This is a genomic window from Streptococcus sp. oral taxon 431, assembly GCF_023115445.1.
Classification (GTDB): Bacteria; Bacillota; Bacilli; order Lactobacillales; family Streptococcaceae; genus Streptococcus.
Genome location: NZ_JALDUI010000002.1, coordinates 115,344 through 173,014 on the forward strand (window position 1 = coordinate 115,344; position 57,671 = coordinate 173,014).

Below are 57,671 nucleotides of genomic sequence, written 5' to 3' on the forward strand. Positions count from 1 at the left end.
TCGTGTCTCCTTTGAAACTATTCTCCAGATCATCAATGATGCTAAAAACAACAAACAAATTTGTTACCGCCAGTTGATTGCCCACAAAATCGTTGAAAAATAAAAAAGCCCAACTCTGACAATGTGTTCAAGAGTTGGGTTTTTCGTTCTATTCATTGTTATAAATAACTATTAGTAAACTAGAGCAAGGTATCACTAATGGAATTTGAAGATGTCCTGAAATCTTTAGTTTTCGACCTCGACAAATCGGCCTAGGATATGAACATTTTCTGAAACAGAAACAAAGGCTGTTGGATCAACTTGCTTCATGATTAATTTAAAATCATTGAACTCTGCACGAGTGATAACCGTAATCAAAACAGCCTTACGCTGGTGATTATAAGTTCCTTCAGCATCATGTATCATGGTTGCTCCACGGTGCAATTTATTATGGATCTTCTCAATGACGGCATCTGGATTGCTAGTAACAATCATGGCCTGCATGCGTTTTTGCTTGGTGAAAACTGCATCTGTCACACGACTTGAGACAAAGATGGTAATCATAGAATAAAGGGCATATTTCCAACCAAAGGTCACTCCTGCAATCAACATGATTGTACCATTGACCAAGAAAGAGATACTTCCGACGTTACGACCAGTCTTCTTACGAATGGTTAAGCTGACAATGTCTGTTCCACCACTGGAGATGTTATGACGTAAAGCAAAGCCGATCCCCAGTCCCATGACAACACCCCCAAAAAGGGCATTGATGATGGGATCCTCTGTTAAGACCACCACAGGCACAAACTGGATAAAGAGCGAGCTCATGGATACCGTGATAAAGGTAAAAATCGTGAACTTATGCCCAATTTGATACCAAGCCAAAATCATGAGAGGAATATTGATGGCATAAAATGCTACTGAAATCGGGAAATGAAAACCAAACCAGTGGTTACTAAGGGCAGAAATAATCTGGGCCAAACCTGTCGCACCACTTGAATAAACGTGCCCTGGTTGGAAAAAGAAATTTACGGCTACTGCTGATAGAAAACCATATACCAGAGAAGCTGAGATTTTTTCATCGTATTTTTCTCGAGAAATACTTTGTAAAACACGCAAAATCTTTACTCGATAAGCAAAGCGGCGAAGATAATGGTACCACTTTTTAGTTAGTTTCGTTTGTTTCATCTTGTTCTACTTGTAGATTAAGTTCCTCTAGTTGTTTAAGAGCTACTATTGATGGTGCTTGCGTCATTGGGTCGCTAGCCTTGTTATTCTTAGGAAAGGCAATGACTTCACGGATATTATCTTCGCCTGCTAAGAGCATTACAAAGCGGTCAAGTCCAATAGCCAAGCCACCGTGTGGTGGGAATCCATAATCCATGGCTTCCAAAAGGAATCCAAACTGGTCATTTGCTTCTTCTGCTGAGAATCCAAGGGCCTTGAACATACGTTCTTGGAGTTCTTTTTGGTTGATACGAAGGCTACCACCACCAAGTTCATAACCGTTCAAGACGATGTCGTAGGCAATGGCACGAACCTTAGCCAAATCACCTTCAAGCTCATGAGCAGTTTCTGCTTGAGGAAGGGTAAATGGATGGTGGGCACTCATATAACGGCCTTCTTCTTCTGACCATTCAAACATTGGCCAGTCAACAACCCAAAGGAAGTTGAACTTGTCAGTATCAATCAAGCTAAGTTCTTTAGCAATACGTCCACGAAGGGCACCAAGTGTTGCATTGGCTACTTCAAGCGTATCTGCTACAAAGAGAACCAAGTCCTTATCTTCAAGACCAAGTGCTGTTGTCAAATCTGCCTGAACGCCAGTCAAGAATTTCGCAACTGGTCCATTTAATTCTCCATCAACTACCTTGACCCAAGCAAGACCTTTAGCACCATACTGTTTAGCTACTTCAGTCATCTTGTCAATATCTTTACGTGAATAGTTGTCCGCAGCTCCTTTGACCACAATGGCTTTTACAGCAGGTGCTTCTGAAAAGACTTTAAAGTCCACACCTTTGACCACTTCTGTCAAGTCCTGAAGCAACATGTCAAAACGCGTATCAGGTTTGTCAGAACCATAAAGAGCCATAGCGTCATCGTATTTCATACGAGGGAATGGCAGCGTTACTTCAATCCCTTTTGTTTCCTTCATCACGCGCGCAATCAAGCCTTCTGTGATATCTTGGATTTCTTGCTCAGTAAGGAATGAAGTTTCCAAGTCGACCTGTGTAAACTCAGGTTGACGGTCTCCACGTAAATCTTCATCGCGGAAACATTTGACGATTTGGTAGTAACGGTCAAATCCCGCATTCATTAACAACTGTTTGGTAATCTGCGGACTTTGAGGAAGGGCATAAAAATGCCCTTTATTGACACGAGAAGGCACCAAATAGTCACGCGCCCCTTCTGGTGTTGACTTAGAAAGGAATGGCGTTTCCACATCGATAAATTCCAACTCATCCAAGTAGTTACGGATAGAATGTGTCACCTTAGCACGCAGTTTAAGATTTTCCAACATTTCTGGACGACGAAGGTCAAGGTAGCGGTAACGTAGACGCGTATCGTCGTTTGCCTCAATGCCATCCTTAATCTCAAATGGTGTTGTTTTGGCTGTGTTAAGCACTGTAAGAGCTGTTACATTCAGCTCAACCGTTCCAGTCGCCAACTTGTCATTGGCCTGCTCACGTGCAGCAACCTGACCAGTCACCTCGATGACAAATTCACTACGAAGGCTTTCAGCTGTTGCCATCACCTCTGCAGATACTTTTTCTGGGTTGATAACCAACTGCATGATTCCTTCACGGTCACGAAGATCGATAAAAATCAAACCACCAAGGTCACGACGACGGCCAACCCAGCCTTTCAAGGTAATTTCTTGTCCGATGTGCTCCTCACGAACACGACCAGCATACATACTACGTTTCATTGTTTCTCTCCTCTTTTATTCTGTTACTATTTTACCATAAAAGCGCAGGCTCTTCATGAAAATCATCAGAAAAGTTGAGAAGAATCCTGCTATAAATGAAAAAATCCAGCAAAGTCATTCGCTGGATCTTATTTTACTTGGTATTTCTTTATTTTTTTCGCTTTGCAGCAATCTCTGCAGCCTTTTTAGGGAGAACAATCTCCGTTGCATAGGCTGTTGCAAATCTCATAATACCTGCAATTGGTGCAAAGATAACTGCTAGATAGTTATAAAAGAAATCCCCTTTAAAAGCATAGGCAAGCGCTCCAATAATGAAGAAGAGAACAACTGCCTGAATCACTGCTAATAATATCACTCGTTTCATGACTTCCTCCTGAGTCTATTATAGCATCATTATCATGACAAATGAAATTAAATTGTTCAAGGCATGCAATCCCATACTATAAGCCAGACCACCTTTGCTGATATAAGCCAATCCCAAACTAAAACCAAGTGAAGCATAAACTAGAAATTGTTGAGGAGTGCCAGGGAAATGAACAAGAGCAAAAATGATACTACTTACAAGTAGGAAGAGAGCTGTCTGCTTGACATTATCCTGTTGAGGGAAGACATAACGAGCTAGCATACCTCTAAAGGTTAACTCTTCTGTCAGGGGCGCAAAGACAACTATCATGAAGAAAGCGAAGAGAGGTTGATTATGAGTCAATTGTTCTGCCGTCTGTTGATTGACTGATGGATCATTTGGCAAAAAGAATTGGGCAACAATGACAAGGGCCCATACCAAGGCAGGCAACCAGATGTATTTGTTGAGGGCTGTTTTTTCAATCGTAACGGTTCCTGTCTTATACCACTTGTATGTTAAGAATGTAAATGCTCCTGCCAAGAGAATATAAAGCGGAAGAACACCGATTATAGGTGCACCTAAGCTAAGAGTAATCAGAGGTAATGCCTGAATAAAACCGTAGATAAACAAAAATGATAAGAAAGCAAGAACAAACCAGCCAATGTTTTTAAGTAATTTCATAAAAGACTCCTATTTAAAATAACGTTTTGTTTTTCTTAATTGTGCGATAGTTATATAAAAATGAATGACGACTAAAAGAACTAAGGCAACCACTTGTATTTCTCGTAAAACAACTGATAATACTATCAATAAAAAATAGAGTGATGGCAGTAAAATCTGATTCAACCTAAACAGAGTTAAATAGGCACTCTCCATCTCTGCCTGCTTTTCTCCCTCATCATAACTGTTAAGATAGGTTAAAATATCTTTTGGAGTGTAATAAGCAGACAGTTTATAGTGTCGAACGATAAAAATAGTTCGCAACAAGTAATTGGCAACAATAATGTATAAGCATAATAGAATAAGAGTAGGAAGAATTAGCAAGGTATTTTTAAATATCGGAGAAATTAGTATGATCCCACTGGTCATCATTGCTATCATCAAAACATTTGAAGAAACTGAACCATAATCTAAGTAACGATAAGCTCTTACATAGGTTTGGTTACTATCTTCTTCCTCTGTCGCCCTTTGATAAAGAGTATAAACTTCGCGACTTTTACCAAGATAATACATGGCTAAAACGAAGGAAAGTCCTCCAATAACAAGAGCGATTCCATAAATAGTAGGTAAGACTTGTTCCATTTGAATCTGTTCAACTATCCCTCTAAGAGTGTAGGCAAAGGCTACTACAAAAGCACTTAACATACACATTACTACTCTCAACCATCTACGATTATTATTCATTTTCTGACCTCTATCTAAACTAGCCAATAACCTTAAGTAGTTTCAGTGATCTTTCCTATTTGAAATAGCGTTTTACCATAGGTAACTGCATCACATTGATATAAATATGGATTGTTCCTACGAGCAAGAAGGCTAGTAACTGAATCTCTCCTGTCAGTAAAGAAAAGAGAGCAATCAGAAAGTACAAAGCTGGCAAGACATACTGATGTAATTGGAATAAAATCCGAAAACTCTGTTCCAAATTAGCCTGGCGCTCCCCTTCATCGTAAGAATTGACATAATCTAAGATATCCTTTGGCATAGAGAAAAATACCATATCAAACTGGCGAACAATCGCAATGGTTTTATAAAAATATTTTTGAGCATTAAAAATCAACACTAATCCCAAAAAAGAAAGAGATAAGGTTATATTGCTTCTATTTAGTATAACCACTTCACTTGCTGAAATGAAGAGAGCCAATAAAATCGCTACGTTTGTAATATTAAAAGCAATGTTACCAAACTCAAGATTCCGGTACATTTGCACATAATAGGTTTCATTCAGGTCATCATCCATCTCCTCTTGATACAAGGAATGAAATTTTCTGCTTTTCTTTAAGAAATTGAACGTCAAAAGAATGCTAATGAAACCTAACAGTAAACAAATAGTTGATATCCAGGGTATCAAGACTTTTACATCTAAAATAACTTCGTAGGATTCGGCACCGGCCTTATACATCCCTACAAAACCGCCCAAGAAACCTCCAAAGACAACAGACATTAAAAATAACAAGCCACCTTTCTTATTCTTTTTCATATTCATTCTCCTTTTTCACTTGCTAAATTGTTTACTTTCTTTTCAATCCAGTCAACGACTGGGATAAGAGCAAAGTAGGTCCAAATAAATTGGTTGCTTTGATATGGATTAAACCAGCCTAGGTCCATCCCAATCAGTAGAAATACGCTGACTAATAAAGCTAGGGCAACTACATAATAAATCACTTTATACTTGTTCATCATTTTTCTCCTTTTTCTTCAACCGATTGAAAATGGACAAGAGGGCTAAATTAAGCCAAAACAAATACTTACTTTCATCAAAATAAAACCACCCCAGTAATGTTCCAATCATAGCGAAAGCACTCACAATGAGGGCAAGAACACTCATGTAATAAATCACTTTAAACTTATTCATCACTCATCCTCCTCTAAGCGAAATACCGATTCGACTGTTTCGTTGAAAATTTGAGATATTTTCAGGGCAATGATAATGGACGGGGTGTATTCGTCCCGTTCTAATAGGCTAATGGTCTGCCTGGACACGCCTGCTAGCTTGGCCAGTTCAGTTTGATTAAGGCCATCGCGAGCCCGAAGCTCTTTTAGACGATTTTTTAGTTGCATGTTACACACCTACTCTCCGTCAAATTGAATCGTTTGGATATCCTCAATGCGTTGTAGTTTGAATTTTTCTTTTCCCTTTTTATCTACACGTCGTAGCTTGACCCATTCCTCATCAACATCCACAACTTCCCAGTTATCTGTTCCAAATAATTGTCCAACGATGACCGGCGTTCTCCCAATCAATTCTTTTAATAATTTTGACATATCTATATTTCCTTTCTGTTTTTGCTCAATTTTTTTAATTTGATTTTCTAGTTTCTTGACCTTTTGGGAATGGTAGATATAATACATAATCACAAGAGGTACAAATCCTAATGCCCACATAATCGTTCCTTGCTCCTTTTCTCTTAACTTGCTTACATTGTAACACATCTTTTTCTTTTTGACAATCATATTTGTCAAAAAGTTTATGATTTTTGTCATTTTGCAAAAGAAAACGGTCAGGAGTAAAATCCTGACCAGTTTATCTGCTATTAAAATCCTAGTTTTTCAAAGGTTTCTGAGAAGTTTTGACTGATAGCATCAAGTGACACTTGAACTTCTTCTCGAGTTTGGTTATTCTTAACTGTCACTTGTCCGCTTTCGACTTCACTCTCTCCTAGAGTGATGATAGTCTTAGCCGCAAAGACATCGGCTGACTTAAACTGAGCTTTAAGCTTGCGGTTAAGGTAATCACGCTCTGCTTTGAAACCTTGTTGGCGAAGAGCCTGTACTAATTCCAAGGCCTTAACATTTGCTCCTTCTCCCAAGACTGCGATATAGACATCTAGGGCGTTTTCGATAGGAAGTGCTACACCTTGTTTTTCAAGGACCAAAAGCAGGCGCTCTACACCAAGTCCAAAACCAAATCCAGCAGTCTCAGGGCCACCAAAATAGGCAACTAAGCCATCATAGCGACCACCCGCACAGACGGTCAAGTCATTGCCCTCGATTTCTGTGATGAACTCGAAAATCGTGTGGTTGTAGTAGTCCAGACCACGCACCATATTGGTATCAATGATGTAGTCTACACCCAGATTTTCCAACATCTGACGAACAGCATCAAAGTGAGCTTGGCTTTCTGCATCCAGGTAATCCAAGATAGATGGTGCATTCTCCACTGACACCTTGTCTTCTTTTTCCTTAGAGTCCAAGACACGGAGAGGATTTTCCTCCAAGCGACGTTGGCTATCCTTAGACAAGGTCTCCTTTAGTGGTGTCAAATAGTCAATCAAGGCCTGACGGTAGGCTGCACGGCTCTCAGGATTTCCAAGGGTGTTGAGGTGCAATTTAACACCTTGTATGCCAATTTCTTTCAAGAAGTGGGCTGCCATAGCGATCGTTTCTACATCAGTAGCTGGATTGCTAGAGCCAAAACACTCCACACCTATCTGGTGGAATTGGCGTAAACGACCTGCTTGTGGGCGCTCATAGCGGAACATTGGCCCCATGTAGTAGAACTTACTTGGTTTTTGAACCTCTGGTGCAAAGAGTTTGTTTTCCACATAAGAACGAACGACTGGAGCAGTTCCTTCTGGACGGAGGGTAATATGACGGTCTCCCTTGTCATAGAAATCATACATTTCCTTGGTTACGATATCCGTTGTGTCTCCAACAGAACGACTGATGACTTCGTAGTGCTCAAAAATTGGGGTACGTACTTCTGCGTAGTTGTAGCGTTTGAAGATTTCACGCGCAAAGCCTTCAACGTACTGCCATTTGACAGACTCAGCAGGTAAAATATCCTGCGTTCCTTTTGGTTTTTGTAATTTCATAGAGAATCCTCTTTATAACTTAATAGTCCTATTTTACCATAAATGAAGGGATTGGGACAGTCTGAAAAGAAGACGAACACCTAAATTTCATTTTTGAGATTGAGACTTGTCAGAAGAATAGCTATCAGAGAAAGACCTACGAAAAGTATCCAAGTCAACTGTATATCCCATACCGCCACCAGTGAAAAACAGGCCGTCCCCACTGGTATAGATAGAGTAAACAACAAACCTAAAAAATTACTGGTACGAGAGAGAACCTCTGGAGCAAGATTTTTCATGAGCAGAGCACTAATTTTAGGGGAAATTTTACCAGAGATATACATGGTAAAAAAGACGAAAAGCATCCCGAGCAAGACTTGGTTTAACAAATTAGATAGCCCAACTAGACTGGCTCCTAATGTAACCCACATCATCAATCTAGGCAGAGATTGCTTCCCAAAATAGTCATTTCCCGTAAGACTACTGATGATAACTGCTAATAAGGTAATCAATTGTAAGATAAACAAGGCATCCTTGTAGGAAAAATTCAGTAAGGAATGATTTAAAAGGAAGATGTTATAGATACCACCTAAGGCACCACCCAAAGCATTGATAAGCAAGATAGCAAAGAGCATAAAACCAAAGTTTTTCTGTCCACTTTTAAGAAAAACGAGACGTAAGTTTCGATAAATCGTTAAAAATTGATCTTTGATAGAAAGTTTCTCATTTTTCAGTGATTTACTATCAACAAGTGGAGTTGATAAGCTTAATTCAGCCCTTCCTAAAAAGAGAATGAGAGCTGACACTAGGAAAAATATGGCATTGATTCCCGCTACGAGCGAAAAGTTCTGTGTTGACACCCCTAATAGCCAAACTCCAAAAGCTTGGCCGCCAATAGCAGAAATATAGGTAATAAACTGGGAAAAGGAATAGGCCTCCATCAAATCTGGCTCTGCTACTTTTTCTTTAACGAGAGGCATTCGCAAGCCACCAGCAAAATCACTAGCTACATCACTAATGACATTGATGAGACAAAGGGTCGAAAAGGCAAAGAAACTAGCTTGCTGAACAACTAGGGCTGCTAGAAAAAATAAAACCGCCTGAAATAAACCGACATAGGTCATCCATTTGACCTTGTCCTTGGTATAATCTGCCCGAATGCCCACAAAAACTGTAAAAAGAGTTGGAAGCATCATCACAACATTCGCCATAGCAACGGCAACAGAAGCCTCTGGCAAAGTTGAGGCATAGACCACAAACACTAAATTAAAAATGGAAGCTCCAAAAGCATTGAAAAATCGTGATAAACTCAAAACTCTGTAAGCTTGATTTCTTAGTAATAGTTTCATATAGATTCCTCTCTTTCTCACATACTACTTTTATGGTAGCTCTAGTATAGCATCAAGAATCTTACGAGAAGACATTTTTGAATATATGCAACAGACTAAACGAACAACGAAAATGATAGAATTTGTCTAATGTTAATAAGTATCTTCATAGCCCTATCGTTTCAACTTAATTTATCTAGTTGCAGATACTCAACACTTTATAGCGCTTCTATAATAATCTGCAGATTTGCTACAACCAATCATCTCGAAAATACGGACAGCGTCCTCCATTTTTCTCTGCCCTTCCTCCGCTCTTCCTTGCCTACTATCAAGCAAACCTTCTGCCCATAGGTAGACTATTCGAAAATAGGTTTCATTTTCTTCAAAGAAGTTCTTTTCAATTTGTTTTTTGAAATAGAGGGCATTGGTAAAATCATCAACTTCAATACAGGCCATAAAAGCATTGAGGATCAGGGTGTGCATCATATTTCGATTTTTTCCAACTCCTTGCAAGAAATCTGACTTCCGCAACATTTCCCGAGTATACTTTGTCAAAAGCTGGACTGATAAAAGAGGAGAGCAGGAAGAAAAGAACGAAAGTTCATAGAGCCCCCAAATTTCAACAGAAAATAGATGATCATGTAGGACTCTTTCTTCCTCAGAGGTCAATGTAACCGTCTCATCAATGGCTTTCATATAGGATTTTATCAAAATAGCTTTGAGAATGTGTTCTTGTTTATCCTTTGAAAAAGGAAGTTGTTGATACTCTCTCTGGTATAGAGTCCGCAAAGATGTTAAATCTTGTGGGTCTATAGCCTCAAAGATTCTGTTTCTAAATTCAGAATAGGCATCCTGATGAAAACCTCTCGCCAAAAATAATAATTCTTCCATACTCGTATGAATATTCTCCAAAGCTGTGATTAACTTTGGAGCAGATATTTCACTCTGACCATTTTCAAAACGTGATAATAAGGATGCTGAAAAGCGTCCACCTGTTGCTTTTCTCAAGGAGATTTTTCTAGATTCTCGTAACTCTTTAAAAACTTTTCCTAAATTCTTCATCCTCTTACCACTCGTCTTTTATTTTTTCCTATTTTACCACATTTCCTAATAAATACTAGTTCCAAACCAGCATTTACAATCTGAGCCAGGCATGATACAATGAATAACATCAGATATACGAAGGAGAACTTATGAAAAAGAATATCTTAACAACCCTTGTAGCTGCTCTTGTTTACTTTCTCTGTATCGGAGTGGGGGTTCTACTAGGGAACCTTGTCGACCACACTGGAAATATGTTTTACGCCCCTGCCTTTTCTGCTCTTGTGGGTGGTAGCGTCTATATGATCCTTTTAGAAAAAGTGCCTCGTTTTGGAGCGATTACTACGACTGGACTTGTAATTTCTCTATTTTTCCTCGGGAGCAAGCATGGTGCTGGAGCCTTTCTGCCAGGAATTATCTGCGGACTTGTGGCAGATGGCATCGCTCACCTAGGACATTACAAGGATAAGTTCAAGAACCTTCTTTCCTTCCTAGTTTTTGCTTTTGGTACTACTGGTCCCATCCTACTCATGTGGGTGACCCCTCAAGCCTATATCGCAACTCTAGTAGCTCGTGGAAAATCTCAGGACTATATTGATCGCATCATGGTTGCTCCTAACCCTGGTACTATCCTTCTCTTTGTAGCAAGCGTCCTTATCGGTGCTCTACTCGGTGCCTTGATCGGACAAGCCCTTAGTAAGAAATTAACACATAAACAGTAACAAAAAAGCTCCTTGTCTCTAATATTTATTTGAGACAAGGGGCTTTTTTAATGAAATATTTAAAATTCACTGTAAATAAATTCTTGGATGTTTGAAAAATCTGTGACAAGAGAATAAATCACGATGCTTAAAATAACCGTGTAGAAAAACAAGGTCCACAATAGTAAACGTTGTGTGTCAGTTAGTTTCATTTGCAAATTTGTAAAGTTCTTTTTCAACTTCCATCCATCCTTTCACCCCAACGTGCATCACGTCAAATAAAAAGTAATCTTCATACTCTTTATTTCCATAGTTTAACACAGTAGCACCATGGCTTTGGGCAACATTTTCTATTTTTTTGTAAGTTTCTTCACGCATTTCTCGTGAAACACCTGTGTAATCATTCCACTTACCATTTACTGGGAGTATAATAACTTCAACTTCAATTCCCAATTCCTTAGCAACTGTCAAGAAGAGTTCCATATCTGAATACTCTGGTGACTCCAGGTAGCTCAAATCTTTATTAGAATCTTTTAATGAAGCATAGCGATCTTTCAAATAAGTATTGTAGTAGTTGTTATCCACAGCATAATCATTATTGTCTGTTTTCTTTTTAACTTCTGCTACAAACTGATCTGTCAGCTGCTCCCAATTATAGTCAGGTGTTTTATCCCCTAATGAAGGATAATCTGATTTGGCATGATTTTCATAGAATTTTCGTTTAAGCTTAAAGGAATAAACCGCATTGTCAAGTTCCAATAATTTTTTATCAATGATTGTCCCTTTTCCATCTATGAAATAACTTTTATACTTTTTATAGACATCGTTCTGTTGTTTATTCCCTTTGGTAATCTCAATAATGCGATTGATTAGTTTTTCTTTGGTTTCCTTACTGATTTTCTCATTATCTAGCATGTGGAAAATATGTTCCTGAGAAGCCTTATTTAAAAAAGCATCTTGATGAGTCCCATCCTTTTCGAACCATTGAACAGACTCTACAATGGCTACTTTTCGCTTACTCATAGCCCCCTCAATCGAGCTCAAGGTTGTAGCTTGAATGATATTTTGAGAATAACTAGTTCCTATCTGCATGATATTAAAATCATTGTAGTTAAAAATTTTATTGGGATGGTAATCCTCATTTATCGTCGCAACTAACTCTGAGGAACCCAGTAGAACTAGTGTGTTGGGAGTGATATTATTTGTTAGAATATCTCTACTTTTATACTTTTCATAAGAAGTGCTGTAGCGAATACTATTGTCCTTGACTTTATAATAATCATCAACCTTCTTAACATATGTCACATTTAAAAGGGCAAGTGTCGCAATTACGAGCACAAGCGATAGTAAAAATGCTTTTAACTTAATCATCTCGTTTTGTCCAATCTCCTTGATTTAGCAGATTTCTTTAAATTTCTTTATCTACTTAAAATTGTCCTGATTATCTTATAAGGTTCACCTGAAAAGATAAAGAAACCAACCATAACTAAATTCATGGTCACAAACCAACTTATTAGCTTGTACCAAGTTTTATTTTTATGTTTCTTATAAAAAGTGCTTTTCTTTTGATAAATTTCAAATCCAGACATCAAGATTCCATGGTAAAAACCATAAGCGATGTAGCTGATACTAATTCCATGCCAAAATCCCATGACCAGCATATTGACCATATAGGCATAGGCTGCATTGTGCAATCTATTCTTAAACCATTTTTTTCTGATAACCTGCATCAAAACTCTTGAAAATACAAAATCTCTCAACCAAGTTGACAAGGTAATGTGCCATCTAGTCCAGAAATCCTTGATATCAACACTCAAGAAAGGTTTATTGAAATTCATCGGTGTCTGAATGCCCAAAATATTACTGCTCCCAACAGCCATCAAACTATAACCCGCAAAGTCAAAGAACAGATAGAATGTATACAAGTACATATATTTGAGTGAGTAGACAACTGTACCAGTATTGCTTAGAGCAAGTAGCATCTGGTAAACATAGGTTGATAGAACCACCTTGTAGAGAAGGCCTAGAACAATGCGATAAATACCATCACCTGCTAACTCTAGGTAGTCTTTTCTAGGCATGACTTCATTGATCTCTTTTAGAAATCTTCTGCTACGATCGATTGGTCCCGAACTAACTGTAGGGAAAAAGAGTAGAAACTGAAGATAATCTTTTACACTGATTTTTTCTTTGATTAAACCATCCGATATTTCCAGCATGATTTGGATAGTTTTAAAGGACATATAAGAAATCCCAATAAAAGCCAACAAATGTAGCTGGGTTATGGCAAAGACTTTATTGACTACTAAAGGTAAAATGGATAACATAACCAGTGGTTTCAACCGTTTTGAATCCATTTTTTGTGCTATGAAAACTAGGACATATTGGTAGATGATGAAAGCCAATAGATAAACAACCATGACTTTACTCTTACCATAGATGGCTCCTGCAAATAAAATTGACAGACTTAAAATATAATAATCCTTACGCTTGCCAAAATAGTTTAAAATAAAACCAATCAATAAGACTACAAACAATAGAAGGAAAAACTCATTCCCCTCAAAATAATTCATACTAGCCAAACTCCTTTATCATTTCATAATTCTCTACAGATAGATTACTACCTTAGTCATATCGAAATATGCTTTCTCATTATACCATACTTCCAAAGGTTTATTCCACTTGAATAACAAATATAGTTTATAAAAAGAGCCACACGGCTCTCAGTAGGTAGACAAGCCCTTTCGGTAATTAAAGGAGCTTAGTTACTACATCTTGAAAACTCTTAGAAATGCTGAAACATGCTATTTTTAAGAGTTTTTTTATTTTCTCTAATAAAAGAAAAAGATTGAAGAAAATTGTCCACAACGGACTTTTTCTTCAATCTGAGAGCCACTTAGCTCTTTTTTTATTTATGACTTAATTTCTTGGTCAAGAAGTCTCCCAAGAACTGAATTGTAAAGATAATCAGGATAATGATGAGAGTCGCAAGGACTGTCACATCATGATTGAAACGGTTAAATCCATAGGCGATAGCTACGTTACCGATACCACCTGCTCCGACCGCTCCCGCCATAGCTGTTTCACCAACTAGTGAGATCAAGGTCACAGTTGTCACACGGATCAAGTCTGGTAGACCTTCTGATAGGTAAACACCTACGATGTCCCAGAAAGTAGCTCCGCTAGCTTGAGCTGCCTCGATGACACCACCATCTAGCTCTGCCAATACCACCTGTACCTGACGAGCAAAGAAGGCAAAGACTGCAAAAGATAGGGGTACAATAGCCGCATTTGGTCCGATACTTGTCCCTACGATTAGATGAGAGAAGGGTGACAAGACAGCCAAGAGAATGATAAATGGCACCGCACGGAAGATAGAGGTAATCTTGTCTAAAATCCAGAAAACAACTTTATTTTCCAAGACACCACCTGGAGCTGTCAAGACAAGGAAAAGCCCTGCAACCAGCCCTAGGAAACCTCCGATGAGGAAGGAAAGAACCGTCATATAAAGAGTCAAGTAGATTGCCGTTCCCCAGCCAGCCTGACCAGACCAACCCATCTTGTAGACGTTTGGTAAGTATGCTTTAATCAATTCTGCCATCTTACTGTCCTCCCTTCAATACTTTTAGTTGCACACCTGCCTGACGGATGGCATCTTGAGCGCTTGTCAAGGCTTCTTTTTCCCCTGACAGAACAACCACAAGTTCACCGACAGGAGTGCCGTCCAAAATTTCAATATTTCCATAAAGAATATTGGCTGTTACTTGGTAATGTTTGTACAATTCATTCAAAAGCGGCTCATCTGTAGAAGCGCCTGCATACTTGAGTTGTACCAAAATGCTGTTTTCAGATAAGTGCTCTACAATTTCTTGTTTCTCAATCTTGACCATAGCTTCATCGATACCTGTCGCAGTCGAGATAAAGTCCTGAGTCAATGGCTGCTTAGGATCTGAGAAGATTTCAAGAACGCTACCTTCTTCAATCAAGCGGCCATCCTGCATCACTGCCACACGGTTAGCAATATCTTTGACAATCTGCATCTCGTGTGTAATCAAGACAATGGTCAAACCTAGTTTACGGTTCAATTCTTGCAAGAGTGACAAGATTTGTTTCGTTGTCTTTGGATCAAGAGCTGAAGTTGACTCGTCTGAAATCAAGATTTTTGGATCATTGGCCAAGGCACGCGCAATAGCCACACGTTGTTTTTGACCTCCAGATAGTTGTGAAGGATAGTTTTCGGCACGGTCAGCCAAGCCCACCAAGTCGAGCAATTTAGCTACTTTAGCCTTCTTTTCTTCCTTGCTGAGCCCAGAGTGTTTGAGGGCAAAGGCTACGTTTTCCTCTGCTGTCTTTTGGCTCATGAGGTTGAAATGCTGGAAAATCATTCCAATATCTTGACGTTTACGACGCAACTGCTCTGCCGTCAAGGTCACCTTGCCATCAAAAATCACATCGTCATCAATAGTAATTTTGCCTGCAGATGGTTTTTGCAAGAGGTTAATCACCCGCACAAGGGTTGATTTCCCTGCTCCAGAATATCCAACGATTCCATAGATATCCCCTTCTTGGATGTGAATGGTCACATCCTTGACCGCTGTGATAGTTCTCTTCTTTTGGTGAAAAGTCACATCGATCTGATCTAACTTGATAATATCTCTACTCATAGCTTCTAATCAGCTCCTCTACTAATTCAATATGGGTGTAATAATCGGCGATTCGCACGTTTTCATCTCCACCGTGATCTCGGCTATTGGCATTTCCTAGACCAAAGGCAACCATAGGTACTTCTAAAGCATCAAAGACCGTATGCATAGGTCCTGTCCCAGCTGTAGTCGGCAAGACTGATACGCCCTGTGGATAGAATTTCTTGGCTAACTCAATAACATTGAGAATAGATGGTGCACTCATATCGCTTCGATAACTCATCTCACCCAAGGTATAGTATAATTCTACCTTATCAAAGCCGTTTTTGTCTAGTTGTTTCCGGATTTTATCCAAAACATCATGCGGGTCCAATCCAGGAACCAAACGAACTTCTAGCTTGGCACTAGCCTCTGCTGGTAGAATCGTTTTAACTCCTTGCCCCTGATAACCAGACTGAATTCCTTCGATATTGAGTGCTGGTTCAAAGAAGAAACGCTTTAGAAAGGCTGTACGTTCCTCTTGTAAAAGTGGCAATTCCAAGCCATAAATCTGGCTGATTTCTTCTGGATTGCGTTGAGCATAGGTTTCAACCAAGGCTAACTCACGTTCGTTAGGCTCTTGGACCTCATCGTACAAGCCCTCAACTAAAATACGTCCATCTGCAGCTCGCAAACTGGTCAAGGCTTGAATCAGATACCATGGAGCTGACTCTACAATGCCGCCATAGCTAGAGTGGATATCCACATCGGCACTCTTGACCTTAGCATCAAAGGTTACAATTCCTTTGTTCCCACCAGAGATTTCTAGCTGTTCCAAGGCATTTTTGGTCCCTTGTTCCCAGACCAATAAATCTGCACCACGAAGCTTGTCCGCATGTTTTTCTAAATATTTGTCCAAGTCCATAGAGGCAGACTCTTCAGCTCCTTCCATGATGAAACTGATATTGACTGGTAGATCATCATGATGCTGCATGTATTTTCTAAGAGCACTCAAGCGGGCAGTGATATGTCCCTTGTCATCATCAACCCCGCGTCCATACATGATGCCATCACGGACAGAAAGCGTAAATGGATCCTCTGTCCAGACTTGGTCGCCATCCGCAGGTACGGTGTCATAGTGGTTGTAGAAAATGATAGTCTTGGCATTTGGGCGTGAACTTTTAAAATGCGCCATGACAAAGGGTGCCGTATAACTCTCATCAATCTCGACCTCTGCACCTACACGCTTGAAGATCTCGCCTAGATAACGAGCCACCTCTTTAAGGCCGACTTGTTGGGCAAAGACTGATTTTTTAGAAATCAAGGTCCGCAAAACTTCAAAGTAATGTTGCGCTACATGATCCTTTTCAAACTTTTCAATTTGTTCTTCTTGGCTAGGGAAAACCATTTTCTCTCTACCTTTCTACTAGGACTTGTACCTTTGGAATCAATACAAGTGGATGTTCCTTTTCTTTAGTCTCTATATAAAAGCAAGAGGTGGAAAAAATCTCTCCCACCTCCCTGTGTTTATTACCAAACTGGTTGATCCAAGCCGTCTGAAGTTTCTTCGATGACTTTTTTCACTTCATCAGTATGGTAAGCTGCGATAATTTTCTTGATTGCATCAGCTTTAGGTGATGATTCCCAATCTTTTTTCGCAACGATGATGTTGTACCATTGTTTTGAGTTTTCGTCAGCTTGCTCTTTAAAGAGTGCTTTCTTGTAGTCCAATTTTGCTTCTGTAACAAAAGTGTTGTTGACAACAGCCGCATCAACGGATGATAATGAACGAGCTGTTTGACTTGCGTCTAATTCAGTGATTTTCAAGTTCTTTGGATTTTCTGTGATGTTTGCGATTGTCGCAAGCGCAGTTCCTGAAACGTCCAATTTGATCAAACCAGCTGATTGAAGAAGGTAAAGAGCACGACTTTCGTTAGTAGCATCGTTAGGTACAGCGATTTCTCCGTTTGCTGGGATTTCTTCCACTTTAGTGTACTTGTTTTCTTCTCCGTTTTTACCTGAGTAAAGGCGGATTGGTGAGATATAAGTATCTGCAATCGCTACAAGGTCTTTACCGTTTTCTTTGTTCCAGTTGTTCAAGAAGTTGTAGTGTTGGAAAGCGTTCAAGTCTACTTCACCATCAGCAGTTGCTTTATTTGGTTGTGAGTAGTCTGTAAACTCTGTGAATTCCAATTTAATTCCGTCTTTTTCAACCAATTCTTGAACTTTGTCCCAGCGTGCTTCTTCTGAACCGCTACGGTTAACAGTCGCAATTTTAACTGTAGTTGCATTGTCTGCTTTCTTTTCTGAATTTCCGCAAGCTGCAAGTGCAAGGCCTGCTACTGTAGCGATAGCTGCTACGCCTAACCATTTTTTGATTTTCATGATTCGTTCTCCTTTAAAAATAATACTGTAATAGTATCTCATACTTTATTTGATTTCGCAAATTGTTATTAGATAGGCAGACATATAGTTTTAAACTATATGTCTAAAAGTTACAAAATCATCCATCTACGAGAGAATGGATGATTTACAAACTTATTTGACATCAGCTTCTGCTGGGAGGTAAGAACCACCAAAGAATTGTTGAGATAATTTTTCAAGAGTTCCGTCTTTGTATAGTTCTTGGATGCGTTTATCAACAAATGATTTCAATTCATCTTGACCTTTTGCAAGAAGTGGGTAAACGTAAGGTTGTTGGTCGCTTGGAAGTTCAATGACTTTCAAGTTGTCCAAGCCTTGGTTTTTGATAACTGTTTCTACACCGATTTTATCAAAAATCTTGTAGTCGAATTGTCCGTCGCTCAAACGTCCCATGATTTGTTGGAAGTCAGCTTTTGTGTAGTTAAGGACAGTTGGGTTATCTGCGTGTTGTTTGTTGTATTCTTCCAATTGTTTAGCTGATGTTGTTCCTTGAACGACTTCAGTAGATTTTCCACCGATATCATCAAGCGACTTGATACTGTTATCATCTTTCTTAACTACGAGAACGTTAGGGTTTTTAGCAGTTGGTGCTGCGTAAAGGTACTTTTCTGCACGTTCTTTAGTGTAGCTGATGTTGTTAACTGCCATTTGGTAACGATCAGCATCAAGACCTGCAAAGATACCTGACCATTCTGTCTTTTCAAACTTGACAGTATACTTGTCTGAGTCTTTAAAGATAGCGCGAACAACCTCAATCTCAAAACCAGTCAACTCACCGTTTTCTTCATAGTTAAATGGTTTTGGTGACGCGTTAGTTGCTACGACGATTTCTTTCTTATCAGATGTTGCTTCACCAGATGCTGCCTCTTTCTTTTCACCACCTGAGCAAGCTGCCAATACACCTGCGGCTACAAGTCCTAGGGCAGCAAGTGATGAATACTTAACGATTTTTTTCATGATATTTCCTCCAAAATAGAATACAATCTTATCTTAACAGAAAAAAAGGAATTACGCTATTATATGATTTCTATATTTGTGATAGGTTTTCTTTATGGCTGATTAAAAGACCAAACGTAGGACTGCTATCAAGACCACCCCAAAGAGAACAGTCCCTACCAGATTGCGATAGCGAAAGGCTACAAAAGCCGTTGGAAAGACTGCTAAAAAGTCTAACCACTTTATCTGCGGGAAACTTCCAACTTTTCCTGTCACCACGCTTGATAAAATCAAGGCAAAGATAATAGAAACTGGTAGAAATTTCAAAAAGCGCTCGACAATAGGCGGCAGACCCTTGTACTTGGCTAGGATGAAAGGAATCATTCTTGGAATCCAAGTCACCAAACCAGAAAAGACGATTGCCATTAAAATATACTTACTGACCATCCAAGACCACCCCCATGGTACAACCTAGCAAGGTCGCAAACAAGACAGCTAATGACTGAGACACCACCGTCAAGAGCAAAAAGAAAGATACAGCTACAACTGCTAAAATTATGAAGAGATTGCGCAAAGAAATCCGTTTTTGCATAATCTGAAACTGGGAAGTAAAAATCCCAATAAACATACCCACTAGGGCAAAATCTAAGCCAAAAATTTCTGGATTTGGTAGAAGTCCACCTAGAGCAGTTCCGACAACTGTTCCCACAAACCAAGCTACATAGCTGTTAAGGTTGTTCCCGTGCATCCACATAGGGTTAACCTTATCCGTATGCACCAACTCGCCCATCAAAACGCCGTAAGTCTCATCCGTCAAGAGACTAGACATACCAATATTTTGCCAGAGACTGGTATGACGGAAATAAGTCGATGCGTGCAAGCTCAACAAAAAGAGACGCAAATTAATCAAAAAGACCGTCATCGCAATAGCTGCTACAGGTGCTTGAACCGCAATCAGAGCCAACATGGCAAACTGGGCACTCCCAGCATAAACAAAGAGGCTCATCAAGCCCATCTCAACAGGTGTCACATAGGGCGCACCGATAATTCCACAGGCAAGGCCAATACTGACATAACCAAGGGCCGTTGGCATGGCTGCCTGCGCCCCCTCCCAAAATCCTTTTTCTTTCATCTTTCTCCTCATATTATCTTAATAAATGGGCTGAATCAGTTCCAGCCGCAACATGGACTATTATAACACATTCAGGAAAGAGAAAAAAGTCTGCTGATTGACAAGAACAGAAAAAGACTGGAAACCAGTCTCAAACATATATTATAGAAATTCTCCGCTAAATGTTTTCACGGATATTCAAGAGCATGACAAAGGAAACTAGAAGAAATAGCAATAAAACAAAGCTGACTGCCTGAGTTCCAAAGCTAGTAGCAATGGTTACCAAAGCTATTGTAAATAAGCTAGGTAAAACAACCGTAATGGCGCCGATAGAGGATTGAACTGCTCCCATTGACTCCTCAGGTATTTGTTTAAAAATGAGTTCCTGTAATCGAGGAGAGAGAATACCTGCAAAAAAGGCATCCAAGGCACTAAAGATAAGAATCCAGTCAAAACGAACTGCCACAAAACCAACTAAAAGGAGTAATTGGATAATAAGCGAGGCATATAGAGCTATTTTTATAGAAATCGTATTTTTCAGATAGCCACTTACAAGGCTTCCGACAATAAGGGCTGACAATTCCAGTGTTGATAACAAAGCGAGAGATTGACCAGTTTGTAAATTCAAAAAGGGCTGATTCCTCAAAAACAGAGTAGAAATAGGAACTGTAACATTTATCACTGCTTGACTAATAGAGATAATAAACAAAACCAAGAGCACCTTATTCATATTCCATATCAATTTCGATGATTGGACCAAATGCTGGCAAAAGGATTTTACAGAGAGCCCTTCTTGATAGCTAATAGTTTTTTCTACTTTCAAGAGGTCATTTTTTATGAAAAGAATACCTAAAAATGCGATTAAAAAGGTAAGAGCATTCAGTAAGGAAATAAACTGGATAGATAGAATAGCTAGTAAGACTCCTCCTAGAATATTACTGATTGTTTTCACTAAACTAACGGTTGACTGTTTAAATCCAATAGCTTCTGCCAGATGATCTTGCCCAATAATTCTAATGAAAATCGGAGTGAGCATGGCGCCTGAAAAATAACTCAATGTGTCAGACACGAGGTTAATCAGACAAATAAAGGCTACTAATAACAAGGAAAAGGGCTGCCCTGAAAACGATAAGGATACTATAGAGTAAAGCAAAAATTTTGCAAAACTAATGACTGTGTATTTCAAGACACGATGATGTTGAAAATCCGCCAAAACTCCCAGAAAGATTTGTAGAACTTGGGGCAGGGTTTCTGAAATCGTGATGAGTAAAATCGCCAAAGGGGCAAAAGATGCATCTGCCACATAATTCAAAAAGGCCAGATAAAAAATCGTATCCCCAAGCGTTGAAATCCACTGGTTGATAGTTAATTGCCTAAAATCTCTATTTTGAAGAAATACTTTCATCACAACTCCTTTTTAAATTCAAATGGGAATCTTTCCCCAAGAATATACCGCGATACTACTAACAACCAAAATTACAGTAACATCAAAATCTGACCAATACCATTGTAGACTATATGCAGTCCAATAGGCCAATAAATTGACTTTGTCATTCTAAATAAGACTGCAAATATAAGACCTCCACCCATATAGAAGACAAAGTCTGTCAAGACCCAACCGTGATTACTAATGTGCGAGACCCCAAATAAAACAGCGGAACCAAGTACATCTAGCCCCCATTTCTTTCCTTTTTCCAGAGCAGTCATCACTAATCCACGATAAATCATGTCTTCAAAAATGGGACCTGCAATCACAGGATAAAAGAAATACATCAAAAATGCCGTAGCTCCTGTAAAAGTAGGAGCAGCATGTTGATAAGAAATTTCATTTCGAGTAGGTGGGAAAAGAAAAAAGGTGACAAAATTCCAAGCAACAAAAGAAAGCAGAGCTAGGAAGGAATAGAAAAGATAGGATCTTTTAAACTTTCTATTGTTGATTTGTTGCCATTTCTCCGACCAAATCATAACAATCAGAGCAAATAAAACCACAAGAAAATTCAACATCATATCCGACAGATAATAAGTAAAGTCAGATAGACCAAGAGCAAAGTCGCTAGATAAAACCAGACCACTGAACTTCTGGTCAGCAATAACTAGTAGAAAAGCTATAATAAAGTAGTAGCGTGAGATTATCTTTTTCATCCTATTTTCTCCTATATTACGAAATAAAAAAAGCCCTAACCCAAACAAAGGCAAGGGCTTTAAATATCAATGACGACGATTAACAGTGGAAGAATCATGGTTAAAATATTTCTTCCAGAAATTAGTGATTGACCAAGGTGCTCCTAAGCTTACTCCAATTCCACCGCCTGGGTTAACCACAGTGTAGCCTCCTCTAACATCTTGCAACTCATCTTCTGTCAATTCCATTGTTTCTGCAAATTGTAAATTTAACATCTTTTATACTCCTTCAATTGTTTTCTTCTTGTAAACCACTTCTGCGACCTAGGATTTGCTTCAAATGTTTTACAAGGTCAGTATAACACAGAAATTGCCTTATTTTAGAAAATCGCATATTTGATATTTTTTCTTATAGAAATTTCAGATTTGCGATTTTGGTGGATTTGATTATTTCCCTGCTATAATAAAGTTATTACTAATGAGGAGGGAAGTCATATGAAGAAACAAGTTTTAAGATTATTGGCAATCATTGCTGAGATTATTATCATTTTCCCATTTCTAACTAATCGATAAGTTCTTTGTATTGTTGCAAACGCAATTCGAAGAGGGTTATCAATTGTGGATTTTCTAATACTTGCAGAGATTGGATAAAGTTTTCAATCTCTTTTTGATTGCTTCCTTTGGTTTGAAGAAAGACACTCATCTTCTTTAAAAATTGCCATAATAATTTCTCAAAAACATCATACGGACGCAGCATGCTCTCCAACTCGGCTTCAAAGATTGGAATATAGGAGAAAAGTTTGCGCTCCATGAGTTCTGATAAGATATTTAAGAGTCCTTGCTTCATATACAATCGATTATGTACCAACTCTTTAAATTCTTTGGACTTTTCAAGCAAAGAGGTTGATAAAAAAATCAGATCTTGGTTGCTCAAGAAGGGCATAGTATTGCAAAAAAGGTAGAGTTCAAACCAGGTCCAAGACTCAATAGCATAGAGGTAGGTGGTCAAAAATTCGCTATCCTCCTCTGCTAGGGGATAATTTTTATCTAAGGAATGAATGGCATCTTTGATTACAATAGCATTCAAACGACGATAGGTCTCTGCCATCTGTTCTTGCTCGACTTCCTCCAACAGTTGCTCTAAGCCAGCTATATCTTGGTGGGCAAAGCGATCCACAACCTTTCTACCAATTCGCATATGTGGAGATTCTTGATAGTTGTTGAGCTTGTGCCCAAACTCATCAAAATTCATATTGATCCCTTGGATGGCTAGTATGAGCTTATCCGCAGACAGCATAGACTGCCCTAGTTCAAACTTGGACAACTGAGAGGCTGTTAGACCATCACAAGCCACATCTGACTGCTTGAGCTTTCTCGCCAAGCGTAATTCCTTGTAAAATTCTCCCAATTCCATTCTCTCAATCATCTGACCACCTCCTATTCTGTATATATTATATCATTATTTACAATTATTTGTCAAAATATTCTGACATTTAAGAGGGCAAAAAAGCCAGCCTTAAGCTGACTCCTTATTCCATAGTATCAAAAGCAAGACTTGGTTTGGCATTGAGATCCAAGCTTGCAAAATTTTCTTTGTTCCACTCGCTGACGCTGGCATAGGCAATCATACCTGCATTGTCTCCGCAGAGGCGAAGTGGAGGGATGATGACCTTGACATCTGTAATTTCGGCTGCTAGGCGTTCTCTGAGACCTTTATTGGCTGCCACACCACCTGCCACAACTAGAGTTTTAACAGGGTATTTCTCCAAAGCATTCTTAGTTTTTGCCATAAGAATATCCAAGACAGCTGCTTGGAAGGACGCACACAAGTCCTCTGTGGACAAGCTTTCTCCCTTTTGCTCGGCATTGTGGTGAAGATTGATAAAGGCCGATTTCAAACCTGAGAATGAGAACTCCAGATTATCTTCCTTAATCATGGCACGAGGAAAATCATAAATATCCTGCCCCTGATGAGCCAACTTGTCTATCTCACGACCTGCAGGATAGGTCAAGCCCATGACACGGCCTACCTTATCATAGGCCTCCCCAACCGCATCATCTCGCGTTTCCCCAACAATCTTGTAATCACCAGCCTCAGAAACATAAACCAACTCTGTGTGTCCACCGCTGACCAAGAGGGCTAGCAAGGGAAACTCCAAAGGCTCCACACTTTGAGCTGCCATGAGGTGACCAGCCATGTGGTTAACAGGGATAAGTGGAAGTCCATGTGCCCAAGCAAAGGCCTTAGCAGCTGACAAGCCAACTAGTAAGGCTCCAACTAATCCTGGCCCATAGGTAACCGCAACAGCTGTCACGTCCTCTTCCGTAATTCCTGCTTCTGCCAGAGCTTCCTCGATACAGGCTGTAATGACCTCGACATGGTGACGACTGGCTACTTCTGGCACTACGCCCCCGAAACGTTTGTGACTCTCAATTTGACTAGCAATGACATTGGACAAGAGCTCATCGTCGTTTTTCAAGACGGCGACACTGGTCTCATCACAGGATGTCTCAAATGCTAAAATATATCTATCCTTCATCTATTTCTCTCTTCATGATAATGGCGTCCTCGACTGGGTCATGGTAGTAGGCCTTTCGCTCAGCGATGACTGCCATCTGTTCTTTCTTGTAAAATGCTTGCGCTCGATGATTTGACCTTCTGACTTCTAGGAAAATCTCCTTACCCGTCGGCAATTGAGCAAACAAGGCCGACGCAATTCCCTGACCCTGATAGTCTCCTTTAACAGCGATTTGCAAGACTTCTGCCTCGAAAATATTTTCCTGCACAGCTAGAAATCCAATCACTTCGGCCCCATCATAAGCTAGAGCGTACCAAGTCTGGTCTTGATCCAGGTCTGCTTGGATTTGTTCCAGCGTCCAAGGACTGACTGGGTAAACAGCTGCCATAACAGCGTAGATGGTTTGAGCCAAGTCAGGCTGCTGTTGGATTCGTTTGATTTCTATCATAGGCGTTTAATGTAAGACTCACCAGACTCTGTGTGGTTCTTAAGCCAGTTTTCCTCAGCCTCAACACGTTTGAGGTAATTCGGCACAAAATCATGTAAGGAGTCTGCTTTCTTGTCCCAGGCCAAAAGAGCTAGATTGGCTGCATTCGGCAAGGTTTCTTTGAAATTAGTCCTTGGCAAGTGTTCTTGAATCTGCTCAACAAAGGCTCCAACTTCTCCGACAAAGGTTACCTGACTAGCCCCCTTGATTAGCTCAATCACTCGCTCAAAAGGCAAGTGCGCTTCTGGCATGACAGGTTTGGCATTTTTATAAAATCCTGCATACACATTGTTGCGACGCGCATCCATCAAAGGGACAACCAAACCCTCCTGTTGGCTCGGTACCAGTGCCAAGAGGCTAGACATACCAACTAACTCAATATTCAGAGTATGAGCCAAGGTCTTGGCAGTTGCTACTGCGATTCGCAAACCTGTGTAGCTACCTGGCCCCTCTGCCACCACAATTCTATCCAAATCCTTGGGTGTCAAATCCAAACTTGCCATCAAAAAATCGATAGCAGGCATCAGAGTGATACTGTGATTTTTCTTGATATTAATAGTCGTCTCGGCAAGAAGCTGCTTGTCCTCTAAAATAGCAAGAGAAAGAGCCTTACTGGACGTATCAAAAGCTAATACTTTCATAACACATTCCTATCTTTTTGTCTGCTTACTATTATACTACAAAAGCTGACGCATGGGAATTTTCTTTGTCTTGAAACAAAAATGTCCTGCCAAATTGACAGGATAAGTACTTAAGTATTCAAGCCAAAGTAAAATACAAACCAGACCACATAAGTCACAAGGAGAAGGAAAAACGAATACAGAGTCACGAAGCCAATCTTCCAAAGGAATTTGGTTTTTCGATGCTCCAGCCAAGTATACAAAACATTCCCTCCGTAAACACAGGCAACAAAAATCATAAAAGCTACCAAACGAACTCCGATAGCAAAAGAAAATAAGTTATACATAGGGCAACCTCCTTGGTATAGAAACGTCTCTGCTAACTTTATTATAGCATTTGAATCCGAGGTCTTCAAATACTTATACAAGGCAAAATGAAACGTATTTCAAGCTCCTTACTTTCATGTTTCCTGCTTTTACTAATTCCCCTTTTTATGTTATAATTGAGATAATTGTAACGAATCAAGGTCAATAAAGACAAAAAATGAACTGGAATCAAACCAGCTTCAAACTGAGCATTTTTGAATATAGCTGACCTGAAAGCAGAAAGGAAACATATGATTTACAAAGTTTTTTATCAAGAAACAAAAGACCGCAGCCCACGTCGTGAAACAACACGCTCACTCTACTTGGACATCGATGCTAGTTCAGAACTTGAAGGACGTATCGTTGCTCGCCAACTTGTAGAAGAAAACCGTCCAGAATATAATATCGAGTATATCGAACTCTTGTCTGACAAATTGCTAGACTACGAAAAAGAAACTGGCGCATTCGAAATTACGGAGTTCTAATATGGCCTACACTCTTAAACCAGAAGAAGTCGGCGTTTTTGCCATTGGTGGTCTAGGAGAAATCGGAAAAAACACATATGGTATCGAATATCAAGATGAAATCATCATCGTTGATGCAGGGATTAAATTCCCTGAGGATGACCTACTTGGTATCGACTACGTTATCCCTGATTACTCTTATATTGTAGAAAATATCGACCGCGTCAAGGCTCTCTTGATTACACACGGACACGAGGACCATATCGGAGGGATTCCTTTCTTGCTCAAGCAAGCAAACATCCCTATCTATGCTGGTCCACTGGCCCTTGCCTTAATCCGTGGAAAACTCGAAGAGCATGGACTTTTGCGCAATGCTACACTTCACGAAATCAACCACAACACGGAGTTGACCTTTAAAAACCTTAAAGCAACTTTCTTTAGAACTACTCACTCTATCCCAGAACCATTGGGAATCGTCATCCATACCCCTCAAGGGAAAATCGTTTGTACGGGAGACTTCAAGTTTGACTTTACACCAGTTGGTGAACCTGCAGACTTGCACCGTATGGCAGCCCTAGGTGAAGATGGAGTGCTTTGCTTACTCTCTGACTCGACCAATGCTGAAGTGCCAACCTTTACAAACTCTGAAAAGGTTGTCGGCCAGTCAATCATGAAGATTATCCAAGGCATCGAAGGACGTATCATCTTTGCATCCTTTGCCTCAAATATCTTCCGTCTCCAGCAAGCAACGGAAGCCGCTGTCAAGACTGGGCGTAAGATCGCTGTCTTTGGTCGCTCTATGGAAAAGGCCATTGTCAACGGAATCGAGCTTGGCTACATCAAAGCTCCTAAGGGAACCTTTATCGAACCAAATGAAATCAAAGACTATCCTGCGGGTGAGGTTCTGATTCTCTGTACAGGTAGTCAGGGCGAGCCCATGGCAGCCCTCTCTCGTATCGCTAACGGAACTCACCGTCAAGTGCAACTCCAACCTGGCGATACTGTTATCTTCTCATCTAGTCCAATTCCAGGAAACACCACTAGCGTTAACAAATTGATTAACATCATTTCTGAAGCTGGTGTTGAAGTAATCCATGGTAAGATTAACAACATCCATACATCTGGACACGGTGGTCAGCAAGAGCAAAAACTTATGCTCCGCTTGATTAAGCCAAAATACTTCATGCCTGTTCACGGTGAATACCGCATGCAGAAAGTTCACGCTGGGCTAGCGGTGGATACTGGCGTAGAGAAGGACAATATCTTTATCATGAGCAATGGTGATGTGCTTGCCCTCACTGCAAATTCTGCCCGCATCGCTGGTCATTTCAACGCTCAGGATATCTATGTCGATGGAAATCGTATCGGTGAAATCGGCGCTGCTGTCCTCAAAGATCGTCGTGATTTATCTGAAGACGGTGTCGTTCTAGCTGTCGCAACCGTTGACTTCAAGTCTCAGATGATTCTATCTGGACCAGATATTCTCAGCCGTGGATTTGTCTACATGAGAGAGTCTGGCGACTTGATTCGCCAAAGCCAACGTATCCTTTTCAATGCTATTCGTATCGCATTGAAAAACAAAGATGCCAGCATCCAATCTGTCAATGGCGCCATCGTAAACGCTATTCGACCATTCCTTTATGAAAATACCGAACGTGAACCAATTATCATTCCGATGATTCTCACACCAGATGAAGAATCATAACCACCCGTCTAACGGGTGGTTTGCACCAGGGCTATAAGCCCAAATTACCAGCCAGCGCCTAAAGACGCTGGCTTTCACGTTGTTCAAGCCTTATTGCATTTGACTCGTCACAAGCCTCTCAAAGAGGCAGATGTACTACTTGCCACTATCCCTAAAGGGATCTTCATATTCTTTTACACTCAACTTATCTAAAGCAATATCTTTTCGCTCTTGTTCCTGAATGTATTTCTTTATTGTGGCTTATTGAGGTCAACTGTACTCACATAATATCCCTCTACCCAAAAATGTCGATTTCCAAACTTATATTTCAGATTTGCGTGTTTATCGAACATCATTAGAGCGCTTTTACCTTTTAAATATCCCATGAAACTTGAAATACTAATTCTAGGTGGAATACTTACAAACATATGAACATGATCTGGCATTAAATGGCCCTCGATAATCTCAACACCTTTATAACTACATAATCTATGGAATATTTCTCCCAAACTACTTCGATATTGATTATAGATCTCTTTTCGTCTATACTTAGGGGTGAACACAATGTGATATTTACACATCCATTTTATGTGTGATAAACTATGTGCTTTTTGAGCCATATTTTTCTCCTTTCGCTTTACAATTGGCTTGAACACCTTTATTGTATCGCGTTTGGAGTTTTTTGGTATAACCTTCGATGCGCACCCGCATAGCGGGTGGTTTTTTTGTCTCGCACCTAACGGAGCGAGACGGACTGAAAGTCACATAATAAGAAAAAATTCTCTGAAGTCCTATGTCTTCAGAGAATTTTTGTTATTTCACAACAAGTTGTGCCAAGTATTTTTCTTTAATCAACTAGTCTATAAATCCTATCGCTCTCACCGACGCTTGGTCTCAATAGCTTTTTTCACCAAAATCTGTTGATAAGCTTCCATATCTCCGTGTTCCAATGCTTCTTCTTCATGAATGGATAATCGCCATTTATAAGCCTGAATTTCCTTATCCAATAACTCCTGAGGTGCCCCAATCAGATTCAAAATAGTCAGACGCTCTTCAATACTTTTTAACGGATAAACATCTGCAAGATTAACTGTTCTCGTCACACTTGTGGAGCGTTTTCTATGAATATAAATGGCTTTATTCATATAGGCAATCTTATCTGCTTGAAGATAAACCTTATAGGTCGTATAATCGTCTTCTACCTTCTGATCCGTTGGATAGACAATATCCTTGAAAAGCTCCGCTTTATAGAGTTTTGCCCACGGAACAGTAAAACATTGACTAAGATTATGTTTTCCGTCATATTGATGATGGAACCAATCAAAAGGGCTATACACTTGTTCAAAATAGTTATCTGCACCTACATGGATTAGAAAACTTCCCTGATCTTCAATAAACTGAGTGAAATTACCAATTGCAATATCTGCATCCGTTTTTTTCAATAAATCATAAAGGCTTTGGATATGGTCTAACTCTAGCCAATCATCATTATCCACAAAGACAATGTAATCACCTGTCACAGCTTCCAAGGCACGATTACGACTGGGAAGCAACTCCTCCATTTGGCTTATGGTAAACTTTAACACGCGCATCTTGATTCTTATATCGTTGACAAATAGCTGCTGAACCATCCGTTGAGCCATCATTGATTAAAATAACTTCAAGATTTTGATAAGTTTGTTGAAGAATGCTATCTAAACATTTTCAAGATAGGCCTCTGACATATAAACAGGAACGATAACACTTATTTTTTCAATTTTTAGTCTAAGTGCTTCAAATATCGCTGGATTGATACAATCATATTCTCTTAGCCACAAACTCTTGATTATATTTCTTCCATACTAAGTTGATGATTGAAATACAAATTGTCAGCAAGTGAAATACTAAGATAAACGCTATATAGTTATGGATATCTTTATCTAGGAAGATCTACTCTAAAGCTTTCACGATACTTCCTTTATTTATCCATCATTTAAAAAAGTAACTTCAACTCTTCCCTGATCGCTAAGTACGGATTCATCTTTTGTTTATCATAAGCAGATTGATATTTTTCTGGATTTACAAGTTGAGATAATTCGTCAATCATCTCTGCTACACCATCCCTTGGAAACACATGGTCAGTAGCATAAAACTCTGGCTGGTGACACGTTTCCTTAAAAGCATAAAGGATCATGCCATTTTCAAGAGCTGTACGGCTACCATCAAGTATTTCCTGCGCATGAGAAATATCCAGATAAATGCTACACGTTTGTAAAAGTTTCTCATATATCTCTCTAGACAGGCCTGGGTAAAGATGAACATTTGCATGACAATCCAGATCTAATAAACGCCCTCCCATTACTGTTAGCGCAGCAATATGAAATTCAAAATTCGGTAGGGCAGATACAAGGACTTCAATTTGCTCTAGTTCTTGCGTATCTGTCAAAATTAAAATATGCGGACGAAACTCCCTAAAGGCGCCAAGAAAGGTTGGTAGATAAATCAGGGGAAGATTCATATTGTCTGTTTTTAATTTCAAATCTCGAGTCAGTAGTTTCCCACAACGATCTTTTAGATACGAAATATCTTCCGTGGAAAACTCTTCTCTCATATAAAATACTAACTGATTAGATGAGAGGTTAGGCATTTCCCTAAGCAAGTTTATATCTGATAACACTATGCAATCACCTGTAGATAATTGTTTATCTAAAACCAGTTTTCTTGCTTCATCAATTGAAGGAAGCCCCTGTTCCTGACCGTTTGCTTCTCGATAAAGTGCACGATCATGAGATGAAAAAAGATAGAGTTGTTCTTGACTTTCCTGACCATAAATGTCTATCTCTTTTTTCCCACCACTCCAAATTTCTCTATGAAAACAAGTTCCCGATAAATCGTAATGATCTCTTGCACAACAAACACCTTTGTTATCATACCATTCGACTAACTCCACCATTTGTGGCCACTGAGGATAACAGAAAATCTTCCCTTTTTTATTTCCTTCCGCTACGATATCACCTGTAGAAAGAACCTCCCAAAATCGAGGTAAGGGAAGTTGAGTCATGTGTAAGGGACTTGAATTTTCATGATTAGAAAAAAAACTAGTAAAAATATTGTTAATCGTTAATGGTTTCAGATCCATCCCCATGAGTTCTAAATCTTTTTTTAGGCGATCGTCATCTGAAGACCATTCCCTCGTCAGATAATAATACATCATTGCTTTTTTATTCCCATTCTCTAGTCAAAAATTCATACCATTGTTTTGTTATGCAGTCTGATAAATATTCTTCAGCCAAGCGGTAAGAGCCTTCCCTCAGCTGTTTGATTTGTTTGAAGGCTTTCTCTAAAGCTTTTGTTAAATCAACCACAATTTCCTCATCCGAACGAGCAGCAAAAGGAACTAAATAACCATTTTTACCCTCTTGAATAAAGGTCTGATTTCCATATGGTACATCTAAACCAACAAGAGCTTGTCCAGAACCAATTGCTTCTAATAAAGTTATACCAAAAGTTTCCCATTCCGAGGTAGCCAAATAAAGTTCATACTCTTTGAAACGGTTTGAAATTGTCTGATGCCCCTTAAGATGGATATAATTTTGTGCTCCTAGATTGGCAATCTCTGCTTCAATATCCTGCCATAGCATCCCTTGCCCATAGATATCTAAGTTGACGTCTGGAAAAATTTCATGAAAAGCAACGATGGCTTTGATTGCTAAGTCTAACCGTTTTCGGCGTTCAAACCGCACGGCAATCATCACAGAATAAGGTTTTCGTTCATCAGCTAATTGCAACTGTTCTAGGGCAGCTACTGGAAGAACGCGAACTTGACCAGTTTTCCCTAGTAATGCTAAATGTTTTTCCAATTCATCCTTCTGTGATTGCGTTGATACTAAAATATCATCAAATTCCTCGGCATATTGAAAAAGGTGATAGTATTCAGAATTGATCTGATCTCCCCAATAATGAATAGAGTGCACAACACAGGATAATCTTGCTTCTCCTTTTAAACGTAAAAGAGGTGATGTGAAGGGAAGATTCTCTAGACGATCAATAAATACATGATCCTCTTTACTAAACTGCAACTCTGATAAGGCTCGCTCTAAAAATTCAGACTCACTATAGAACCACTCCGATCCACACCGATAAACTGCTTCAGTATCCTCACCTGGTTCTTTCTTAATCTCTTCAAAGGCTATGGAACCATCTCTATTATGAAACAGTCGGCGAACAACTCTAGCTACTATACCAAATCCAGCATCCACTGCTGTAAAAAATTCTGTGAACAGCTTTTTCTTACCATAATGTTCTCTACGAAGTAAACGACCAAATACATAATAATCTACATAATCCACATAATCCGGTTTTAGACTGTTTTTATGTAGAATGGTAGTCACACCATCTTGTTCTTGAAAAATCACTTCACAATTATTTTCCTTATATTCAGCAGTCAGGTGTAAGAGCTGCTTCATATCATCTATACGGATCCCCAAGCTCATATCACGCTGATCTGTCAACAACATATGTGCTAATAGGATTTCTTCCTCAAGATGACCCAAAGAAAGGTAATAGTCCCATTTAAATCGAGGAGGGACCTGTGTAAAAACAAAACTGGCAGGAAGGTCCAAGTCGCGAAAAACCTTCCCACGATATGCTTGAGCAACATCTACACCATTTGGTTCTAAACCCACCATAAGATTAAAAGTGTAAAGCATTCTTTAACTCCAAACTAAACTCTAATCACAAGCATCAAAGCATGGACTCCATAAAAGAAGTGAACTAGCGAATGATTAGATTATCTACTAAAACTTTCTCATTTATCTAACGAATTGAGGTAAGCTTTAATCGCCACTACCATCGCTTCAGGAGTTTGTGAAGAAAAAATCTGACTTCCTCCTGTTGGGTCCTTACTGGTATTATCAAAAGCAAAGATCGGTTTCCCTAATTTATGAATCTCCTGAGTGATATTCATAATTTCGTTAAAATGATTGATATCCAAATAAAAATCGATTTTGCTAAGAACATTTTCAAAATTATAAGGATTGAACTGTGGATAAATGGACACATTTAAATATCGTTGTAAATCGACCACTTGGGAGGCAAAAGTTGTATGAGCCAAAATATGAAAATGAACCTCAGGTAGTGCTTTTATCAAAAACTCCAAGTGCTCCATCTCGCAAGTATTTGTAAAGATTGCAGTATGATATTTTTCTTTTTCTGTAAGCTCCTCTAAACCATGTCTGATAATCTCTTTCCGTAAGATAATATCTGACCAATCTAAAGCATAGAAGAACCACCATCTATCCCCCAAGCGATTCTTATATATAGCTGACCATGGTTTCCCGTCTGTATAATGAATAACAGAAACCACCGACTCATATTGATTCGCTTTTACATACCATCCATCTTTTTGAAAACGTGTCGCAATAGTATCCATTCCAACCATAAAATTGTAATTGACGTCTAGCTCTTTCCATTGCCCCACAAAAAATCGATTTAAAATTCCTTGATCACCAAACTCAACTTCATGGTACTGATCCGCTAATTCAAACAATTTTGTTGAAATCGAATGCTCTCTCCAATAGGCATTATTTATCAATAAAACTCCTGAATTGAAATTTGTTTGCTGCAATTCATCTCTAACTGCTGCGACTGGGCTGGCACCTAGATCTGTTTCAAAAAGACTTGTTAAATCTCCATTAACAATAATATCCGAATCAAGATATAAAACCTTATCTTCCTTCAGTATGTCTGGAATAAAGAAGCGAAAATAAGCTGCATATGATAAGTGAGCAGTTGGTAAATGATATTTCCGGAGATGATTATTAGAAATCTTTACATTTACAATTTCTGAATGAATAGCTTTCAATCGCTGATTCATAATACGAAACCATTCCGAAGGTAGATCGTCATTAAAAACATAAAATTTTATATCATCGTTATAAGCACAAACAGACTTGATAGTAGTTTCCACCTTATCCATATATCCATTATCTGCTCCAAGTACGATTGCTTTCTTCATTTTTCAATCCCTTTTATCTAACGTTTATTTTCTTTTTCTATTAACTAATAAAATCTGTCGAATTTCATCTACCATTTTTGAGGTTCTTCATGGGCGATTACTTTATCAAAGAGTTCTGCTTGATGGGCTACAATATCTAAGGGCAGCACAGTTTTTCCCTAGATCTTGATAGGTTTGATTGAGAATACTATCTAGACATTGTCGTAAGTAGTTTTCAACGTTGTAAACTGATACAATTATACTAATTTTTCTGTCATTTTTATATTTCTCTTTATACTTTTCCAAAGTTATGAAAAACGGTTCTTCAGTAGGATTCCCAATTCACTACTAGCTTTCTATAGTTTGCGGAAAAATTCTCTGATGAAAGCTGAAATATCTTTACTCATGATTTTATCCAGCCTCTCAGTAGTCAACTCCTCTGACCGGTTCCACCAATATCCTTGATTTGACCATCGGGTAACAGTTGAAAAAAGCGCTGATGTTGCTTATTTTTATGTGAAAAGATACAGAATTTTCCAGATACTGATACCATTGCTAATCTTCCCCTTATAACTTTGACCAAGAACACGAATCTTCTATAGAGAGTTTTTTTCCCAAAAATCTTTATAAAAATCTAGTATTTTTTAGTCAAAAGCCTAGATTTATTCCATTTTAATTATACCTTATTTTTAGCAAAAGAGCTATCATATAAATATATCTATTAGATATTATTGTAGCATTCAACTATCAATATAAGTCAATCATCTTTATTCAGTAAAAATATTTGATATATAGAATTATCTTCTAAACTTGAGATTATTTCCTTATTTTTCAAGAATCAAAAAACCTAGATTCTAACAGCTAGTAAATAACTAACGGTTAAAGTATAGGTTTACTCAGAAAACAATCATTATTTCACAACAAGCTCATAACGAGTTTTGCTGGTGAATGTTTCACCTGCTTTGAGGATGACTTGGTCTTTAAGGTCGCTATGAATAGCATCTGGTAAAGCTTGCGCTTCAAGAGCAATCCCATTGTGCTGAATCATTGACTGACCAGCGATGATGACACTCTCATCCACAAAGTTTGCTGTGTAGACCACAAAGCAAGGAGCCTCTGTCTTGAAGAGCAGGAAGCGACCTGAACCTTGGTCATAGAGGAAACCAGCATTGTCATGTCCTGCAGGAAGAGCAAATGGATGGTCCAAACCAGATACGAGTTTGATTTGTTCATCTTCGTCTGCAAAAATATCCTTAAGCAAAGCTCCATTGTAGATATGCTTGACCACATCACGATTAGCATCCGGTGTTTTAGCTGGCACGCCGTCTGGAGCGATTGGATAGATGCCTTCAGTGTTCAATTGGAAGACATGGCGGTCAACAGTCTGAGTGAAATCGCCTGACAGGTTAAAATAGCTATGGTTGGTTGGATTGACCAAGGTATCCTGGTCTGTCGTCACCTTGTAGCTAACTTCGTAGGCACCACTTTCTTCCAAGTTGTAGCTAATCCAGATCTTAAGATTTCCAGGGAAACCTCCAGTCCCATCTGTTCTTTCTGTGTAAAGAGTCAAACCATGGTCACTCACTTCGACTAGCTCAAACAAGTTAGAATCCCAACCAGTTGAGCCACTGTGGTTACAGTTGCTAGCATTGTTGACTTCAAGATCATAGGTCTTACCATTGAGTTCAAATGTTGCTCCTGCAATACGACCTGCCACTGGACCTACACTTGCTCCATGTTTAGGGCTATTTCCCACATAGCTTTCGAAATCGTCAAAACCTAGGATAACATTGGCAAAATTGCCAGTCTTATCTGGAGTTACATAGCGTAAAATTGTTGCTCCATAAGTCATGATTTCCAGTTGGTATCCTGCCTCCGTTTCAAAACGGTAAGCGAGGACATCCTTGCCATCAACTTTCCCAAATACACGTTCTGTGTATGCTTTCATCCTTCTCTCCTTTTTCTAATTCAATTAAGTAAACAAACCATAGAAAGCGCATTCACGTTCTATGGTTTTATTGTATGATTTACAGACACCTTTGTCAAGAAACCATAGATATTTTATTAACAAAAGTCGTTTCTTCTATTTCTGATCTATGCTTCTACACGTTCAGTCCATGAAGTAGCTGTTGTTTGAAGTACTTTATTGAGTTCATCAATGTTTTCAAATCCAGTTGTACAAAGCCATTCGCGAGCTGCTGCTTCTCCATCTTTGATGTAAGCTTCAACAGATCCAGCCCATGTTGCACGTCCACAAAGAACACCATTGAAGTTTGCGCCTGATTCGTGAGCAAAGACAAGAGTTTCTTGGAAAAGTTTAGCTGATACACCTGCACTCAAGTAGATGTAAGGAAGGTTAGTAGCTTCGTCTTGGGCTTTAAAGAAGGTAGCAGCTTCTTCACGTGTATGAACGATTTCTCCATCACCAAAGCCTTCAACGTATTTCACGTTAACTGGAACTTCTACTTTCAAGACATCGATGTTGAAACGTGGATCTGAGAAGACTTTCATAGCGCCGATAACCTTGTGTGGTTTTACTTTAGCGTATTCTGCAGAACCAGCGTCAGCAATCTTTTCATCGTAAGCAAGAATTTCAAGGAAGAATGGAATATCTTCAGCCACACACTCAGAACCAATGCGTTCGATGTAGGCTTGTTTTTGTTGATTAAGTTCGTCAGAGCTATCTACGTCATAGTAAAGCAAGAACTTAACAGCATCTGCCCCTTGTTCTTTGATACGTTTTGCAGACCAAACATCCAAGCAGTCTGGCAAGCGTTTTGTACTTGTTGTGTCGTATCCAGTTTTCTCATAAGCAAGGAGAAGACCAGCTTTTGGATCAAGAGCTTTTGTAGCTGGAAGTCCATACTCAGGGTCAAGAAGCATAGATGAAGCGTATTTAGTCAATTCATCCGCTACCAATACTTTGAGTTCTTCCATTTGAGTTACTGTTGGCTCTTCTGTTTGGTATTGAGCCATGAGGCGTTTCAAAGCACCACGTTGGTCAAAAGCAAGAGCTGAGATGATCCCATTTTCGTCTGAGAGTTTTTGCAAGCAAGCAAGTTTATTTGGGCTTAATGTTAATTTACTCATAGATTCTTCCTTATTTTTCAAATTCGTGAATAATGACACCTTGAACAACACGGTTCACTGTACCTGTAGGTGATGGTGTATCTGGTCTGTTACCAACTTTAAGTGAAGTCAAGAGAGCAAATAACTGACCATAAACGATGTAAGGGAAGACACGGTAAACATCATTCAGAACCCCACCGCACCCAAGCGCGACTTCCTTAACATTTTCAAGTCCGAAGGCTTGGTCGCTCAAGAGAACAACACATCGAGCAATTTGGTCGCCTGCAACTTCACGAACCAAGTCTAAGTCATATTTACGAGTGTAATCTGTTGTAGTACCAAATACCAAAACGACTGTATCTTCGTTGATAAGAGATTTTGGACCGTGACGGAAGCCAACTGGACTTTCATACATAGTCGCGACTTGACCAGCAGTCAATTCCAAAATTTTAAGCTGGGCTTCGTGAGCAAGTCCGAAGAATGGGCCCGCACCTAGATAAATCACTCGGTTAAAGTCTAGGTCAACCAACTCTTTGACATCTGCCACATTGTCAAGAATTTTGCGAGCTAAACTAGATAGCACGTCGAAACGTTCAGCTTTAACAGCAAAGTCTGTTGGATCAAATACCAAGAGCGCTGTCAACATCATTGAAGTGAAGCTTGAAGTCATAGCAAAGCCAGCATCGTTAGAAGCAGCTGGTTGCAAGAGCAAGAGGTTACGGTCATCACCATGCGCTTGAAGAGCCAATTTCCCTTCAGCCGCACAAGTGATGGTTACTTGATAAAGTTCATCAACCAAGGCCTTAGCCAAGTCAACTGTTGCCACACTCTCAGGTGAGTTCCCGCTACGCGCGAATGATACCAAAACAGTCGCCACATCTTTTTTCAAATAAGTTTGTGGGTTTGCTACGATATCAGTTGTCGCAATAGCATTGAAATTCCATTTACGTTCGTCATAAACTTCCTTGAAGTAAGGAACTAGAGTATCACCTACATAAGCAGAAGTTCCAGCACCAGTCAGGATAACCTTGATGTAGTCATGTTTGTCAGCAATTCCTTGTAAGAAGGCTGCAATTTCATCACGTCGTGCTTGATAAGCTTCAAAAGCTTCTTTCCAAACGTCTGGTTGTTGGTAAATTTCGCGAGTTGTGATTTCTGCCCCCAACTCAAGCAATTCTTCTTTTGTATAATCTAGCATTGAGTTCCTCTAATCTATTATTATATTGTTTTTTATTTAAAATATGGGAATGGGAGTAAGCCCCATTCCCATTTATATTCTATGAAATATGTTCTAACAGTATTTCTGTTATTACACCTTATTCATCTTCATCGTCATCGAAGCTTGCCAATAGATCATTAACTTTGACAATGCTCTCTGAAGCACGATTTTTATAATCTGCATCAGCGCCAGTTAGGCTCGCATTGATAAATTCAATGACCATCGGAAGATTCATTCCTGCATAAAGTTCAATGTCGCGACCTTCCATAATTAGACGGCTCACCACGTTACATGGTGTTCCACCAAGGAGGTCAGCAAAGACTAGGAAATCATCCAAACCTTCAACAGCAGCTTCAAATTTTGCAGTAAATTCTTCTGGCCCATCTTCTGGAAGAAGAGCTACCGCATGAATGTTGTCTTGTGGACCCATAATCATTTCTGTGCTACCTTTAAGTTCTTCACAAAAACGTCCATGGCTCACTAAAATCAATGATTTACTCATAAATTATGCGCCCATTCCAAGTACAAATTTACCGATGAATGAAAGTCCAACTGCAAGAGCAATGATGATACCGATTGCTTTAGTTGAGTTCATACCTTTCTTACCAAGCAACCAGAAGATGAATGCTGTGAAGATTGCTGGAAGCAAGCGTGGGAAGATTGAGTTCAAGATATCTTGGAAGTCAATCATTTTCTCACCGATTGGTAATTTGTATGAAATTTCAAAGTTGATCATTGTTGCTACAAGAGCACCCATCATGAAGACACCAAGTACAGATGCAGCTTCAATCAAAGCTGTCAAAGTGCTTTGCATGTTGTTGATAAGGTTAACCCCTTCTTTGTAAGCAAATTCCAACTGTTTCCAACGGAAGATGTCATACGCTACTGCAACTGCGATCCAAAGGAAGATACCCCAAGGTTGACCAGCGATAGCCATTGTTGCAGCGATAGATCCCATGATAGCAGGTACAAGTGAACCAAAGATAGTATCTCCAAGAGGAGCGAATGGTCCCATCAAACCTGTCTTGATACCGTTAACCGCATCTTTTGAGCCAACGCCATCTTTTTCTTCCATGGCAAGGTCAAAACCAGCGATGATTGTGTGGAAGAATGGTGAAGTGTTGAAGAATTGAGTATGAACTTTCATCATTTCTTTCAACTCAGGAGTTCCATCTCCATACATTTTACGCAATTGTGGCAAGATCATGTAAAGGTAACCTGATGCTTGCATACGTTCGTAGTTCCATCCCAATTGGAAAGTGAACAAGCTACGTTTGTTAATTTGATTAAAATCTTCTTTTGTTAATTTGTAATTAGAATTCGTCATCTTCAATTTCCCCACTTTCTGATGGTGTAGAAGGTGCTGCTACAGCAACTTTTTGGCTGTTCTTGAAGTGAACAACCGCAAGGAAGATACCTACGATAGAGATACCGATCATAGACAATCCTTTGAAGTTGTTGGCAAAGCCAATTTTTTCAGCAACGTCAGCAGGAAGAGTGCCAATGATACCAGCAACTGCTCCACCAAGACCTGTTACGTATGAGTAAAGAACAGTCAACATAGCTGTCAAACCGAATCCCATAGCAAGGTAGTGAAGGTTACGTTTAACTGGAAGGTAACGAAGCAAGATAGCGAATCCAAGACCTGGAAGCATACGACCTGCAAGAGTCAAACCGTCTGCAACCCATTGGAATTCTTTAACAAGGTTTACAACTGCTTGTACGAATTCTCCACCAAAAGCAAGGGCGAAAAATACTGGAAGGGCACGAGAAGCAGCCCATGGAAGCGCACCAAGAAGGTAGTTACGTTCGATTGCTTTATAGTCAAAGCGTTCGATCGCAGCATCAATACGGTGTGCGAAGAATGTAGTAGTCATACGACCAAGTACGTCGAAGTAAGTCAAAAGTGCCGCTACTGGTACAGCGATTGTAGTGATCGCAAGATCTGTTTCGATACCTTGTGAAACTGAGAAAGCTGTCGCAAGAACCGCACCAGAAGTTGCGTCGATACGAGAAGCACCACCGAAGGTACCTACCCCAAGGACAAACAACTGCAAGCTACCACCGATAAACAAACCAGTTGTCAAATCTCCCATGATCAAACCAGTAATGAAACCAGCGAATACAGGGGAACCTGCAGAAGAAACGATCGTCAACTCATCACAGATTTGATAAGCTGAGTACAGAGTGAGAAGTAAAATTTGCCACCATTGTATCATAACAATGACCTCCTAAAAATTTTTTCCTATTTTAATAAGCTCAAAAAGTCTGAAACTGGATCATTTGGAACCATTTGAGCAGTAAGTTTAACACCTTTTTCCGCCAATTTGTGGAAATCTTCTACATCTTTATCTACAACGTTGATTGAACGTGTGATAGAACGTGTTTCTGGTGTTTGAGACATGTTGCCGACATTGACAGTTTCAAGTGGCACACCTGCTTCTACCAAACCAAGGAAACGGTCAGGTTTGCGTGCTACAATCAAAAGACGTTGGCTATCATATTTTCCAGCAAGGATATTGGCTGCAGCTTTTTCAACTGGCAAAATGCTAAGTTTTACACCTGGTGGTGTTGCAAGTTTCAATCCGCTCTTTTCAACATCGTTGTTAACAACTTCATTGTCAACGACCATGATACGTGAAACATTAAGTTTAGCAGACCAAAGATTGGCTACTTGTCCGTGGATCAAACGTCCATCGATACGGCATCCTACAATTGTCATAAGTTTTCCCCCTTTATGTGTTTTAGTGTAGGTTTACGAGTTAAGTGTATGTGATCTTTATACTCCCCTTCAGTTTCAAAGATAATGATGCGGTTAGCACCTTCTTTGAGATAGCTGTGCGGAATATAAAGCGATAAGGTTGGACCAACATTCCAGAAACGTCCTAGATTACGGCCATTGACATAGGCAATCCCTTTGCCAAACTCAGATAGTTCTAAGTAGGTGTCCTTCGGCTCCTTGACTTCAAAGTCAAAGGCGTAAAAGGCAGGTTGTCCTTCTGTCCATCCTTTTGAAAAATCAATCTTTTCAGGATTATCAAGTGGAAGCGGATAGTGTTCCCAGTTAAGCATAAAGTGTAGGTCTTTGCAGACACCAGTACGAATTCCTTTTCGTTGTGTATCTGCTAGGAACTTATGCCCGTAATTGACACGTCCCATGTTTTCAATAAGGATGTCAAATCTAGAGAGCGCTTTCTTTTCTCCTTGATAGAAGATATCTTCTCCAATTTCAGTTTGGTACTGAGTTGCGACCCATTTCCCATCTACGAACAGCTGAGCTCTATCGCGTCCATCAATGATGCGGATGCGTTCTTCCTCTGCGTCCCAACTAGCTTCTGTACGATAGAGAAGGTAGCCGTAGCTTTGTCCCAACTCTTCCATTTTCTTAGGATAGAGACTTTCAGTTGGACTTGTCAGGCTATCCAAGGTTTCGAAAAGAGAAACTTTCTCGACCAGTGGAATGTTTTCAACTTCCATGCTCTCTTTGTAAAGCGGTTCTAATTGTGGATACTCAGGATAGTAAGTCGCCATCATTTCCTTAACTGCCATGTATTTAGCAGTTGGATTCCCAGCTTCATTAAGGAGAGCGTCATAATCATAAGATGTTACTTGTGGTAAATCAATAGTTCCTCGAGCTGAACAACCATTCATAAATCCAAAGTTGGTTCCACCGTGGAACATGTAAAGGTTGATAGAGCCTTGCTCCAGCACCTCATGTACGGCTTCTGCTAACTCCTCTGGCTCACGCGTGATGACTGGTTCTTTCCATCGGTTAAACCATCCATCCCAGAATTCCATACACATGAGTGGCCATTTCTTGCCATACTCATCAAAGAACTCTTGCATTTGCGAGAAGTTAAAGTTTGCTTTTGAACCAAAGTTCCCTGTCACAAAGAGATTATCTTCAATCAAGGTACCAGCTTTCAGAGTTGCTCGCCATGGACCATCAGATGTAAAGAGCGGACAAGTCACTGAACGTTCTTCCATCAATCGGCGAATCTCACGCAAGTAGGTTTTGTCCTCACCGTATGAACCGTACTCATTTTCAACCTGCATCATGAGGATGTTACCACCATTATCCAACAATCTTGAAACAAGACGTGGAAGTAAATGATCATAGTAGCGTCCTACCATTTCTATAAAGGCTGGATCAGAGGAACGGATTCGCATGTCTTTATTTAAAAGCCAAGCTGGTAAACCACCGAATTCCCACTCTGCACAGATAAAGGGAGATGGTCGAACAATAGCATACAAGCCTAAGTCCTGAGCTGTCTGAAGAAATTTTTCAATATCAAGATTGCCTTCAAAATTGAAGTTTCCCTCAGTTGGCTCATGTAAATTCCAAGCGACGTAGGTTTCAACAGTGTTAAAACCTAAAGCCTTGAGATTGTACAATGAATGATACCAGTCTTCTTCAGGAATTCTAAAATAATGAATGGCACCCGATAAAATTTTGAATGGTTTCCCATCTAGGTAAAAATCATCCTCAATTTTAAACCTTGTCATTTTACCACCTCATACTTTTCGTTTGCGCTTTCATTTGTTGTTATATTAAATGATAAACTAATGAATCCATCTTGTCAATAGATTTTTCGAAAATTATTTAAAATTTTTCTTTTTTTTACTGAATTGTTTTCTAAAATTCTTGTAAAAAAATTTTTTTCTTAAATATTTTCGATCCAGATAGCATAAATATATAAGTTTATAACCTCAAATAATATGTAAGTCAATCACTTAGAATATTATTTTATTTTTTTACATTATTTACTATCATTTCCAAACCATTTATGATAAAATCGAAGATGGAGAAGAAAAAAATGAGGTGAAAATATGGCAATTCCAAAGTATCAATATATCAAAGATGAATTGAAAAACAAAATCATTTCAGGTCAATTTGCAAGTGGCGACAAGTTCTACACTGAAGCAGAATTGATTGCAATGTATGACGTAAGTTCAATCACTGTTGTTCGCGCCTTAAACGACCTTGCTAAAGACGGCTATATTGTCCGCCAACAAGGAAAGGGAACCTTTGTGGCTCGCGCTCGCAAGCACAAACTCGTAGAATTTTCTGATGTAGAAATTTTTGAAACCAAGGACGATAAAGTCACTGTTCTTTCCATTGAACGCGGTAACGATCTTAACTACTTAGAAAAATTGGGATTGCGTGGCGATCAATTTTATTACAAAATCGAACGTATCCGTGAATCTAACGGTGTTACTTATATCTACCACACATCTTATATCCCTGAACAATACATCAATGCAAACTATCCAAATCTTGAATACTATAGTTCTATCTATAATCGTTTCAAATTGGACTACCACATTCACATGAATGACGAGCATTTTGAAGAAATCAATGAAATTGTATTTCCAACTCCAGAACATGCTGCTTCTATCCTAGGAATCGACTCTCAGTTCCCAACTGTTCTCCAAACCAAGACAACTAAACTTGAGTCAACTGGCCAAGTGTTGGAATACATTGAAACTTACAAACGTTCTGATTTCTATAAGATTAAATTTATCTCATGTGATCGCGATCACTAAACATTAAAAAGTCTGAGACAATTGTTTCAGGCTTTTCTGTTTTTCATTATAGCACGCCAGCTTTTAGTAGGAAATATCAAATGGCTTTAAACTATAATTTGGAGAAATTTTACTAAAAACAGAGCAAAAATTGAAAAGCAGTTCAAATTAAATAACTTCTTATATTTTTTATAGGTATTTTATTAAAATACTTGACTTTACTAGATTCAGATAATACAATGGAATCAGTTTATGAAAACGCTACCAAAACAATAAATTAGGAGGTTATTTAATGAAACCAGAAAATAAACAGCGTTTCTCTATTCGTAAATACGCAATCGGGGCAGCTTCTGTCTTGATCGGCTTTGCCTTTCATGCGCAAGCTGTTGCCGCTGATGGAGTCGTACCTACTACAACAGAGAATCAACCTACTATCCAAGCCGCAGGAGAATCGTCTCCACAGGCCAGCGAAGAAAAACTTGAAACTAGTCCTACACCAGAAGCCGTAGCTCCTGCAGCTCCAGTGACACCTGTAACAAACACTGAAGCACCAAAAGTTGAAGCTACTCCTGCACCTGTCGTAGAAAAAACTGTTACAACCGAAGAAACTCCAGCAAAACCAGAAGTAACTGAAGAAGCTAAGCAGCCAGAATCAGAAAAGGTAGAAAACAAAGAAGTTGCTAAAGTTGAAGCTCCTGTAGTCGCAACAGAGCGAGCAGCTCAAGTCAATGAAAAACTCGCTAAAAAGAAAATCGTTTCTATTGATGCCGGACGTAAATACTTCTCTCCAGATCAACTGAAAGAAATCATCGACAAGGCAAAACACTATGGCTATACTGATCTTCACCTTTTGGTTGGAAATGATGGCTTGCGCTTTATGCTTGACGATATGTCTCTAACTGTTGGTGACAAGACTTATGCCAGCGATGATGTCAAACGTGCTGTCGAAAACGGAACTAATGCCTACTACAACGATCCAAATGGTAATCACCTAACTGAAAGCCAAATGACCGACTTGATTAACTATGCTAAAGATAAAGGTATCGGCCTTATCCCAACAGTTAACAGTCCTGGTCACATGGATGCTATCCTCAATGCCATGAAAGAACTTGGTATTGAAAAACCTAACTTCAACTACTTTGGCAAAGAATCAGAACGTACTGTTGACCTTGACAACGAAAAGGCTGTGGCCTTTACAAAGGCCTTGATTGATAAATACGCAGCTTACTTTGCTGGCAAGTCTGAAATCTTCAATATCGGTTTGGATGAGTACGCTAATGATGCTACTGATGCCAAAGGATGGAGCGTTCTTCAAGCCTATAAATGGTATCCAGAAGATGGATTTCCAGACAAGGGTTATGACAAATTCATCGCCTACGCTAACGACCTAGCTCGTATCGTTAAATCTCATGGTCTTAAACCAATGGCCTTCAACGACGGTATCTACTATAATAGTGATACAAGTTTTGGTACCTTTGATAAAGATATCATCGTGTCTATGTGGACTGGTGGCTGGGGTGGTTACGATGTCGCTTCTTCTAAACTACTAGTTGAAAAAGGGCACGAAATCCTCAACACTAACGATGCTTGGTACTACGTTCTCGGCCGTAATGCTGATGGACAAGGTTGGTACAACCTTGATCAAGGATTGAATGGTATTAAGAGCACACCAATTACTTCTGTACCAAAAACAGAAGGAGCTGATATCCCTATCATCGGTGGTATGGTAGCTGCTTGGGCTGATACTCCATCTGCCCGCTACTCTCCATCTCGTCTATTCAAGCTCATGCGCCAATTCGCAAATTCAAATGCGGAATATTTCGCTGCTGACTACGAGTCTGCGGAACAAGCTCTGAAAGAAGTTCCAACAGACCTTACTCGCTACACAGCAGAAAGTATTGCAGCCGTTAAAGAAGCTGAAAAAGCCATTCGTTCTCTTGATGGCAACCTCAGCCGTGCTCAACAAGATACTATTGATCAAGCGATCGCAAAACTCCAGGAAGCTGTTAGCAACTTGACCTTCACTCCAGAAGCTCAAAAAGAAGAGGACGCTAAACGCGAAGTTGAAAAACTAGCTAAGAACAAGGTTATCTCTATCGATGCTGGTCGTAAATACTTCACACTAGACCAACTTAAACGTATCGTTGACAAGGCTAGCGAACTTGGCTACTCTGACATCCATCTCCTCCTTGGAAATGATGGACTTCGCTTCCTACTTGATGACATGACTATCACTGCAAACGGTAAGACCTATGCAAGTGACGATGTGAAAAATGCCATCATTGAAGGAACAAAATCTTACTACGATGATCCAAACGGAACAACTTTGAACCAAGCTGAAATTACTGAACTTATCCAGTATGCTAAGGACAAAGGTATTGGACTCATCCCAGCTATCAATAGCCCAGGTCACATGGATGCTATGCTTGTCGCTATGGAAAAATTGGGCATCGCAAACCCTCAAGCTAACTTTGACAAGGTTTCAAAAACAACCATGGACCTTGAAAACGAAGAAGCAATGAACTTTACAAAAGCTCTTATCGGCAAGTACATGGACTTCTTTGCAGGTAAAACTAAGATCTTTAACTATGGTACAGATGAGTATGCCAATGATGCTACCAACGCTCAAGGTTGGTACTACCTCAAGTGGTACGGCCTCTACGGTAAATTTGCTGAATACGCTAATAGCTTAGCTGCCATGGCTAAAGAAAAAGGTCTTCAACCAATGGCCTTTAACGACGGCTTCTACTATGAAGACAAGGATGATGTTGAGTTTGATAAAGATGTTATCATCTCTTACTGGTCTAAAGGATGGTGGGGTTACAACCTTGCATCTCCTCAATACCTAGCAAGTAAGGGGTACAAATTCCTTAACACGAATGGAGACTGGTACTACATTCTCGGTCAAAAACCAGAAGATGGTGGTGGCTTCCTCAAGAAAGCTATTGAAAATACTGAAAAAACTCCATTTAACCAGCTAGCTTCAACTAAATACCCTGAAGTTGACCTACCTACTATTGGTAGTATGCTAGCTATCTGGGCTGATAGACCAAGCGCAGAATATAAGGAAGAAGAAATCTTTGAACTTATGACTGCTTTTGCAGATCACAACAAAGACTACTTCCGTGCTGACTACAAAGCACTACGCGAAGAACTTGCTCAAATCCCTGAAAACTTAGAAGGATATAGCACAGAAAGCCTCGACGCTCTCAAAGCTGCTAAAGATGCTCTGAACTACAATCTTAACCGTAGTAAACAAGCTGAGTTGGATGCCCTCGTAGCTAATCTTAAAGCAGCTAGACTAGGGCTTAAGCCAGCCGCAACTCACTCAGGAAGTCTTGATGAAAGCGAAGCTCCTGCTGCTGTTGAAAACCGACCAGAGCTTCTCGTTAAGACAGAAGAAATTCCTTTTGAAATCGTTAAGAAAGACAATCCTAACCTCCCAGCAGGACAAGAAAAAGTCATCACTGTCGGTGTCAAAGGAGAACGTACAATCTACGTCTCAGTTACTACTGAAAATGGTAAGGAAACCGAAACAGTTCTTGAAGACAAAGTCACAAAAGAATCTATCACTCAAGTGGTAGAAGTTGGTAATCCTGTCACTCACCTTGGTGATGAAAAAGGGCAAGCAGCTACAACTGATGAACTTCCTAAACTAGATGTCCAAACTGAAGACATTTCATTTACAACTATTACTCGTGAAACTGATCAGTTGCCTAAGGGACAATCTCGTATCGTGACTGAAGGTGTGAACGGTCGTCGTAGCCATTTCTACTCTGTGACTACTGTTGCGGATGGATCTGAAGTTAAGACTCTAGTAAGCAGTGAAGTAAGCCTAGAACCTATCACCCAAGTGGTAGAGGTGGGGAACCCTGTCACTCACCTTGGTGATGAAAAAGGACAAGCTACTATTGCTGAAAACAAACCAAGAGTTGACATCCAAAATGAAGAAATTCCATTTACAACCATCACTAGTGAAACTGATGCATTGCCTAAGGGACAATCTCGTATCGTGACTGAAGGTGTAAACGGTCGTCGCAGCTACTTCTATTCTGTAACTACGGGTGCGGACGGAACTGAAGTTAGAACATTGGTTACAAGTGTCGTGGCGCAAGAACCTGTCGCTCAAGTGATTGAAGTTGGGAACCCTGTCACTCACCTTGGTGATGAAAAAGGGCAAGCAGCTACAACTGAGGAACTTCCTAAGCTAGATGTCCAAACTGAAGACATTCCATTTACAACTATTACTCGTGAAACCGATCAGTTGCCTAAGGGACAATCTCGTATCGTGACTGAAGGTGTGAACGGTCGTCGCAGCTACTTCTATTCTGTAAATACGGCTGCGGACGGAACTGAAGTTAAAACTCTAGTAAGCAGCGAAGTAAGCCTAGAACCTATCACTCAAGTGGTGGAAGTAGGGAACCCTGTCACTCACCTTGGTGATGAAAAGGGGCAAGCAGCTACAACTGAGGAACTTCCTAAACTTGATGTCCAAACTGAAGACATTCCATTTACAACTATTACTCGTGAAACCGATCAGTTGCCTAAGGGGCAATCTCGTATCGTGACTGAAGGTGTAAACGGTCGTCGCAACTACTTCTACTCTGTAACTACAGCTACGGATGGAACTGAAGTTAAGACTCTAGTTAGCAGTGAAGTAAGCCTAGAACCTATCACCCAAGTGGTAGAGGTGGGGAACCCTGTCACTCACCTTGGCGATGAAAAGAGGCAAGCAGCTACAACTGAGGAACTTCCTAAACTAGATGTCCAAACTGAAGACATTCCATTTACAACTATTACTCGCGAAACAGACCAACTGCCTAAAGGACAATCTCGTATCGTGACTGAAGGTGTGAACGGTCGTCGTACACATTTCTATTCTGTGACTACGGCGACGGATGGATCTGAAGTTAAGACTCTAGTAAGCAGTGAAGTAAGCCTAGAAACTATCACCCAAGTGGTAGAGGTGGGGAACCCTGTTACTCACCTTGGTGATGAAAAAGGACAAGCTACTATCGCTGAAAACAAACCGAGAGTTGACATCCAAAATGAAGAAATTCCATTCACAACCATCACTCGCGAAACTAATCAATTACCTAAAGGACAATCTCGTATCGTGACTGAAGGTGTAAACGGTCGTCGTAGCCATTTCTACTCTGTGACTACTGCTACGAATGGATCTGAAGTTAAAACATTGGTTACTAGTGTTGTCGCTCAAGAACCAGTCGCTCAAGTGATCGAAGTTGGCAACCCTGTCACTCACCTTGGTGATGAAAAAGGACAAGCTACTATTGCTGAAAACAAACCAAGAGTTGACATCCAAAATGAAGAAATTCCATTTACAACCATCACTCGTGAAACTAATCAATTACCTAAAGGACAATCTCGTATCGTGACTGAAGGTGTAAACGGTCGTCGTAGTCATTTCTATTCTGTAACTACGGCTGCAGACGGAACTGAAGTTAGAACATTGGTTACAAGTGTCGTAGCGCAAGAACCTGTCGCTCAAGTGATTGAAGTGGGGAACCCTGTCACTCATGTTGGTGATGAACATGGGCAAGCTGCTATCGCCGAAGAAAAACCAACACTAGAAATCCCAAGCGAGCCAGCTCCAGCAACTGTTCCTGCTGAGGAAAACAAAGCTCTTCCTCAAGGTCCAGCTCCTGTAGCAAAAGAGAAAAAACTGCCTGAGACAGGAACTCAAGGTTCAGAATGGTTAATTGCTACTGGCCTTATGTCAGCTCTCACAGCTTACGGACTTAGCAAGAAAAAAGATTAAAGATGAATCTTTTGATATAAGATAAAAAGCGGGACTTAAGTCTCGCTTTTTTGTGTTGAATATAAGTACTGTTTTACTTGTGAATCTATCACAGCATATTAGTCACCGAGTCCGAGGCGGTCAAAGATATCATCCACTCGTTTGGTGTAGTAAGTTGGGTTGAAGATTTCGTCGATTTCTTCTTGAGTGAGGCGTGAAGTTACTTCTGGGTCTGCTTCAAGAAGTGGTTTGAAGTCGACTTGGTTATCCCATGATTGGGCAGTCTTTGGTTGAACAAGATCGTAAGCTTGCTCACGAGTCATGCCTTTTTCAATCAAGGTAAGCATCGCACGTTGACTGAAGATAAGACCAAATGTAGAGTTCATGTTGCGAATCATGTTTTCAGGGAAAACCGTCAAGTTCTTAACAATATTTCCAAAACGGTTGAGCATGTAGTCAATCAAGATGGTCGTATCTGGTGTGATGATACGCTCAGCAGACGAGTGAGAGATATCACGCTCGTGCCAGAGAGCAACATTCTCATAGGCCGTAATCATGTGACCACGGATAACACGCGCAAGACCTGTCATATTTTCAGAACCGATAGGGTTACGTTTGTGAGGCATTGCTGAAGAACCTTTTTGACCTTTAGCAAAGAACTCTTCCACTTCACGTTGTTCAGATTTTTGCAGACCACGGATTTCAGTCGCCATACGCTCGATAGAAGTTGCGATGCTAGCAAGAACTGCAAAGTACTCAGCGTGAAGGTCACGAGGAAGGACCTGTGTAGAGATTTCTTGAGCACGGATACCCAATTTGTCGCAGACGTATTTTTCAACGAATGGTGGGATATTGGCAAAGTTCCCAACTGCACCAGAAATTTTACCAGCCTCAACACCAGCAGCCGCATGCTCGAAACGCTCGATGTTGCGTTTCATTTCGCTATACCAAGTTGCCAATTTAAGACCAAAAGTTGTCGGCTCAGCGTGCACACCGTGGGTACGACCCATCATGATAGTGAACTTGTGCTCCTTAGCCTTGTCAGCGATGATGTTAGTGAAGTTTTCAAGATCCTTGCGGATGATGTCGTTGGCTTGTTTGTAGAGGTAACCATAGGCAGTATCCACCACGTCGGTAGAAGTCAAACCATAGTGGACCCACTTACGCTCTTCACCAAGAGTCTCAGAAACCGCACGTGTGAAGGCCACCACATCGTGACGAGTCTCCTGCTCGATCTCCAAAATACGGTCGATGTCAAAGTCCGCTTTTTCACGAATCAAAGCCACATCTTCCTTAGGGATTTCCCCCAACTCAGCCCATGCCTCGTCAGCCAAGATTTCCACCTCAAGCCAAGCACGGTATTTATTTTCTTCACTCCAAATGTTCGCCATTTCAGGGCGACTATATCTTTCAATCATGTTGTTTATTTTTCCTTTCTTTTGATGTTTCACATCAGTTAGCAAGCGGCAATCACTTTAGTCAAATTCTTCTTTCCCAATCCACACAGATGGATAGTGATCGAGTGTATTCAAATCCGTATCCAGTGGGACATCATAGATAGCTAAATAGTTTTCAGGATATTGTGCAACTAGCTCTTCATACTTAGCTTTCACCTTTTCGTGATCACTACTAGCATACAAGACTTCGACGACTGCTCCAGTCTTATCTTTTTCAACAAATGCGTTGACGATGAGTTGAATCATAAAACCTCCTAAATCGAAATGCCCTTCATATTTGCTTCCAGAATAGGCATCTTCACACCTAATTCCTGACCGGTCTGATAGACACTTTGACAACAATAGAAGATGTCCTGTTTATCATTGTGCAAGGTCATGATTTTTCGGGTCAGCTCATTTTTCGCAAACATGACTTTCATGGCCTTGCCGGCTATCCAAGCGGGAATTTTGTATGGCAATAGTTCTGCTTTGTAAAGCTTCAAATTCACTCCACGCGCTTCTACAACTTTCAAAGCTTCTCGAATGGCCTTGATAGCCAATGATAATTCCGAAGAACTATTCATCAAGTTCAAAGCCAATTCTTCTGGATTTTCCAGATTTCCCGAACGAGCAGCTGTCGAAGTGACACCTGCGTTAATCGCCATGTGAATCCAAATCCACTCGACCATATCATGAGGCACTTCCCACTTCAAATCTGCAGAAACTAGTAAAGCCGTCAGATCAGCATAGTTAGAAATGTGTGCTTTTTGCTCACCTTCTAGCATTAAATGGTCGAACAAGACACCATCCAAATGGTTCCCCTGCATGTGACCACCCGCTGTCGGAAAGGCCAAAATATAGTCGTAATCCCCTGCCCACTTTTGGACCTCTTTTCGAGTATCCCAGAAATTACAGAAGAAAACAAGGGTGCCTTTGATATTGTTTTTTCGCAAGGTTTCCACAGCTTCTTTGACAAGCCCATGACGCACACTCAGAAAAATAAAATCGTATGCCGAATCAGCTTCCGCCACATGAACCTCATAGGTGTCGTGTTTGTTTTCACCTTTGGAATGATAGCGACCATCTAGTAGATCAACCGACAACTCCTTCGGAGCAGTGCTTTTCTTACTATCTCTCAATACGTGTTCCACTCGATGGCCTGCTTTTTGAAAGGCGTAGGCATAAGTAGTCCCGATGACTCCAAGTCCTAGGATTGCTATTTTCACTTAAAAATCAATTCCTTTCCCAAATTCCTCAACCTTATCCGGCACATCACTAAACAAAGTCACATGTCCCATTTTGCGGTTGTGCTTTGCTTCTAGTTTACCATATAAGTGGAGGTGAGCGCTTGGATTTTCTGTCACATATATTTCAGCAGCTTCGACGTGTTGGCCAAGAACATTGAGCATGACTGCAGGCGCATGGAGGTGAATAGCAGGAAGTGGTGCTCCGAGAACACCCAAGATATGGGTGTCAAACTGGGAGAAGTCGCAGACTTCAATTGAGTAGTGCCCTGAATTGTGGGGACGTGGAGCGATTTCGTTGACAATGATGTCATCTTCTGTCGCAAACATTTCCACGCAAAGAGTTCCAAAAAGGTTCAGCTGTTCTGCAATTCGTACTGCCATAGCTTTGGCTTTTTCAGCTAGACTTTCTGAAATGCGAGCAGGTACAATTGTTTTTGAAAGAATGTTGTTGCGGTGGATATTTTCCTGAACTGGGAAGACTGTCACGTCCTTGCCATTACCTGACACGATGACAGAAATTTCAAGGTCGAAGTTGACAAATTCTTCTAAAACGCAGTCTGCAGAATCAGCCAGCACATAGGCTTCTTCCAGGTCTGCTTCTGAACGAATAACCTTTTGACCATGGCCGTCGTAACCACCAGTCGCTGTCTTGAGGACATAGTTTTTAGACAGGTCGATATCTGCCAAGTCTTTGCTAGAAGTTACGACCTTATAAGGGGCCACAGTGACTTGTGCCTTGTTGGAAAGAAAGTCCTTCTCAAAGATTCGGTTTTGGGAGATGCGAAGCAGGTCGGTTCCTTGTGGGAGCTGTCCTTCTTTAATAACAGCGTCAAGGCCGTCAGCGTCGACATTTTCAAATTCATAAGTGAGAACATCACAGCGATCTGCCAACTGACGTAGAGCATCTACGTCGTCGTATGGGGCCACGATAATTTCTGCCACACGGGAGGCGGGGCAATCAGCTGCTGGATCCAACGCAATAACCTTGTGTCCCATGTAGATAGCCGAGATCGCCATCATCTGACCCAGCTGGCCACCACCAATGATGCCAATGGTTTTAGTTGAGCTCATTTGTAGACTCCTCTGCAATTTTTCCTTGTTCTTCTGCAAAATCCGCTAACGCTGTCGCAATAGCCTGGTCCTCTACTGAAAGAAGACGAAGGGCAAAGAGAGCAGCGTTTGTCGCACCTGCTTCACCAATCGCCATGGTTGCGACAGGTACTCCACCTGGCATCTGAACGATGGAATAGAGCGAATCCACACCGCTAAGAGCACGTGATTTGACAGGAACACCGATGATTGGAAGTGTAGTCTTGGCTGCTACCATCCCTGGCAAGTGAGCCGCGCCACCTGCACCTGCGATGATGACCTTGATGCCACGGCTACGTGCTTCTTCGGCGTGTTTGAACATGAGGTCAGGCGTCCGATGTGCGGAAACAACTTTCTTTTCGTAAGCGACACCGAAGTTGTCGAGAACTTCAGCGGTTTTTTGCATGGTTGCCCAGTCGGATTTTGAGCCCATAATGATGGAAATTACTGGTTTCATTTCTTCTCCTTTTTTAATAATCGTCTAATGTAGTGCGGACGTAAGCGACCGCCTAGGGCGTTCCATTACTAAAACTGGAGCCTAGGTCTCCAGTTTTCCGCTCCTAGTAGCTTTGCTACTAGGAGTTCCACTACTGCGACGATTATCCTATACTAGCTCGCTTTCGCTCGCCATGACAACTATAATATCTGTTAATCTTTTATGGCCTTGCTACCGATATCGTTTCGATAGAAGAGGCCTTCTGTGTTTTGTTTGTTGAGTTGGTTGTAGATAATGTTTTGGCCGTCTTTGACAGTATCTGCTGTGGTGACCAGCATGTAGACACGTCCTCCGTTTGAGAGGAGGTCTTGTCCATTTTCAGCGAATTTGGCACCGGCATAGTAAGTGATGATGTCACCCTCTGTCTTGGCTGGAAGTTTGACCCCCTTCTCATAAGCGAGTGGGTATCCGTTTGAGGCTACAACAACGCCTAGTGTCACACCCTTATCCATCCAAGTAATTGCTGGCTCTTTGCCATCCAAAATGTCCGTGATATTTTGTGCAAAATCTGATGTCAAGCGAGGCAAGATGATTTGCGTTTCTGGATCTCCGAAACGAGCGTTGAACTCGATAACCTTAGGTCCATCAGCTGTCAGGATAAGCCCCGCATAAAGAACACCCAGATAAGGACGCCCTTCTTGGATCATCCCCTCAAGGACTGGCTTGACAATAGTGTCAACCGCTGTGTCAACCACGCTCTCTGGTAAGTGAGGAACTGGCGCATAGGCACCCATACCACCCGTGTTAGGACCCTTATCGCCATCATAGGCACGTTTGTGATCCTGAGCCGTTGGCATGATGTAGAACTTGCCCCCATTAACAAAGGCAAAGAGAGAGAATTCCTCACCTTCAAGAAACTCCTCGATAACCACACGCGCACCTGAGTCGCCGAATTTATTGTCCAGAAGCATCTCGTGAGCGGCTTCTACTGCTTGCTCAACTGTCTCAGCAACGACGACACCTTTCCCAAGGGCCAAACCATCTGCCTTGACGACGATTGGAGCGCCTTTTTCTTCGATATAGGCCTTGGCTTCCTCGAAATCTGAGAAGGTCCCATAGGCTGCTGTCGGAACGCCGTACTTGACCATGATTTCCTTAGCAAAATCCTTGGACCACTCCAGCTCCGCTGCCAATCTTGTCGGACCAAAGGCTTTGAGACCAGCTGCATTGAAATCATCCACGATTCCAGCAGCAAGGGCATCATCTGGACCAATGAAGGACCAAGCAATATCGTTGGTTTTTGCAAACTCAATCAATTTAGAATGTTCGGAAATAGAGATATCCACCAATTCCAGACCATCCAGAGTCATCCCGTCATTCCCAGGAGCTACAAAGACTTTTTCAACGTCTTTTGACTCAAGCAACTTCTTAGCAATGGCATGTTCACGACCACCCGAGCCGACAACTAACAGCTTCATCTTTCAACCTCTTTTGCGAATTATTTACTAATATTATACCATAAACGTTCGTTTTAATCTTGTTTCGTTTCGCTTTTAAAGCAAAAAAAGGAAAGAAACTGTTTTCTTCCCTTTCATTTTCTTAATGTCTAAAATGTCTCACGCCTGTAAAGACCATGGTCAAGCCGTATTTATCAGCAGCTTCGATAGACTCTTGGTCACGGACTGACCCCCCTGGCTGGATGATGGCCTTGATACCTGCTTTAGCGATTTCTTCCACGTTATCCGCAAATGGGAAGAAGGCATCCGAAGCAAGGACAGCACCGTCAAGGCGATCTTTAGCTTGGTCAATGGCAATACGGACGGAAGCCACGCGGTTAGTTTGACCAGGGCCAACGCCCAATGTCATGTGGTCGTTAGTTACGATGATACCGTTTGATTTGACATACTTGATAGCTTTCCAAGCAAACTCAAGGGCAGTCGCTTCTGTCTCAGTTGGTTGGCGTTTGGTTACCACTTGCCAGTCAGCTGGGCTTTCTTTGATCACGTCTTGGTTTTGAACGAGGAGTCCACCGACAACACCTGTGTATTCTGCTTCCACTTCACTAGCGTCTTGGGCATCAAATGGCAAGGCAAGAATGCGCAAGTTTTTCTTTTTGTTAGTCAAAATAGCTAGCGCAGCATCTGTATAGCTTGGTGCAATGATGATTTCAAGGAAAACACCGTGCATCTTCTCAGCTGTCGCAGCATCTACCTCACGGTTGAGAACGACAATCCCACCAAAGATAGACACTGGGTCAGACTCATAAGCGTAGTCCCAAGCAGTCTCGATATCGTCAGCTTGACCAATCCCGCACGGGTTCATGTGTTTCAAAGCCACAACGGTTGGACGGTCTTTGAAATCACGGATGATACGGATGGCAGCGTCAGCATCACGGATATTATTGAATGACAATTCTTTACCGTTGAGCTGTTTGGCTGATGCAATGGAGTAATCCGTTGGCAAGGCTTTTTGATAGAAATCGGCATCTTGTTGAGGATTTTCACCGTAACGCATTGGTTGTTTAAGGTCATAGGTCAGAGTTAGTTTTTCAGGTTTTTCTTCACCCACTTGAGCTGTGAAATACTCTGCAATCAAGGCGTCATAAGCTGCTGTGTGGCGGAATACTTTGGCTGCCAAACGTTGGCGAGTTTCATAAGAGGTTTCGCCGTTTGCTGCCAATTCGTCAAGAACAACAGCATAGTCAGCAGGGTCTACCACGACTGTGACGCTAGCGTGGTTCTTCGCTGCTGAACGAAGCATTGATGGACCACCGATATCTATGTTTTCAACGGCATCCGCATAAGTCACGTCTGGTTTAAGGATGGTTTCCTTAAATGGGTAAAGATTTACCACCACAAGGTCAATGAGCTCAATCTTGTTGTCCTTAGCCGCTTCCAAGTGACTATCCAAGTCACGACGAGCAAGAAGTCCTCCGTGGATATTTGGGTGGAGAGTCTTCACACGACCGTCCATCATTTCTGGGAAGCCAGTCACATCGTCGATGGCAATGGTGTCCACCCCAGCATTGTCAAGGGCAACTTTAGTACCACCAGTTGAGATGATATCCCAACCAAGTTTTTTAAGTTCTTGGGCAAATTCAACAATGCCCGCTTTATCTGAGACGCTGATTAAGGCCTTTTTCGTCATTCTATTCCTCTTTCTTTAGATCCAAGCGCATAGCGACTTCGTTATTTTCTTCTATAAATTCTGTTTCCTGAAAACCCAAACTAGTCAGTAGGTGCTTCATTTTTTCATTTCCAACTACATAATCTGCGATAATATGATTGCAAGCTCTATCCATCTGAGCCTTTTTGATCAAAACTTCCAAGGCTTTTCGTCCATAACCTATTCCTTGGTACTGCTGGCCAATCATTATCCTCCAGATAAAGTATTCCGCTTCATCCTTATCTATTTCCAACAGGAGAAAACCAACTACAAGCTTATTCCAATAGATTGCCATTGGAAACACATCCCCATTCTCTCGGTAGAGCCATGCGTCAGCTAAAGAGCGTACATTTGGAGCCACGAAACGTGCTCGTTCATCAGCTTCAGATATTTTCAAATCCAGCACTGCCTGAAAACTGTTCTCATCTACTAATTTTATCTCAATCATTTTTTCTCCTAGCAATATTGCAAAATCAAAACTTGATTTACTTCTTATCTACTCCCCACTCCCAAACTATCCAAGACTTCTGGATAAAGTTTGTACTCTGTTTCGTGGATTCGAG

Annotated in this window: 55 protein-coding genes and 5 pseudogenes (2 of these 60 cut by a window edge); 7 read left to right on the forward strand and 53 right to left on the reverse strand. The window is 40.5% G+C overall.

Going from position 1 to position 57,671, the window contains the following annotated elements; genetic code table 11:
• On the forward strand, positions 1–103 hold the 3' end of the coding sequence (locus tag M1R56_RS02400) for a LacI family DNA-binding transcriptional regulator (protein ID WP_248034476.1). The gene continues 884 nt to the left of window position 1, outside the view; the window shows 103 of its 987 coding nt (coding positions 885–987); the start codon falls outside the window, past its left edge; its stop codon occupies positions 101–103.
• 122 nt (positions 104–225) lie between these two features.
• Here the strand turns inward: M1R56_RS02400 and M1R56_RS02405 are convergent, their stop codons facing one another.
• From M1R56_RS02405 to M1R56_RS02465, 13 genes are all read right to left on the reverse strand, one after another.
• Positions 226–1,167, reverse strand: a complete 942-nt coding sequence (locus tag M1R56_RS02405; protein ID WP_075232323.1) for a YitT family protein — start codon at positions 1,165–1,167, stop codon at positions 226–228.
• The gene (gene aspS, locus M1R56_RS02410) at positions 1,145–2,908 is read right to left on the reverse strand and encodes an aspartate--tRNA ligase (RefSeq protein WP_248034477.1); all 1,764 of its coding nucleotides are present in this window, start codon (positions 2,906–2,908) and stop codon (positions 1,145–1,147) included. The genes M1R56_RS02405 and aspS overlap by 23 nt, the downstream gene beginning before the upstream one ends.
• 148 nt (positions 2,909–3,056) lie before the next feature.
• The gene (locus tag M1R56_RS02415) at positions 3,057–3,272 is read right to left on the reverse strand and encodes a hypothetical protein (protein ID WP_248034478.1); all 216 of its coding nucleotides are present in this window, start codon (positions 3,270–3,272) and stop codon (positions 3,057–3,059) included.
• 18 nt (positions 3,273–3,290) lie between these two features.
• Positions 3,291–3,932, reverse strand: a complete 642-nt coding sequence (locus M1R56_RS02420; protein ID WP_248034479.1) for a type II CAAX endopeptidase family protein — start codon at positions 3,930–3,932, stop codon at positions 3,291–3,293.
• Between the two features lie 9 nt (positions 3,933–3,941).
• Positions 3,942–4,655, reverse strand: coding sequence for a DUF3169 family protein (locus M1R56_RS02425; protein ID WP_248034480.1), 714 nt, complete (start codon positions 4,653–4,655; stop codon positions 3,942–3,944).
• A gap of 55 nt (positions 4,656–4,710) precedes the next feature.
• Positions 4,711–5,451, reverse strand: a complete 741-nt coding sequence (locus M1R56_RS02430) for a DUF3169 family protein (protein ID WP_075229659.1) — start codon at positions 5,449–5,451, stop codon at positions 4,711–4,713.
• Between the two features lie 2 nt (positions 5,452–5,453).
• Entirely contained in the window at positions 5,454–5,651 is a 198-nt protein-coding gene (locus M1R56_RS02435) for a hypothetical protein (RefSeq protein WP_075229660.1), read from the reverse strand.
• Positions 5,638–5,826: a hypothetical protein gene (locus M1R56_RS02440; RefSeq protein WP_248034481.1), complete on the reverse strand. Its 189-nt coding sequence runs from the start codon at positions 5,824–5,826 to the stop codon at positions 5,638–5,640. Before M1R56_RS02440 ends, M1R56_RS02435 begins: the two co-directional genes overlap by 14 nt.
• Positions 5,826–6,032 (reverse strand): helix-turn-helix transcriptional regulator, encoded by a 207-nt coding sequence (locus tag M1R56_RS02445; protein ID WP_020902358.1) that lies wholly within the window; start codon positions 6,030–6,032, stop codon positions 5,826–5,828. The genes M1R56_RS02440 and M1R56_RS02445 overlap by 1 nt, the downstream gene beginning before the upstream one ends.
• Before the next feature lie 9 nt (positions 6,033–6,041).
• Positions 6,042–6,506: a hypothetical protein gene (locus tag M1R56_RS02450; protein WP_248034535.1), complete on the reverse strand. Its 465-nt coding sequence runs from the start codon at positions 6,504–6,506 to the stop codon at positions 6,042–6,044.
• Positions 6,506–7,786 carry a histidine--tRNA ligase gene (gene hisS, locus M1R56_RS02455; RefSeq protein ID WP_248034482.1) on the reverse strand — a complete coding sequence of 427 codons (1,281 nt, stop codon included), beginning with the start codon at positions 7,784–7,786 and terminating at the stop codon, positions 6,506–6,508. The genes M1R56_RS02450 and hisS overlap by 1 nt, the downstream gene beginning before the upstream one ends.
• A gap of 80 nt (positions 7,787–7,866) precedes the next feature.
• Positions 7,867–9,114, reverse strand: a complete 1,248-nt coding sequence (locus tag M1R56_RS02460) for a transporter (RefSeq protein WP_248034483.1) — start codon at positions 9,112–9,114, stop codon at positions 7,867–7,869.
• Positions 9,115–9,303: 189 nt separating this feature from the next.
• Complete coding sequence (locus M1R56_RS02465; RefSeq protein WP_248034484.1) at positions 9,304–10,155, reverse strand: Rgg/GadR/MutR family transcriptional regulator; 852 nt, start codon at positions 10,153–10,155, stop codon at positions 9,304–9,306.
• A gap of 131 nt (positions 10,156–10,286) precedes the next feature.
• On the opposite strand from M1R56_RS02465, the gene M1R56_RS02470 reads away from it, so the two are divergent.
• Positions 10,287–10,856, forward strand: coding sequence for an MptD family putative ECF transporter S component (locus M1R56_RS02470; protein ID WP_248034485.1), 570 nt, complete (start codon positions 10,287–10,289; stop codon positions 10,854–10,856).
• A 177-nt stretch (positions 10,857–11,033) separates the two neighbouring features.
• On the opposite strand, the gene dltD is transcribed toward M1R56_RS02470, so the two are convergent.
• The 17 genes from dltD to M1R56_RS02555 form a co-directional block, all read right to left on the reverse strand.
• Positions 11,034–12,206, reverse strand: coding sequence for a D-alanyl-lipoteichoic acid biosynthesis protein DltD (dltD, locus tag M1R56_RS02475; RefSeq protein ID WP_248034486.1), 1,173 nt, complete (start codon positions 12,204–12,206; stop codon positions 11,034–11,036).
• A 47-nt stretch (positions 12,207–12,253) separates the two neighbouring features.
• Complete coding sequence (gene dltB / locus M1R56_RS02480) at positions 12,254–13,408, reverse strand: D-alanyl-lipoteichoic acid biosynthesis protein DltB (RefSeq protein WP_248034487.1); 1,155 nt, start codon at positions 13,406–13,408, stop codon at positions 12,254–12,256.
• Positions 13,409–13,743: 335 nt separating this feature from the next.
• Positions 13,744–14,436, reverse strand: a complete 693-nt coding sequence (locus M1R56_RS02485) for a methionine ABC transporter permease (RefSeq protein ID WP_000818851.1) — start codon at positions 14,434–14,436, stop codon at positions 13,744–13,746.
• A 1-nt stretch (position 14,437) separates the two neighbouring features.
• On the reverse strand, positions 14,438–15,499 hold the full coding sequence (locus M1R56_RS02490) for a methionine ABC transporter ATP-binding protein (RefSeq protein WP_248034488.1): 1,062 nt from the start codon (positions 15,497–15,499) through the stop codon (positions 14,438–14,440).
• Positions 15,492–16,865, reverse strand: coding sequence for a M20/M25/M40 family metallo-hydrolase (locus M1R56_RS02495; RefSeq protein ID WP_000231835.1), 1,374 nt, complete (start codon positions 16,863–16,865; stop codon positions 15,492–15,494). The genes M1R56_RS02490 and M1R56_RS02495 overlap by 8 nt, the downstream gene beginning before the upstream one ends.
• 122 nt (positions 16,866–16,987) lie before the next feature.
• Complete coding sequence (locus M1R56_RS02500; RefSeq protein ID WP_060955091.1) at positions 16,988–17,842, reverse strand: MetQ/NlpA family ABC transporter substrate-binding protein; 855 nt, start codon at positions 17,840–17,842, stop codon at positions 16,988–16,990.
• Positions 17,843–17,995: 153 nt separating this feature from the next.
• Complete coding sequence (locus M1R56_RS02505) at positions 17,996–18,838, reverse strand: amino acid ABC transporter substrate-binding protein (protein ID WP_248034489.1); 843 nt, start codon at positions 18,836–18,838, stop codon at positions 17,996–17,998.
• A gap of 102 nt (positions 18,839–18,940) precedes the next feature.
• Positions 18,941–19,264 (reverse strand): AzlD domain-containing protein, encoded by a 324-nt coding sequence (locus M1R56_RS02510; protein WP_248034490.1) that lies wholly within the window; start codon positions 19,262–19,264, stop codon positions 18,941–18,943.
• The gene (locus M1R56_RS02515; protein ID WP_248034491.1) at positions 19,254–19,949 is read right to left on the reverse strand and encodes an AzlC family ABC transporter permease; all 696 of its coding nucleotides are present in this window, start codon (positions 19,947–19,949) and stop codon (positions 19,254–19,256) included. The genes M1R56_RS02510 and M1R56_RS02515 overlap by 11 nt, the downstream gene beginning before the upstream one ends.
• A gap of 157 nt (positions 19,950–20,106) precedes the next feature.
• Positions 20,107–21,333 (reverse strand): MFS transporter, encoded by a 1,227-nt coding sequence (locus tag M1R56_RS02520; RefSeq protein WP_181146570.1) that lies wholly within the window; start codon positions 21,331–21,333, stop codon positions 20,107–20,109.
• Positions 21,334–21,404: 71 nt separating this feature from the next.
• A complete protein-coding gene (locus M1R56_RS02525; RefSeq protein WP_000720893.1) occupies positions 21,405–22,070 on the reverse strand; it encodes a CPBP family intramembrane glutamic endopeptidase in 666 nt (221 codons plus the stop codon).
• 66 nt (positions 22,071–22,136) lie between these two features.
• On the reverse strand, positions 22,137–22,325 hold the full coding sequence (locus M1R56_RS02530) for a peptide pheromone VP1 (RefSeq protein WP_000933481.1): 189 nt from the start codon (positions 22,323–22,325) through the stop codon (positions 22,137–22,139).
• 286 nt (positions 22,326–22,611) lie between these two features.
• A complete protein-coding gene (locus M1R56_RS02535) occupies positions 22,612–23,475 on the reverse strand; it encodes an XRE/MutR family transcriptional regulator (RefSeq protein WP_248034492.1) in 864 nt (287 codons plus the stop codon).
• 103 nt (positions 23,476–23,578) lie between these two features.
• Positions 23,579–24,589, reverse strand: coding sequence for a tRNA (adenosine(37)-N6)-threonylcarbamoyltransferase complex transferase subunit TsaD (gene tsaD / locus M1R56_RS02540; protein ID WP_248034493.1), 1,011 nt, complete (start codon positions 24,587–24,589; stop codon positions 23,579–23,581).
• Complete coding sequence (rimI, locus tag M1R56_RS02545) at positions 24,579–25,016, reverse strand: ribosomal protein S18-alanine N-acetyltransferase (RefSeq protein ID WP_248034494.1); 438 nt, start codon at positions 25,014–25,016, stop codon at positions 24,579–24,581. The genes tsaD and rimI overlap by 11 nt, the downstream gene beginning before the upstream one ends.
• Positions 25,013–25,696, reverse strand: coding sequence for a tRNA (adenosine(37)-N6)-threonylcarbamoyltransferase complex dimerization subunit type 1 TsaB (gene tsaB / locus M1R56_RS02550; RefSeq protein WP_248034495.1), 684 nt, complete (start codon positions 25,694–25,696; stop codon positions 25,013–25,015). The genes rimI and tsaB overlap by 4 nt, the downstream gene beginning before the upstream one ends.
• A gap of 110 nt (positions 25,697–25,806) precedes the next feature.
• Complete coding sequence (locus M1R56_RS02555) at positions 25,807–26,022, reverse strand: hypothetical protein (RefSeq protein ID WP_248034496.1); 216 nt, start codon at positions 26,020–26,022, stop codon at positions 25,807–25,809.
• 270 nt (positions 26,023–26,292) lie between these two features.
• Between M1R56_RS02555 and M1R56_RS02560 the strand changes: the two genes are divergently transcribed.
• Positions 26,293–26,526 carry a DNA-dependent RNA polymerase subunit epsilon gene (locus M1R56_RS02560; protein ID WP_248034497.1) on the forward strand — a complete coding sequence of 78 codons (234 nt, stop codon included), beginning with the start codon at positions 26,293–26,295 and terminating at the stop codon, positions 26,524–26,526.
• 1 nt (position 26,527) lies between these two features.
• The gene (locus tag M1R56_RS02565) at positions 26,528–28,210 is read left to right on the forward strand and encodes a ribonuclease J (protein WP_248034498.1); all 1,683 of its coding nucleotides are present in this window, start codon (positions 26,528–26,530) and stop codon (positions 28,208–28,210) included.
• Between the two features lie 135 nt (positions 28,211–28,345).
• On the opposite strand, the pseudogene tnpA reads toward M1R56_RS02565, so the two are convergent.
• From tnpA to M1R56_RS02635, 14 genes and pseudogenes are all read right to left on the reverse strand, one after another.
• A pseudogene (gene tnpA, locus M1R56_RS02570) lies at positions 28,346–28,809 on the reverse strand (IS200/IS605 family transposase).
• Positions 28,810–29,067: 258 nt separating this feature from the next.
• Positions 29,068–29,946, reverse strand: a pseudogene (locus M1R56_RS02575) (glycosyltransferase family 2 protein).
• Between the two features lie 215 nt (positions 29,947–30,161).
• On the reverse strand, positions 30,162–31,382 hold the full coding sequence (locus tag M1R56_RS02580) for a hypothetical protein (RefSeq protein ID WP_248034499.1): 1,221 nt from the start codon (positions 31,380–31,382) through the stop codon (positions 30,162–30,164).
• Positions 31,383–31,389: 7 nt separating this feature from the next.
• The gene (locus M1R56_RS02585) at positions 31,390–32,877 is read right to left on the reverse strand and encodes a glycosyltransferase (RefSeq protein WP_248034500.1); all 1,488 of its coding nucleotides are present in this window, start codon (positions 32,875–32,877) and stop codon (positions 31,390–31,392) included.
• Positions 32,878–32,975: 98 nt separating this feature from the next.
• Entirely contained in the window at positions 32,976–34,184 is a 1,209-nt protein-coding gene (locus M1R56_RS02590) for a glycosyltransferase family 8 protein (RefSeq protein ID WP_248034501.1), read from the reverse strand.
• Between the two features lie 162 nt (positions 34,185–34,346).
• Positions 34,347–34,430 (reverse strand): annotated as a pseudogene (locus M1R56_RS02595) (glycosyltransferase); the annotation flags it as partial.
• A gap of 643 nt (positions 34,431–35,073) precedes the next feature.
• Positions 35,074–36,111 (reverse strand): aldose epimerase family protein, encoded by a 1,038-nt coding sequence (locus M1R56_RS02600; protein ID WP_075232296.1) that lies wholly within the window; start codon positions 36,109–36,111, stop codon positions 35,074–35,076.
• A 146-nt stretch (positions 36,112–36,257) separates the two neighbouring features.
• Positions 36,258–37,253 carry a tagatose-bisphosphate aldolase gene (gene lacD, locus M1R56_RS02605; protein WP_248034502.1) on the reverse strand — a complete coding sequence of 332 codons (996 nt, stop codon included), beginning with the start codon at positions 37,251–37,253 and terminating at the stop codon, positions 36,258–36,260.
• Between the two features lie 10 nt (positions 37,254–37,263).
• Positions 37,264–38,430, reverse strand: a complete 1,167-nt coding sequence (locus M1R56_RS02610) for an SIS domain-containing protein (protein ID WP_248034503.1) — start codon at positions 38,428–38,430, stop codon at positions 37,264–37,266.
• 118 nt (positions 38,431–38,548) lie between these two features.
• Positions 38,549–38,953: a PTS sugar transporter subunit IIA gene (locus M1R56_RS02615; protein ID WP_248034504.1), complete on the reverse strand. Its 405-nt coding sequence runs from the start codon at positions 38,951–38,953 to the stop codon at positions 38,549–38,551.
• A 3-nt stretch (positions 38,954–38,956) separates the two neighbouring features.
• Positions 38,957–39,778, reverse strand: a complete 822-nt coding sequence (locus tag M1R56_RS02620; protein ID WP_049509363.1) for a PTS system mannose/fructose/sorbose family transporter subunit IID — start codon at positions 39,776–39,778, stop codon at positions 38,957–38,959.
• Positions 39,765–40,670 (reverse strand): PTS mannose/fructose/sorbose/N-acetylgalactosamine transporter subunit IIC, encoded by a 906-nt coding sequence (locus M1R56_RS02625; RefSeq protein ID WP_075232293.1) that lies wholly within the window; start codon positions 40,668–40,670, stop codon positions 39,765–39,767. The genes M1R56_RS02620 and M1R56_RS02625 overlap by 14 nt, the downstream gene beginning before the upstream one ends.
• 26 nt (positions 40,671–40,696) lie before the next feature.
• Positions 40,697–41,173 carry a PTS system mannose/fructose/N-acetylgalactosamine-transporter subunit IIB gene (locus M1R56_RS02630; protein ID WP_045762519.1) on the reverse strand — a complete coding sequence of 159 codons (477 nt, stop codon included), beginning with the start codon at positions 41,171–41,173 and terminating at the stop codon, positions 40,697–40,699.
• Complete coding sequence (locus tag M1R56_RS02635) at positions 41,170–42,957, reverse strand: beta-galactosidase family protein (RefSeq protein WP_248034505.1); 1,788 nt, start codon at positions 42,955–42,957, stop codon at positions 41,170–41,172. Before M1R56_RS02635 ends, M1R56_RS02630 begins: the two co-directional genes overlap by 4 nt.
• Before the next feature lie 324 nt (positions 42,958–43,281).
• Between M1R56_RS02635 and M1R56_RS02640 the strand changes: the two genes are divergently transcribed.
• The 3 genes and pseudogenes from M1R56_RS02640 to M1R56_RS02650 all read left to right on the forward strand — a co-directional run.
• Positions 43,282–43,998 (forward strand): GntR family transcriptional regulator, encoded by a 717-nt coding sequence (locus M1R56_RS02640; protein ID WP_045762517.1) that lies wholly within the window; start codon positions 43,282–43,284, stop codon positions 43,996–43,998.
• 271 nt (positions 43,999–44,269) lie between these two features.
• Positions 44,270–48,121, forward strand: a pseudogene (locus M1R56_RS02645) (family 20 glycosylhydrolase); the annotation flags it as partial.
• Between the two features lie 78 nt (positions 48,122–48,199).
• Positions 48,200–49,756, forward strand: a pseudogene (locus tag M1R56_RS02650) (G5 domain-containing protein); the annotation flags it as partial.
• A 98-nt stretch (positions 49,757–49,854) separates the two neighbouring features.
• Here the strand turns inward: M1R56_RS02650 and purB are convergent.
• From purB to purN, 9 genes are all read right to left on the reverse strand, one after another.
• On the reverse strand, positions 49,855–51,153 hold the full coding sequence (gene purB, locus M1R56_RS02655; protein ID WP_248034506.1) for an adenylosuccinate lyase: 1,299 nt from the start codon (positions 51,151–51,153) through the stop codon (positions 49,855–49,857).
• 57 nt (positions 51,154–51,210) lie between these two features.
• Complete coding sequence (locus tag M1R56_RS02660) at positions 51,211–51,438, reverse strand: phosphoribosylaminoimidazole carboxylase (RefSeq protein ID WP_248034507.1); 228 nt, start codon at positions 51,436–51,438, stop codon at positions 51,211–51,213.
• A gap of 8 nt (positions 51,439–51,446) precedes the next feature.
• Entirely contained in the window at positions 51,447–52,397 is a 951-nt protein-coding gene (locus M1R56_RS02665; RefSeq protein WP_248034508.1) for a 2-dehydropantoate 2-reductase N-terminal domain-containing protein, read from the reverse strand.
• Complete coding sequence (purK, locus tag M1R56_RS02670; protein ID WP_248034509.1) at positions 52,398–53,489, reverse strand: 5-(carboxyamino)imidazole ribonucleotide synthase; 1,092 nt, start codon at positions 53,487–53,489, stop codon at positions 52,398–52,400.
• Positions 53,476–53,964: a 5-(carboxyamino)imidazole ribonucleotide mutase gene (purE, locus tag M1R56_RS02675; protein WP_070800205.1), complete on the reverse strand. Its 489-nt coding sequence runs from the start codon at positions 53,962–53,964 to the stop codon at positions 53,476–53,478. The genes purK and purE overlap by 14 nt, the downstream gene beginning before the upstream one ends.
• A 191-nt stretch (positions 53,965–54,155) precedes the next feature.
• Positions 54,156–55,421: a phosphoribosylamine--glycine ligase gene (gene purD / locus M1R56_RS02680; protein ID WP_248034510.1), complete on the reverse strand. Its 1,266-nt coding sequence runs from the start codon at positions 55,419–55,421 to the stop codon at positions 54,156–54,158.
• 121 nt (positions 55,422–55,542) lie between these two features.
• A complete protein-coding gene (gene purH / locus M1R56_RS02685) occupies positions 55,543–57,090 on the reverse strand; it encodes a bifunctional phosphoribosylaminoimidazolecarboxamide formyltransferase/IMP cyclohydrolase (RefSeq protein WP_248034511.1) in 1,548 nt (515 codons plus the stop codon).
• A 1-nt stretch (position 57,091) separates the two neighbouring features.
• Positions 57,092–57,556: a GNAT family N-acetyltransferase gene (locus M1R56_RS02690; RefSeq protein ID WP_248034512.1), complete on the reverse strand. Its 465-nt coding sequence runs from the start codon at positions 57,554–57,556 to the stop codon at positions 57,092–57,094.
• 44 nt (positions 57,557–57,600) lie between these two features.
• Positions 57,601–57,671 carry the 3' end of a phosphoribosylglycinamide formyltransferase gene (purN, locus tag M1R56_RS02695; RefSeq protein ID WP_248034513.1) on the reverse strand. The gene runs 484 nt beyond the window's last position, so 71 of the gene's 555 nt are visible here — the last part of the coding sequence; its start codon lies off the right edge, out of view; the stop codon is at positions 57,601–57,603.

Bases quoted from the DNA above. Each gene is read 5' to 3' on its own strand.
- M1R56_RS02405 (WP_075232323.1), bottom strand. From the start codon at position 1,167: ATGAAACAAACGAAACTAACTAAAAAGTGGTACCATTATCTTCGCCGC.
- aspS (WP_248034477.1), bottom strand. From the start codon at position 2,908: ATGAAACGTAGTATGTATGCTGGTCGTGTTCGTGAGGAGCACATCGGA.
- M1R56_RS02415 (WP_248034478.1), bottom strand. From the start codon at position 3,272: ATGAAACGAGTGATATTATTAGCAGTGATTCAGGCAGTTGTTCTCTTC.
- M1R56_RS02420 (WP_248034479.1), bottom strand. From the start codon at position 3,932: ATGAAATTACTTAAAAACATTGGCTGGTTTGTTCTTGCTTTCTTATCA.
- M1R56_RS02425 (WP_248034480.1), bottom strand. From the start codon at position 4,655: ATGAATAATAATCGTAGATGGTTGAGAGTAGTAATGTGTATGTTAAGT.
- M1R56_RS02430 (WP_075229659.1), bottom strand. From the start codon at position 5,451: ATGAAAAAGAATAAGAAAGGTGGCTTGTTATTTTTAATGTCTGTTGTC.
- M1R56_RS02435 (WP_075229660.1), bottom strand. From the start codon at position 5,651: ATGAACAAGTATAAAGTGATTTATTATGTAGTTGCCCTAGCTTTATTA.
- M1R56_RS02440 (WP_248034481.1), bottom strand. From the start codon at position 5,826: ATGAATAAGTTTAAAGTGATTTATTACATGAGTGTTCTTGCCCTCATT.
- M1R56_RS02445 (WP_020902358.1), bottom strand. From the start codon at position 6,032: ATGCAACTAAAAAATCGTCTAAAAGAGCTTCGGGCTCGCGATGGCCTT.
- hisS (WP_248034482.1), bottom strand. From the start codon at position 7,786: ATGAAATTACAAAAACCAAAAGGAACGCAGGATATTTTACCTGCTGAG.
- M1R56_RS02460 (WP_248034483.1), bottom strand. From the start codon at position 9,114: ATGAAACTATTACTAAGAAATCAAGCTTACAGAGTTTTGAGTTTATCA.
- M1R56_RS02465 (WP_248034484.1), bottom strand. From the start codon at position 10,155: ATGAAGAATTTAGGAAAAGTTTTTAAAGAGTTACGAGAATCTAGAAAA.
- M1R56_RS02470 (WP_248034485.1), top strand. From the start codon at position 10,287: ATGAAAAAGAATATCTTAACAACCCTTGTAGCTGCTCTTGTTTACTTT.
- dltD (WP_248034486.1), bottom strand. From the start codon at position 12,206: ATGATTAAGTTAAAAGCATTTTTACTATCGCTTGTGCTCGTAATTGCG.
- dltB (WP_248034487.1), bottom strand. From the start codon at position 13,408: ATGAATTATTTTGAGGGGAATGAGTTTTTCCTTCTATTGTTTGTAGTC.
- M1R56_RS02485 (WP_000818851.1), bottom strand. From the start codon at position 14,436: ATGGCAGAATTGATTAAAGCATACTTACCAAACGTCTACAAGATGGGT.
- M1R56_RS02490 (WP_248034488.1), bottom strand. From the start codon at position 15,499: ATGAGTAGAGATATTATCAAGTTAGATCAGATCGATGTGACTTTTCAC.
- M1R56_RS02495 (WP_000231835.1), bottom strand. From the start codon at position 16,865: ATGGTTTTCCCTAGCCAAGAAGAACAAATTGAAAAGTTTGAAAAGGAT.
- M1R56_RS02500 (WP_060955091.1), bottom strand. From the start codon at position 17,842: ATGAAAATCAAAAAATGGTTAGGCGTAGCAGCTATCGCTACAGTAGCA.
- M1R56_RS02505 (WP_248034489.1), bottom strand. From the start codon at position 18,838: ATGAAAAAAATCGTTAAGTATTCATCACTTGCTGCCCTAGGACTTGTA.
- M1R56_RS02510 (WP_248034490.1), bottom strand. From the start codon at position 19,264: ATGGTCAGTAAGTATATTTTAATGGCAATCGTCTTTTCTGGTTTGGTG.
- M1R56_RS02515 (WP_248034491.1), bottom strand. From the start codon at position 19,949: ATGAAAGAAAAAGGATTTTGGGAGGGGGCGCAGGCAGCCATGCCAACG.
- M1R56_RS02520 (WP_181146570.1), bottom strand. From the start codon at position 21,333: ATGAAAGTATTTCTTCAAAATAGAGATTTTAGGCAATTAACTATCAAC.
- M1R56_RS02525 (WP_000720893.1), bottom strand. From the start codon at position 22,070: ATGAAAAAGATAATCTCACGCTACTACTTTATTATAGCTTTTCTACTA.
- M1R56_RS02530 (WP_000933481.1), bottom strand. From the start codon at position 22,325: ATGTTAAATTTACAATTTGCAGAAACAATGGAATTGACAGAAGATGAG.
- M1R56_RS02535 (WP_248034492.1), bottom strand. From the start codon at position 23,475: ATGATTGAGAGAATGGAATTGGGAGAATTTTACAAGGAATTACGCTTG.
- tsaD (WP_248034493.1), bottom strand. From the start codon at position 24,589: ATGAAGGATAGATATATTTTAGCATTTGAGACATCCTGTGATGAGACC.
- rimI (WP_248034494.1), bottom strand. From the start codon at position 25,016: ATGATAGAAATCAAACGAATCCAACAGCAGCCTGACTTGGCTCAAACC.
- tsaB (WP_248034495.1), bottom strand. From the start codon at position 25,696: ATGAAAGTATTAGCTTTTGATACGTCCAGTAAGGCTCTTTCTCTTGCT.
- M1R56_RS02555 (WP_248034496.1), bottom strand. From the start codon at position 26,022: ATGTATAACTTATTTTCTTTTGCTATCGGAGTTCGTTTGGTAGCTTTT.
- M1R56_RS02560 (WP_248034497.1), top strand. From the start codon at position 26,293: ATGATTTACAAAGTTTTTTATCAAGAAACAAAAGACCGCAGCCCACGT.
- M1R56_RS02565 (WP_248034498.1), top strand. From the start codon at position 26,528: ATGGCCTACACTCTTAAACCAGAAGAAGTCGGCGTTTTTGCCATTGGT.
- M1R56_RS02580 (WP_248034499.1), bottom strand. From the start codon at position 31,382: ATGATGTATTATTATCTGACGAGGGAATGGTCTTCAGATGACGATCGC.
- M1R56_RS02585 (WP_248034500.1), bottom strand. From the start codon at position 32,877: ATGCTTTACACTTTTAATCTTATGGTGGGTTTAGAACCAAATGGTGTA.
- M1R56_RS02590 (WP_248034501.1), bottom strand. From the start codon at position 34,184: ATGAAGAAAGCAATCGTACTTGGAGCAGATAATGGATATATGGATAAG.
- M1R56_RS02600 (WP_075232296.1), bottom strand. From the start codon at position 36,111: ATGAAAGCATACACAGAACGTGTATTTGGGAAAGTTGATGGCAAGGAT.
- lacD (WP_248034502.1), bottom strand. From the start codon at position 37,253: ATGAGTAAATTAACATTAAGCCCAAATAAACTTGCTTGCTTGCAAAAA.
- M1R56_RS02610 (WP_248034503.1), bottom strand. From the start codon at position 38,430: ATGCTAGATTATACAAAAGAAGAATTGCTTGAGTTGGGGGCAGAAATC.
- M1R56_RS02615 (WP_248034504.1), bottom strand. From the start codon at position 38,953: ATGAGTAAATCATTGATTTTAGTGAGCCATGGACGTTTTTGTGAAGAA.
- M1R56_RS02620 (WP_049509363.1), bottom strand. From the start codon at position 39,778: ATGACGAATTCTAATTACAAATTAACAAAAGAAGATTTTAATCAAATT.
- M1R56_RS02625 (WP_075232293.1), bottom strand. From the start codon at position 40,670: ATGATACAATGGTGGCAAATTTTACTTCTCACTCTGTACTCAGCTTAT.
- M1R56_RS02630 (WP_045762519.1), bottom strand. From the start codon at position 41,173: ATGACAATTGTAGGATGCCGTATCGATGGACGTTTGATCCACGGACAA.
- M1R56_RS02635 (WP_248034505.1), bottom strand. From the start codon at position 42,957: ATGACAAGGTTTAAAATTGAGGATGATTTTTACCTAGATGGGAAACCA.
- M1R56_RS02640 (WP_045762517.1), top strand. From the start codon at position 43,282: ATGGCAATTCCAAAGTATCAATATATCAAAGATGAATTGAAAAACAAA.
- purB (WP_248034506.1), bottom strand. From the start codon at position 51,153: ATGATTGAAAGATATAGTCGCCCTGAAATGGCGAACATTTGGAGTGAA.
- M1R56_RS02660 (WP_248034507.1), bottom strand. From the start codon at position 51,438: ATGATTCAACTCATCGTCAACGCATTTGTTGAAAAAGATAAGACTGGA.
- purK (WP_248034509.1), bottom strand. From the start codon at position 53,489: ATGAGCTCAACTAAAACCATTGGCATCATTGGTGGTGGCCAGCTGGGT.
- purE (WP_070800205.1), bottom strand. From the start codon at position 53,964: ATGAAACCAGTAATTTCCATCATTATGGGCTCAAAATCCGACTGGGCA.
- purD (WP_248034510.1), bottom strand. From the start codon at position 55,421: ATGAAGCTGTTAGTTGTCGGCTCGGGTGGTCGTGAACATGCCATTGCT.
- purH (WP_248034511.1), bottom strand. From the start codon at position 57,090: ATGACGAAAAAGGCCTTAATCAGCGTCTCAGATAAAGCGGGCATTGTT.
- M1R56_RS02690 (WP_248034512.1), bottom strand. From the start codon at position 57,556: ATGATTGAGATAAAATTAGTAGATGAGAACAGTTTTCAGGCAGTGCTG.